At 59.4% G+C, this 57,671-nt stretch carries 51 protein-coding genes, 1 tRNA gene, 1 other RNA gene and 4 pseudogenes (1 of these 57 running past the window's edge); 35 read left to right on the plus strand and 22 right to left on the minus strand.

Translation table 11 applies throughout. The features are described 5' to 3' along the window. The 17 genes and pseudogenes from IPQ13_07470 to IPQ13_07550 form a co-directional block, all read left to right on the plus strand. The coding region (locus IPQ13_07470) for a hypothetical protein (protein ID MBL0210734.1) at positions 1-137 on the plus strand (137 nt) is incomplete at its 5' end. 308 nt (positions 138-445) lie between these two features. Continuing rightward, a complete protein-coding gene (locus tag IPQ13_07475) occupies positions 446-817 on the plus strand; it encodes a molybdopterin-dependent oxidoreductase (GenBank protein MBL0210735.1) in 372 nt (123 codons plus the stop codon). Between the two features lie 1,027 nt (positions 818-1,844). Beyond that, entirely contained in the window at positions 1,845-2,114 is a 270-nt protein-coding gene (locus IPQ13_07480) for a molybdopterin-dependent oxidoreductase (GenBank protein ID MBL0210736.1), read from the plus strand. A gap of 25 nt (positions 2,115-2,139) precedes the next feature. Beyond that, positions 2,140-2,865 (plus strand): molybdopterin-dependent oxidoreductase, encoded by a 726-nt coding sequence (locus tag IPQ13_07485; GenBank protein MBL0210737.1) that lies wholly within the window; start codon positions 2,140-2,142, stop codon positions 2,863-2,865. 120 nt (positions 2,866-2,985) lie between these two features. Continuing rightward, positions 2,986-3,540, plus strand: coding sequence for a hypothetical protein (locus IPQ13_07490; protein ID MBL0210738.1), 555 nt, complete (start codon positions 2,986-2,988; stop codon positions 3,538-3,540). Between the two features lie 230 nt (positions 3,541-3,770). Next, positions 3,771-5,267: pseudogene (gene narH / locus IPQ13_07495) on the plus strand (nitrate reductase subunit beta). Positions 5,268-5,432: 165 nt separating this feature from the next. Then, positions 5,433-6,176 (plus strand): respiratory nitrate reductase subunit gamma, encoded by a 744-nt coding sequence (locus IPQ13_07500; GenBank protein ID MBL0210739.1) that lies wholly within the window; start codon positions 5,433-5,435, stop codon positions 6,174-6,176. A 37-nt stretch (positions 6,177-6,213) separates the two neighbouring features. Next, a pseudogene (locus IPQ13_07505) lies at positions 6,214-6,570 on the plus strand (respiratory nitrate reductase subunit gamma). A gap of 338 nt (positions 6,571-6,908) precedes the next feature. Further along, complete coding sequence (locus tag IPQ13_07510) at positions 6,909-7,226, plus strand: cytochrome c3 family protein (GenBank protein MBL0210740.1); 318 nt, start codon at positions 6,909-6,911, stop codon at positions 7,224-7,226. After that, complete coding sequence (locus IPQ13_07515) at positions 7,223-7,714, plus strand: hypothetical protein (protein MBL0210741.1); 492 nt, start codon at positions 7,223-7,225, stop codon at positions 7,712-7,714. The genes IPQ13_07510 and IPQ13_07515 overlap by 4 nt, the downstream gene beginning before the upstream one ends. Positions 7,715-9,061: 1,347 nt before the next feature. Continuing rightward, positions 9,062-10,179, plus strand: a pseudogene (locus IPQ13_07520) (4Fe-4S dicluster domain-containing protein). A 29-nt stretch (positions 10,180-10,208) separates the two neighbouring features. Then, a pseudogene (gene nrfD / locus IPQ13_07525) lies at positions 10,209-11,458 on the plus strand (polysulfide reductase NrfD). After that, positions 11,445-11,849, plus strand: coding sequence for a DUF3341 domain-containing protein (locus IPQ13_07530; protein MBL0210742.1), 405 nt, complete (start codon positions 11,445-11,447; stop codon positions 11,847-11,849). The pseudogene nrfD and the gene IPQ13_07530 overlap by 14 nt, the downstream one beginning before the upstream one ends. An 80-nt stretch (positions 11,850-11,929) precedes the next feature. Then, a complete protein-coding gene (locus IPQ13_07535; GenBank protein ID MBL0210743.1) occupies positions 11,930-12,157 on the plus strand; it encodes a hypothetical protein in 228 nt (75 codons plus the stop codon). 292 nt (positions 12,158-12,449) lie between these two features. After that, positions 12,450-12,647 carry a hypothetical protein gene (locus IPQ13_07540; protein MBL0210744.1) on the plus strand — a complete coding sequence of 66 codons (198 nt, stop codon included), beginning with the start codon at positions 12,450-12,452 and terminating at the stop codon, positions 12,645-12,647. Further along, a complete protein-coding gene (locus tag IPQ13_07545; GenBank protein MBL0210745.1) occupies positions 12,644-12,919 on the plus strand; it encodes a hypothetical protein in 276 nt (91 codons plus the stop codon). Before IPQ13_07540 ends, IPQ13_07545 begins: the two co-directional genes overlap by 4 nt. Positions 12,920-12,933: 14 nt before the next feature. Continuing rightward, positions 12,934-13,788, plus strand: a complete 855-nt coding sequence (locus tag IPQ13_07550) for a hypothetical protein (protein ID MBL0210746.1) — start codon at positions 12,934-12,936, stop codon at positions 13,786-13,788. 233 nt (positions 13,789-14,021) lie between these two features. Here the strand turns inward: IPQ13_07550 and IPQ13_07555 are convergent. From IPQ13_07555 to IPQ13_07565, 3 genes are all read right to left on the minus strand, one after another. Then, a tRNA-Pro gene (locus IPQ13_07555) sits at positions 14,022-14,098 on the minus strand. Positions 14,099-14,118: 20 nt separating this feature from the next. Beyond that, positions 14,119-15,282, minus strand: a complete 1,164-nt coding sequence (locus IPQ13_07560) for a hypothetical protein (protein ID MBL0210747.1) — start codon at positions 15,280-15,282, stop codon at positions 14,119-14,121. 22 nt (positions 15,283-15,304) lie between these two features. Next, entirely contained in the window at positions 15,305-15,694 is a 390-nt protein-coding gene (locus IPQ13_07565) for a hypothetical protein (GenBank protein ID MBL0210748.1), read from the minus strand. Between the two features lie 97 nt (positions 15,695-15,791). Between IPQ13_07565 and meaB the strand changes: the two genes are divergently transcribed. After that, the gene (gene meaB / locus IPQ13_07570; protein ID MBL0210749.1) at positions 15,792-16,730 is read left to right on the plus strand and encodes a methylmalonyl Co-A mutase-associated GTPase MeaB; all 939 of its coding nucleotides are present in this window, start codon (positions 15,792-15,794) and stop codon (positions 16,728-16,730) included. A 136-nt stretch (positions 16,731-16,866) separates the two neighbouring features. Here meaB and IPQ13_07575 read toward each other — a convergent pair whose 3' ends face one another. Beyond that, positions 16,867-17,328 (minus strand): 23S rRNA (pseudouridine(1915)-N(3))-methyltransferase RlmH, encoded by a 462-nt coding sequence (locus tag IPQ13_07575; GenBank protein ID MBL0210750.1) that lies wholly within the window; start codon positions 17,326-17,328, stop codon positions 16,867-16,869. Positions 17,329-17,429: 101 nt separating this feature from the next. Between IPQ13_07575 and IPQ13_07580 the strand changes: the two genes are divergently transcribed. The 6 genes from IPQ13_07580 to IPQ13_07605 all read left to right on the plus strand — a co-directional run bounded on the left by IPQ13_07580 (position 17,430) and on the right by IPQ13_07605 (position 23,494). Then, positions 17,430-18,044, plus strand: a complete 615-nt coding sequence (locus IPQ13_07580) for a hypothetical protein (protein MBL0210751.1) — start codon at positions 17,430-17,432, stop codon at positions 18,042-18,044. Between the two features lie 108 nt (positions 18,045-18,152). Then, positions 18,153-19,394, plus strand: coding sequence for a glutamate dehydrogenase (locus IPQ13_07585; GenBank protein MBL0210752.1), 1,242 nt, complete (start codon positions 18,153-18,155; stop codon positions 19,392-19,394). 103 nt (positions 19,395-19,497) lie between these two features. Beyond that, positions 19,498-20,550, plus strand: a complete 1,053-nt coding sequence (locus tag IPQ13_07590) for a hypothetical protein (protein MBL0210753.1) — start codon at positions 19,498-19,500, stop codon at positions 20,548-20,550. Beyond that, positions 20,547-21,839, plus strand: a complete 1,293-nt coding sequence (gene guaD / locus IPQ13_07595) for a guanine deaminase (protein MBL0210754.1) — start codon at positions 20,547-20,549, stop codon at positions 21,837-21,839. The genes IPQ13_07590 and guaD overlap by 4 nt, the downstream gene beginning before the upstream one ends. Beyond that, positions 21,818-22,417 carry a DNA-3-methyladenine glycosylase gene (locus tag IPQ13_07600; GenBank protein MBL0210755.1) on the plus strand — a complete coding sequence of 200 codons (600 nt, stop codon included), beginning with the start codon at positions 21,818-21,820 and terminating at the stop codon, positions 22,415-22,417. The genes guaD and IPQ13_07600 overlap by 22 nt, the downstream gene beginning before the upstream one ends. 69 nt (positions 22,418-22,486) lie before the next feature. Then, positions 22,487-23,494: a hypothetical protein gene (locus tag IPQ13_07605; GenBank protein ID MBL0210756.1), complete on the plus strand. Its 1,008-nt coding sequence runs from the start codon at positions 22,487-22,489 to the stop codon at positions 23,492-23,494. Between the two features lie 93 nt (positions 23,495-23,587). On the opposite strand, the gene IPQ13_07610 is transcribed toward IPQ13_07605, so the two are convergent. Next, complete coding sequence (locus IPQ13_07610; protein MBL0210757.1) at positions 23,588-23,881, minus strand: zinc ribbon domain-containing protein; 294 nt, start codon at positions 23,879-23,881, stop codon at positions 23,588-23,590. A 173-nt stretch (positions 23,882-24,054) separates the two neighbouring features. On the opposite strand from IPQ13_07610, the gene ssrA reads away from it, so the two are divergent. The 3 genes from ssrA to IPQ13_07625 all read left to right on the plus strand — a co-directional run bounded on the left by ssrA (position 24,055) and on the right by IPQ13_07625 (position 27,929). After that, positions 24,055-24,445, plus strand: a transfer-messenger RNA (tmRNA) gene (ssrA, locus tag IPQ13_07615). 630 nt (positions 24,446-25,075) lie between these two features. Further along, positions 25,076-26,506, plus strand: a complete 1,431-nt coding sequence (locus IPQ13_07620) for a hypothetical protein (protein ID MBL0210758.1) — start codon at positions 25,076-25,078, stop codon at positions 26,504-26,506. Positions 26,507-26,579: 73 nt separating this feature from the next. Continuing rightward, on the plus strand, positions 26,580-27,929 hold the full coding sequence (locus tag IPQ13_07625) for an HD domain-containing protein (GenBank protein MBL0210759.1): 1,350 nt from the start codon (positions 26,580-26,582) through the stop codon (positions 27,927-27,929). 22 nt (positions 27,930-27,951) lie between these two features. Here the strand turns inward: IPQ13_07625 and IPQ13_07630 are convergent, their stop codons facing one another. Genes IPQ13_07630 through IPQ13_07640 form a run of 3 tightly spaced genes read right to left on the minus strand, consistent with a single transcriptional unit; the run spans position 27,952 to position 33,267 of the window. Then, positions 27,952-29,352: a helix-turn-helix domain-containing protein gene (locus IPQ13_07630; protein MBL0210760.1), complete on the minus strand. Its 1,401-nt coding sequence runs from the start codon at positions 29,350-29,352 to the stop codon at positions 27,952-27,954. Further along, positions 29,349-30,431, minus strand: a complete 1,083-nt coding sequence (locus IPQ13_07635; GenBank protein ID MBL0210761.1) for an AAA family ATPase — start codon at positions 30,429-30,431, stop codon at positions 29,349-29,351. Before IPQ13_07635 ends, IPQ13_07630 begins: the two co-directional genes overlap by 4 nt. Continuing rightward, complete coding sequence (locus IPQ13_07640) at positions 30,412-33,267, minus strand: DDE-type integrase/transposase/recombinase (GenBank protein MBL0210762.1); 2,856 nt, start codon at positions 33,265-33,267, stop codon at positions 30,412-30,414. Before IPQ13_07640 ends, IPQ13_07635 begins: the two co-directional genes overlap by 20 nt. Positions 33,268-33,724: 457 nt before the next feature. On the opposite strand from IPQ13_07640, the gene IPQ13_07645 reads away from it, so the two are divergent. After that, positions 33,725-34,132 carry a hypothetical protein gene (locus tag IPQ13_07645; GenBank protein ID MBL0210763.1) on the plus strand — a complete coding sequence of 136 codons (408 nt, stop codon included), beginning with the start codon at positions 33,725-33,727 and terminating at the stop codon, positions 34,130-34,132. A 318-nt stretch (positions 34,133-34,450) separates the two neighbouring features. On the opposite strand, the gene IPQ13_07650 is transcribed toward IPQ13_07645, so the two are convergent. After that, positions 34,451-34,747: a LytTR family transcriptional regulator DNA-binding domain-containing protein gene (locus IPQ13_07650; GenBank protein ID MBL0210764.1), complete on the minus strand. Its 297-nt coding sequence runs from the start codon at positions 34,745-34,747 to the stop codon at positions 34,451-34,453. Positions 34,748-34,839: 92 nt separating this feature from the next. Here IPQ13_07650 and IPQ13_07655 point away from each other — a divergent pair, with 92 nt between their 5' ends. Then, on the plus strand, positions 34,840-35,049 hold the full coding sequence (locus IPQ13_07655) for a hypothetical protein (protein MBL0210765.1): 210 nt from the start codon (positions 34,840-34,842) through the stop codon (positions 35,047-35,049). Positions 35,050-35,246: 197 nt separating this feature from the next. Here the strand turns inward: IPQ13_07655 and IPQ13_07660 are convergent, their stop codons facing one another. The 4 genes from IPQ13_07660 to IPQ13_07675 form a co-directional block, all read right to left on the minus strand. Beyond that, entirely contained in the window at positions 35,247-35,552 is a 306-nt protein-coding gene (locus IPQ13_07660; protein MBL0210766.1) for an HNH endonuclease, read from the minus strand. A gap of 36 nt (positions 35,553-35,588) precedes the next feature. Next, on the minus strand, positions 35,589-38,774 hold the full coding sequence (locus IPQ13_07665; GenBank protein MBL0210767.1) for a DEAD/DEAH box helicase: 3,186 nt from the start codon (positions 38,772-38,774) through the stop codon (positions 35,589-35,591). Then, entirely contained in the window at positions 38,768-39,574 is an 807-nt protein-coding gene (locus IPQ13_07670) for a hypothetical protein (protein MBL0210768.1), read from the minus strand. Before IPQ13_07670 ends, IPQ13_07665 begins: the two co-directional genes overlap by 7 nt. Before the next feature lie 170 nt (positions 39,575-39,744). Beyond that, on the minus strand, positions 39,745-40,491 hold the full coding sequence (locus IPQ13_07675; GenBank protein ID MBL0210769.1) for a transposase: 747 nt from the start codon (positions 40,489-40,491) through the stop codon (positions 39,745-39,747). A gap of 191 nt (positions 40,492-40,682) precedes the next feature. On the opposite strand from IPQ13_07675, the gene IPQ13_07680 reads away from it, so the two are divergent. Then, positions 40,683-41,288, plus strand: coding sequence for a methyltransferase domain-containing protein (locus IPQ13_07680; GenBank protein MBL0210770.1), 606 nt, complete (start codon positions 40,683-40,685; stop codon positions 41,286-41,288). Here the strand turns inward: IPQ13_07680 and lgt are convergent. Continuing rightward, positions 41,282-42,142 carry a prolipoprotein diacylglyceryl transferase gene (lgt, locus tag IPQ13_07685; protein MBL0210771.1) on the minus strand — a complete coding sequence of 287 codons (861 nt, stop codon included), beginning with the start codon at positions 42,140-42,142 and terminating at the stop codon, positions 41,282-41,284. The two genes, IPQ13_07680 and lgt, sit on opposite strands and share 7 nt — an antisense overlap. 267 nt (positions 42,143-42,409) lie before the next feature. Between lgt and IPQ13_07690 the strand changes: the two genes are divergently transcribed. Continuing rightward, positions 42,410-43,654: a hypothetical protein gene (locus IPQ13_07690; protein ID MBL0210772.1), complete on the plus strand. Its 1,245-nt coding sequence runs from the start codon at positions 42,410-42,412 to the stop codon at positions 43,652-43,654. A gap of 194 nt (positions 43,655-43,848) precedes the next feature. Here IPQ13_07690 and IPQ13_07695 read toward each other — a convergent pair whose 3' ends face one another. Further along, a complete protein-coding gene (locus IPQ13_07695) occupies positions 43,849-44,343 on the minus strand; it encodes a ferritin (protein ID MBL0210773.1) in 495 nt (164 codons plus the stop codon). Positions 44,344-44,974: 631 nt separating this feature from the next. Between IPQ13_07695 and IPQ13_07700 the strand changes: the two genes are divergently transcribed. From IPQ13_07700 to IPQ13_07715, 4 genes are all read left to right on the plus strand, one after another. Continuing rightward, positions 44,975-45,316, plus strand: coding sequence for an energy transducer TonB (locus IPQ13_07700; protein MBL0210774.1), 342 nt, complete (start codon positions 44,975-44,977; stop codon positions 45,314-45,316). Positions 45,317-45,382: 66 nt separating this feature from the next. Further along, on the plus strand, positions 45,383-47,500 hold the full coding sequence (locus tag IPQ13_07705) for a TonB-dependent siderophore receptor (GenBank protein MBL0210775.1): 2,118 nt from the start codon (positions 45,383-45,385) through the stop codon (positions 47,498-47,500). Positions 47,501-47,531: 31 nt separating this feature from the next. Then, positions 47,532-48,143, plus strand: coding sequence for a PepSY-associated TM helix domain-containing protein (locus tag IPQ13_07710; protein ID MBL0210776.1), 612 nt, complete (start codon positions 47,532-47,534; stop codon positions 48,141-48,143). A gap of 153 nt (positions 48,144-48,296) precedes the next feature. Beyond that, positions 48,297-48,887: a tyrosine-protein phosphatase gene (locus IPQ13_07715; GenBank protein MBL0210777.1), complete on the plus strand. Its 591-nt coding sequence runs from the start codon at positions 48,297-48,299 to the stop codon at positions 48,885-48,887. Positions 48,888-49,134: 247 nt separating this feature from the next. Here IPQ13_07715 and IPQ13_07720 read toward each other — a convergent pair whose 3' ends face one another. The 7 genes from IPQ13_07720 to IPQ13_07750 form a co-directional block, all read right to left on the minus strand. Then, the gene (locus IPQ13_07720) at positions 49,135-49,752 is read right to left on the minus strand and encodes a tetratricopeptide repeat protein (protein MBL0210778.1); all 618 of its coding nucleotides are present in this window, start codon (positions 49,750-49,752) and stop codon (positions 49,135-49,137) included. Positions 49,753-49,922: 170 nt separating this feature from the next. After that, positions 49,923-50,984, minus strand: a complete 1,062-nt coding sequence (locus tag IPQ13_07725) for an adenylate/guanylate cyclase domain-containing protein (protein MBL0210779.1) — start codon at positions 50,982-50,984, stop codon at positions 49,923-49,925. A gap of 23 nt (positions 50,985-51,007) precedes the next feature. After that, complete coding sequence (locus IPQ13_07730; protein MBL0210780.1) at positions 51,008-53,113, minus strand: copper-translocating P-type ATPase; 2,106 nt, start codon at positions 53,111-53,113, stop codon at positions 51,008-51,010. A gap of 9 nt (positions 53,114-53,122) precedes the next feature. Further along, a complete protein-coding gene (locus tag IPQ13_07735) occupies positions 53,123-53,692 on the minus strand; it encodes a hypothetical protein (protein ID MBL0210781.1) in 570 nt (189 codons plus the stop codon). A gap of 538 nt (positions 53,693-54,230) precedes the next feature. Then, positions 54,231-55,934, minus strand: a complete 1,704-nt coding sequence (locus IPQ13_07740; protein MBL0210782.1) for a hypothetical protein — start codon at positions 55,932-55,934, stop codon at positions 54,231-54,233. A 401-nt stretch (positions 55,935-56,335) separates the two neighbouring features. Further along, positions 56,336-56,938: a DUF2231 domain-containing protein gene (locus IPQ13_07745; protein MBL0210783.1), complete on the minus strand. Its 603-nt coding sequence runs from the start codon at positions 56,936-56,938 to the stop codon at positions 56,336-56,338. A gap of 581 nt (positions 56,939-57,519) precedes the next feature. After that, positions 57,520-57,671, minus strand: partial view of a class I SAM-dependent methyltransferase gene (locus IPQ13_07750; GenBank protein ID MBL0210784.1) — the 3' portion only. Its footprint extends 496 nt past the window's final position; only the last 152 of its 648 coding nucleotides appear in the window; its start codon lies beyond the right edge, outside the window — the gene reads right to left on this strand; it ends in the stop codon at positions 57,520-57,522.

Consider the following 57,671-nt stretch of genomic DNA (forward strand, 5'->3'; position numbering starts at 1 on the left):
AACCGCTGGGCCACGACAAAGTGGTCCGCAGCACCCACGGCGTGAACTGCACCGGCGGTTGCGGGTGGAAGGTCTACGTCAAGGAAGGGATCGTCACCCGGGAGATGCAGGGCTCAGACTACCCGCTCCTGGAGTGAGACCCTCCCGCCTTACGAGCCACGCGGCTGCCAGCGCCGGCATCACCTTCTCCTGGGGCCTACCTTTACAGCCCGCTCCGGGTAAAGTTACCCCTGCCTGCGCGGCGCGCTCGATGGACCTGTGGCGGGAGGCCAGGGAACTAAGGACTCCGGATCCGTGGCAGCCTGGGCCTGCATCGGGAGTCGAGCAAACGCGCCGGTGCCACCAGGCGCGGGGCAAGGGTGGCTTCCGCCGCTGCCATTGGGACGAAGTGACGAGATCATCGCCGCCTCCAACATCCACACCGTGAAGGCCACGGCCCCGACCCATGTTAGGCTTCCGCCCCATCCCGGCCATGTCCATGCTGAGCCCATGCCGCCGGCTGCGCGCTCCCGGGCAGCTACTGGGCGGCCAACCTCTCAGCTTCTACGACTGGTATTGCGACCTGCCCTCTTGGCCCGAAGTCTGGGGCGAACAGACCGACGTCCAGGAGAGCGCGGACTGGTACAACGCGAAGTACCTGGCGGTCATGGGCTACAACCTGAACATGACCCGCACGCCCCAGTCCACTTTCGCCGCAGGCCCGCAACGCCGGGGACCAAGATGGTGGTCTTCCGCCCGACTTCAGCCAGGTGTCCAAGTATGCCGACAGTGGATCCCGTGCACGCCGGCCAGGACGGCGCGCTTTGGATGGCCATGAACAGGTGATCCTCACGGGAATTCCATCACCAAAACCCGTTCTTTTCTTCCTGGACTACCAGAAGAAATGCACCCGACGGTCCATTTCCTGGTCGGGGCACACCGAAATCGAAAACGGTTTCCGACCGGGGCAGCTTCTGCGCGCGGGCCGTCTCGCTGAAGTACAAGGACGAAGAGCACGGCGAACGGAAGTTTCTGATGTGGGACGAACCCTCCGGCGCGCCCAAGATTCTGCCGAAGGGTTCCGTGGGCCATCGCTGGGGTTTAGGAACAGGGCAGATGGAACCTGCTGTTCCCAGGATGGCAAGGACGACAGCCCCATCGCGCCGGCCCTGACCTTGCTCAATGAGCCAACGGAGCTGGTCCAGTTTGATGATTTCGCCGATGGAAAAACGCTTTCCGGGGCGTGCCCGTCAAGCGCATCGCGCTCGCGGATGGCGACACCGCCATCGTGACGACGGTCTACGACCTGCTCATGGCGCAATTCGGCGTGGACGCGGCCTGCCCGGCGCCTACCCGAAGGATTACGACGACAAGCACGCCGTCCACACGCCGGCCTGGCAGGGAAATGGACACCCCGTCTCTCCCGCGACAACGTGCCGCGCTTCTCCCGGGAGTGGGCCCATACCGCCGAGCTGACCAAGGGCGAGTACCGTCATCATCGGCGCCGGCGGAACCACTGGTACCACAACAACCCGATCTACCGCGCCGCCCAGCATGCGCTCGTAGTCTGCGGCTGCATCGGCACCAACGCGCGGTGGCCTCGCCCATTACGTCGGCCAGGAGAAACTGGCGCCGGTGGCCTCCAGGAGCGCCATCGCGCTTGGCCAAGGACTGGGCTCCGTGAACAGGCTCCAGAACGCGCCGAGCTGGCACTACGGAACAGCGATCAGTGGCGCTACGAAAGGAATTCAAGGAATACAACACAGTCCGGACGGGCGAACTGGTGGAAGGCCACTGCATGAACATGCAGACCCGCGCCGTGGAGCGGCTGGCTGCCCTATTTCCCGCAATACAACGAGAACCCCATGCAGGTCGTGGCCGACGCCCGCAAGGCAGGCGCTAAGGACAACGCAGCCATCATCGCCAGCACCGTGGATCGCCTGAAGAAGAAGGATCTGCGCTTCTCGGTCGAGGATCCGGACGCCTCCGAGAACTGGCCGCGAATCTGGTTTATATGGCGCGGCAATGGCAGCGGCACTTCAGCCAAGGGCCACGAGTTCTTCCTGAAGCACTGCCTGGAACCCACACCAACGCCATCGCCGATGAAGTGGCCAAGGCACGCTGAAGGATGTTGAATGGCGGCCCACCGTCACAGGGAAGATGGACCTGGTGGTGGACATCAATTTCCGCATGGACACCTCGGCGCTCTACAGCGACATCGTGCTGCCCACGGCCACCTGGTACGAGAAGACCGATCTCAATTCCACAGACATGCACAGCTTCATCAATCCCCTTTCCGCGGCGGTCCCGCCCTGCTGGGAGTCGAAAAGCGATTGGGACATCTTCAAGCAGATGGCGAAGAAGGTCAGCGAACTTTCAGCCAAGCACTTGCCCAACCCCATCGATGACATCGTCTCGAATCCATTGGCCCACGACACACCCGCGGAGATCGCCCAGCCCCATATCCGGGACTGGATGGCCGACGAATGCGAAGCCATCCCGGGCAAAACCATGCCGGGCCTCACCGTGATCACCCGCGATTACAGCAAAATCTACGATCAGTTCATTTCCCTGGGACCCAACGTCCGGGAGCAGGGCCTGGGCGCCCACGGTGTGAAATACCCCATCAAGGATGTCTACGACCGGATGCTCGAAACCCATCCCACGGAGATGATCGAGGGCCAGAAGCGGCCGAGCCTTAAAGAGGACTTGGACGCCGCCAACGTGCTGCTGCATCTCGCGCCCGAGACCAACGGCGAACTGGCCTACCGCGCCTACCAGTACATGGAAGGCCGCACGGGCCTGCCGTTGAAGGATCTCGCCGAGCCTACCGGGGCATCAAGTACACCTTCAAGGATCTGCTCTCCCAGCCCCGTCGCGTGCTGAACAGCCCCTGCTGGTCGGGCTTTGTGGATGAGAAGCGGTCCTACTCGGCCTTCACTTACAACGTGGAGCGCATGGTGCCCTGGCGTACGCTCACGGGTCGCCAGCATTGTTACCTGGACCATGAAGGCTATCTGGCTTTTGGCGAGCATCTGCCCACCTACAAGCCCGCCGCCGGCCCAGGTGCTCGGAGATCTGCGCTGCTCCAAGCGCGAAGGCAACACCCTGGCGTTGAACTACCTGACACCCCATGGCAAATGGCATATCCATTCCACCTATGGCGACACGGAGCGCATGACCACTTTGTCGCGCGGCTGCGATCCGCTCTGGCTCAGCGAGGAGGACGCCGCCTCCGTCGGACTGAAGGACAACGATTGGGTCGAAGTCCACAACGACAACGGCGTCGTGGTCACGCGGGCTTGCGTCAGCGCCCGCATTCCGAAGGGCGCCTGCATCCAGTACCACGCCACCGAGCGCACCTATGGCGTGCCGAAAAGCCCGCTCAGGGGCATGAAGCGCGCGGGCATGAACAACAGCCTGACCCGCATCCGCCTCAAGCCCAACCTCATGGTCGGCGGCTACGGCCAGTTCACCTACCACTTCAATTACTGGGGCCCCACCGGCGTGAACCGCGAAACGGTGGTCTACGTCCGCAAACTCGGCCAGCTGGTCTGGTAGGGGGGTGGTGATGATGATTGTTCCAATGAAAACCGCCCCCGCGAAGGGCCGCGAAGCGCGCTGGCGCGCGGGGAAGGGCGCGAAGAAAAACATGAAAAACAACAAAAATAGGTGGATGTCCGAAGACCCAACTTGGTCTGATTCCACGACCCCCAATGCCATTTTTTCGCGGCCCTTCGCTTTCCCTTCGCGGCCCTTCGCGGGCGAGCTTTTCTTTGATAGGGCCACTGATGGATATCCGCTCTCAAATCGCCATGGTGTTCCACCTGGACAAGTGCATCGGGTGCCACACCTGTTCCATCGCCTGCAAGAACGTGTGGACCGACCGCAAGGGCGCCGACTACATGTGGTGGAACAACGTCGAGACCAAGCCCGGCACCGGCTATCCCACCAAATGGGAAGACCAGAATGAATACAAGGGCGGCTGGATCGTCAAGAACGGCAAGCTCGAACTCCGCCTCACCAGCAAGGGCAAGTTCCTGCAGAAGATCTTCTATCAGCCGGACCTGCCTACCATGGACGAGTACTACAGGCCGTGGACCTACCGGTACGAAGATCTGTTCACGGCGCCGGAAACGGACGACCAGCCCACGGCCATTCCCATCAGCAAAGTCACCGGCGAGTACATCGACATCGAAGCCGGACCCAACTGGGACGATGATCTCGGGGGATCGGCCCTCTACGCCCGCAACGATCCGAATCTCGAAGCGATGACCGAGGAGCAGCGCCTGCGGCTCCTGAGCATCGAGACCCTGGTGATGTTCTACCTGCCGCGCATCTGCAACCACTGCGCGAACCCGGCCTGCGTGGCGGCCTGCCCCAGCGGCGCCATCTACAAGCGCGGCGAGGACGGCATCGTCCTGGTCAACCAGAACGTGTGCCGTGGCTGGCGCTACTGCGTTTCCGCCTGCCCCTACAAGAAGGTCTTCTACAACTGGAGCACGGGCAAATCCGAGAAGTGCCGGCTCTGCTATCCCCGCGTGGAAACGGGCCGGGCACCGGCCTGCTTCCATTCCCTGCGTGGGCCGCATCCGCTACATGGGCGTGCTGCTCTACGACGCCGACAAGATCCAGGAAGCGGGCGTGCGGCCCGACGAAGAGCTGGTCACCGCGCACCGGGAAATGCTGATGGATCCCTTCGATCCCGCCGTGATCGAGGCCGCGAAAGAGAATGGCGTGACCGAACAGATCATCAAGGCCGCGCAGAACAGCCCGGTCTACAAGTTCGTCAAGGAATGGGGCCTGGCCCTCGCGCCGCACCCGGAGTTCCGCACCTTCCCGAGCCTTTTCTATGTGCCCGCGCTCGGCCCAGTCACGTATTCCGTTGAGAACGGCGTGGCCTTGAATCCCACCTCGACGGACCAGATCTTCGCGCCGCTGGACCAGGCGCGCCTGCCCCTGAGCTACCTGGCCAGCCTTTTTGGCGCCGGGCAGGAAGCGCCGGTGCGCTACGCCATGAAAAGATGATGGCCATCCGGACCTGGAAACGCGCCGTGACGGTGGGAGACGTGGACATGCAGGTGGCTCTGGATGGCCTGCGCGAAGCCGACTGCACACCCGAGCAGGCCGAGGCAATCTACCGCCTGACGAGCCTCTGCAACTACGAAGACCGCTTCGTGATCCCGCCCAGCCATCGTGAACAGGCGGTGGAAGTGCTCACCAATCCACTTGAAAAAAAGGGCGCCGCGGGATTCGGTTTCCGCGAGCAGCCGGTAAGGGGGGCCTGATGCAGCCTTTCGTCCAGATGCGAGTTCCAACCCAGCTCATCCCCGGCATCGCCAGGTTGCTGCGCTACCCCGATGCGGACACTCCAAAGCTCGCCGCGGCCCTCGCGGATGAAGCGATGAATACCGCCCATCCCCTGCCAGGAATACCTGGAGGCCTTCGCCCTGGTGGCAAGAACTTCCAGCCTGGAGGAAATGGCCGAGATCTACACCCGCAGTTTCGATCTGAATCCCGACTGCGTGCTGGAGATCGGCTGGCACCTGTTCGGCGAATCCTACAAGCGTGGCCAGTTCCTGGCGATGATGCGCCATCACCTGCAGGAGAACGATATCGATGCGGGCAACGATCTGCCGGATTACCTGCCCAATCTGCTGGATCTCACGATGAAGCTGGAGACCCAGGATGCCATCGACCTGGTGGACGACTGCATCCTGCCCGCCATGGAAAAAATCCAGTCAGGGATGAAAGACGGGGCTTATGCACACTTGCTTCAGGGTCTTTTCCTGATCTTTACGGCTCACCGCATGGCAACGTCCTCCGGGGGGACCGCCCGGGCCAGGAGGCCCTCTGCGTCCCCCGGAACCCCACGTCCGGCCCGGGCAAAGCCCAGACCTGCCGTCACCGGCCGAGGTGAGCCATGCTTGATAAATTCCTCTGGGTCGGATTTCCCTACATCGCTGGCCCTGGCGGTCGTGGTGAGCATCCTCCGCTTCACCTGGAAACCCTTCAGCTATTCGAGCCTCTCCAGCCAGTTCCTTGAGAACAAGCAGCTCTTCTGGGGTTCGGGGCTCTGGCACTGGGGCATTCTCTGGGTGCTCACCGGGCATCTCGTCGCCTTCCTGATTCCGCGGCAGATCCTGGCCTGGAACTCCGCGCCTTTTCGACTGTATTGCCAGAAATCTCCGGTTTGATCATGGCCCTGCTGCGCTCGTGGGCGTCGTGGCGCTGATGGTCCGCCGCAGCAGCAGTTCCCGCGTGAAGGCCGTCACTACCGCCATGGATTGGGTCCTTCTGTGCCTGCTGCTGCTGCGGGTGACCACCGGCATCGATACCGCCCTGCGCTATCGCTGGGGCAGTTCTGGTATGCCTCCAACGCGGTTCCCTACCTGTGGAGCCTGCTGCTGTTGAGCCCCGGCCTGAGCTCATCAGCCCCTTCCCTGGCTGCCGAAGATCCACATCCTCAGCGGGTTTTCGCTGATCCTGATCATTCCCTTCACCCGCCTGGTGCACTTTCTCGTGGTCCCCATCTTCTACTACTGGCGCAAGCCCCAGGTGGTGATCTGGAACCGCCGGGGCCTCAGATGAGGGTGCGCACTGCGGCCCTGGCGGGCCGTGGCTTTCGGGGCTTCCTGATGATCCTTGCCGTGAGCGTGGACACGAAATTTTGGCAGGGACAACTCGGGCTCAAGCCGGTGCAACCCATTGCCTATTCGCACGCGCTCCGCGGGCAGGCTGAAGATGGACTGCCTCTTCTGCCATACCGGAGCCGAGAAAAGCCGCCACGCCGGATCCCACCCACAAGCACCTGCATGCGAAATGCCACGAGACGATCCTGAACAAGGCGGGGCGAAGCCTGGCATGAGCGATCCGAGCCCCGAGATCGCCAAGCTCACGAAGGCCATGAAGGATGGACGTCCGGTGGAGTGGGTCCGCGTTCATCGCCTGCCTTCCACGTCGACTTTCCCCACAGCCGGCACGTCAATGCGGGCGTGGCCTGCCAGAACTGCCACGGCGAGATCCAGGGCATGGAGCGCGTCAGAACAAGCCTGGCCTTGACCATGGGCGAGTGCCTGGCCTGCCACCGCGCCGAGAACCAGAAGCTGCAACTGAACGGCAAACCTCCCCGCCCCCCCCACCGACTGCGGCGCCTGCCACCACTGAGGAGAAACCATGCGCGTATGGAAGAGCCTCGGCGAACGGCGGGGACTCATCAAAAAAACCAAGGCCGAGTTCAGCGATGAACTCCCTGTGGGAGAGCGTCCGCCAGATCAGCCGGCGCGACTTCTTCCGATTTTCAGGGGTTGGCTTCGCCGCGGGCCTCGCCATCAGTTGCAAGAGCAAGACCGTCGAGAAGGCGCTGCCCTATCTCAATGGCCAGGAAGGCCTGACGCCCGGCGTGGCGCAATGGTATGCCACCACCTGCCAGGGGTTGTTCCGCGAGCTGCGGCGTGCTGGCCCGCAGCCGGGATGGGCGACCCGCGTGAAACTTGAAGGGAACCCCGACCACCCGATGAACCGTGGCGGACTTTGCGCCATCGGCCAAGCCCAGACCCGCGGCCTCTACGATCCCGCCCGCCTTAAGCAACCGCGCGCGGCAGGCCAAGATTGCGATTGGAAATCCTCGACGCCGAACTTTCTACACGTTTTACGAAGTCAAGGCCAAGGGCGGCAAGATCCGCGTCCTGAGCGGAACACTGATCAGTCCCACGCTGAAGACTGCCATCAATAACTTCCTTGCTGGCTTCAAGGAGGAAAGCTCGTCAGCTATGACGCATTAAGCTGCGCCGCCATCCCCGCGGCCTACGAGCGCACCCACGGGACGAAGGCTTTGCCCCACTACCGAATCGAAGAAGCGGATCTCATTCTCGGGATCGAGGCTGATTTCCTGGGTACCTGGATCGATCCCGCCGGGTTCACGCGCTCCTACGCCAGCCGCCGCGCCCGGACAATCCGCGGCCATGTCCCAAGCATGTGCAGGCTGAATCCGGAATGTCTCTCACGGGCAGCAACGCGGATGAGCGCATCCGGCTGGCGCCCTCCGAGATCGTTCCCTTTCTTGGATCGCTGTCCCGCTGCGCTCGGCTCAGGAAAGCCTGGGGCGAACTGCGGAAGGAACTCGGCCACAAGGCCGAAGCCCTGGCCCAGGAATTGATGAAGCACAAGGGTTCCAGCCTGGTGCTGTGCGGGCTGAACAGAGCTGTACGCGCAAATCCTCACCGCCCGCATCAACCATCTGCTCGGCAACGGGGCAAGAGACGGTGGATCTCGCCCATCCGAGTCTGCAGAAACAGGAGACGACCGCGCCCTCGCCACCTTCATCAAAGAGATGAGCGAAGGGCAAGTGGACGCGGTGCTCGTGGTGGGTGCGAACCCGGGTACGATCTGCCCACTGAATTCTCCGCCGCCTTCGCCAAAGTGCGCCTGCGCGTGAGCACGGCTCTGACCGCGGATGAAACCGCCATCGCCTGTACCCATCTCGCCGGACCATCACTGGCTGGAAGCCTGGGCGATGCGGGCCCGTGTCGGGAACCCTGAGCCTTGTCCAACCGCTTACCAATCCGCTCTTCCAAACCCGAAATTCTCTCGAGAGTTTCCTGTCCTGGAGCGGTCGACCTGCGACGGCCCTGGAACAGCTTCGGGAACAATGGAAAAAAGATTTCTTCCCACGTCAAAAGGCGGTTGGGGACTTCGATTCATTCTGGAATGGCGTATTGCAAAAAGGCGCCGTTCAACTTGATGGAAGCCTGGAGCAGCCCTGCCTACAAGGAAGAAGTGAACGCTTCCTTCCGGGAGCGGATCGCGGCGAAATCACGACCCTACGAGCTGCTGCTCATGGCCAAGGTCGGCCTCGGCGATGGGCGCCACGCCTTCAATCCCTGGCTCCAGGAACTCCCGGATCCCATCACCAAGATAACCTGGGATAACTACCTTTCCGTTTCTCCAGCCGCCGCAAAAGGTCTGGGTCTGGAACAGGGCGACATGACCGCCGTGCGGCCGGAGGGCCTGCCTGAACTGACGCTGCCCGTGGTGGTGCAGCCCGGCCAGGACGACCGCACCATCGCCGTGGCGCTGGGTTATGGCCGGAAGGAAGGCGGCCCCAAAGATTGGAAGATCGTGGGCGGCAATGCCTATCCATGGCGCAGCTTCGCGAGCGGATTCCTTAGCGCCAACCCAAGCGCCTTGCAGATCCGCAGGACCGGAAGCCGGGCCGAGCTGGCCGCCACCCAGGACCACCACAGTTTCGAAGGCCGCGAACTCGTGCGCGAAAATGGCACTGGCGCCCTACCTGCGCGATCCGGCCTCCGCGCGACCGCATGAGGAGATTGGTCCTTCAGCCTATGCGCCCCATCCCCACGGCAAGCACCACTGGGCCATGGTCATCGACCTGAACAAATGCACCGGCTGTTCCGGCTGCGTCATCGGCTGCCAGGTGGAAAACAACATTCCCGTGGTGGGCAGGCCGAAGTCGCGAAAAAACGCGAGATGCATTGGCTGCGCATCGACAGGTACTACGAAGGCAGTGAAGCCGAACCCAAGGTCTTCCATCAGCCGATGATGTGCCAGCAGTGTGACAACGCGCCCTGCGAGCACGTGTGCCCGGTGCTGGCCACGGTCCACAGCGAAGAAGGACTGAACCAGCAGGTCTACAACCGCTGCGTAGGCACCCGCTACTGCGCCAACAATTGCCCTACAAGGCGCGCCGCTTCAATTGGTGGGAATACCCCACGACAGCGCTCGAGCGCCTGGCCCTCAACCCCCGATGTCACGGTGCGCAGCCGCGGCGTCATGGAAAAGTGCAGTTTCTGCGTCCAGCGCCTGATGACCGCCAAGATCCAGGCCAAGAACGAAGGCCGCGAACTGAAAGACGGCGAGGCCCAGCCCGCCTGCATGCAGAGCTGCCCGGCCCAGGCCATCGTCTTTGGCGATGTGCAGGATCCCGATAGCCAGATCAGCCATGCCATGCGCGATCCCAAGCGTTTCCTGGTGCTGGGCGAACTGGGTGTCGCACCCGCGGTGAGCTACCTGACGAAGATACGCAACGCGGAACCGGCCGAATCCAAAGGAGGCCGCCATGGCGCTCCGAAGACCACGCATACGCGCTGCCCTCCCTGGATGGGATCGCAGAAGAGGAGCTCCGGGGCTACGGCCATGTTTTACCGCTCATCGAAGGCAACAAGAGCTATAGCCAAGTAACCGAAGAAGTCTTCAGCACCACGGAGCGCATGCCGCCGTTGAAGTGGTGGCTGGCGCTTTCCGTGTCCCTATCATTGCTTCTACTCGGAGCCTGGGCCGTCACGCAGACCGTGACCCGGGGCATCGGCACCTGGGGACTCAACCGCACGGTGGGCTGGGCTTTCGACATCACCAACTTCGTGTTCTGGGTCGGCATCGGGCATGCCGGAACGCTGATTTCGGCGATCCTCTTCCTGTTCCGCCAGCGGTGGCGCACCAGCATCAACCGCGCGGCTGAGGCTATGACGATCTTCGCGGTCATGTGCGCGGGCACCTTCCCCATCATCCACATGGGCAGGCCCTGGCTGGCGTTCTGGGCCACGCCCTATCCAAACACCCGCGGTTCGCTCTGGGTGAATTTCAAGAGCCCGCTGCTCTGGGACGTCTTCGCCATCAGCACCTACTTCATCATCTCGCTCACCTTCTGGTACCTGGGCATGGTGCCCGATCTCGCCACCATGCGGGACCGCGCCAAGTCGAAAGTGCAAAGCCATCTTCAGCATCTTCTCCCTGGGCTGGAACGGCTCGAACCACACCTGGAGCCACCGCTATGAGACGGTCTACATGCTGCTGGCGGGCCTCAGCACGCCGCTGGTGATCTCGGTGCACACCATCGTGTCCATGGACTTCGCAACCTCGGTGATCCCCGGCTGGCGCGACGATCTTCCCCCCGTACTTCGTGGCGGGCGCGGTGTTCAGCGGCTTCGCGATGGTGCTGACGCTGATGATCATCGCCCGCAAGGTGATGGATCTGGAGGAGTACATCACCGTGCGCCACCTGGAAGCCGTGACCAAGGTCATCATCGCCACGGGCATGATCGTGGGCATGGCCTACGGCAAATTCTTCATGGCCTGGTACGGCAACGACTTCGAGCGCTATGTCTTCGTCAACCGCGCCCTCGGACCGTTCAAGTGGGCCTACTGGTCCATGGTGAGCTGCAATGTGATCATCCCGCAGCTCTTCTGGATCCGGAAGGTGCGCACCACGCCCTGGATGATCTTCATCCTGTCCATCTTCGTGAACATCGGCATGGTTCGAGCGCTTCGTCATCATCGTGACGAGCCTCACCGCGACTACCTGCCGTCTTCCTGGGCCGGGTACAGGCCGACCTTCATCGAGGTGGCCATCTTCCTGGGCAGCTTCGGGCTTTTCTTCACCTGCTTCCTGATCTTCACCCGGTTGCTGCCGGTCATCGCGGCCAGCGAAGTGAAAGGAGTGCTGAAGCATGAGGAGCACTGAACTGATGGTCCCGACCCGCTTTCGCGCCAACTTCGCCGCGCCCGGGCTGCTGCTCGAAGCCGTGAAGCGCCTGAAGCTGGACGGTTATCGCGTCATCGACACCTACACGCCCTTTCCCGTGCATGGAATGGACGAGGCCATCGGCTTGAAGCCCTCGCGGTTGCCGCAGGCCTGCCTGGCCTTTGCGATTCTGGGCCTGGCCATCGCGCTGAGTGTCCAGATCTGGACCTCGGCCTTCGATTATCCCTTGATCGTCGGCGGCAAGCCCTTGGTGTCCCCTGCCGGCCTTTGTGCCCGTGGCCTTCGAACTTACGGTTTTGTTGGCGGGGCTTGGCGTGGTGGGCACGCTCTTCGTGGTTTCAGGCATGCGGCCGAAGTTCAAGGTGCCTGACCTCCCCCGGGCGTGAATGACGACCGTTTCGTGGTGGCCGCCGAGATCCGCCTGGCGCCAACTTCGCGGTGGTCCAAGCCATGATGGCTGAGCTCGGCGCCCTGGAAACCGAGCTGCTGGTGGATGACCGGATGCAAAAGGATTCCTCGCTTCTGGATCGCGAAGCGACGCCCCTCGCGTTCATCCTGGCTTTCATCCCGGCGGTCCTCGTGCTGACCGCGCTACCCCCTGCTCAATCGCGATTACCTGCGGCGGAACGTGGCCTGGGACGGTGGAATGATGGATCCCGTCTCCTATCAGTCCTTTGATTCCCATCCCTCCTTCCCCGCGGCCAAGTGCTGCGGTCGCCGCCCACCGGCACCGTGTCGCGGAATGGTCTGGTGCCGTTGAGCTACGGCCCTGGCAAACCTGAAGCCGAGCGCGCAGGCCGAGAATTAATCAACCCTTCCAACCCACCCAGGAGAACTTCAGCCGCGGCAAGCTGGTCTACGAACGCAGTTGCGCAGCCTGCCACGGCAAAGGATGGCGACAACAACAGCAGCGTGATCGTGGCCAGGGGCCTGCTCGCGCCCGCGATCCTTAGCGCCGGTGGTCAAGAACATGCCCGATGGCCAGATCTTCCATGTCACCACCTTCGGCGGTCCCCAGAAGATGAAAGGGCTGGGCGACCTCATCAGCCGGGATGATCGTTGGAAAGTGGTGCTCTACATCCGTGAATTGCAGAAGGCCTCCGCGCCCAAACCCGCGCCAGCAGCGGTTGCCGTTGCACCGGACCCGAGCACCGGAGTCAAGCCATGAACCCTAACCAGGTGTTTACCGTTCCGGCCCGCGATCTCACCAAGCCGCAGTTCCCCACCCTTGCGGAAATCGGCGAGAAGTTCCGGTTGGCAGCCCTGACCCTTTCGGTCCTGGGTTTCCTGATGATCGTGGTGGGGCTCGCGACGAATCCCGTCCACGCCTGGGCCAATGTGCTGATCACCGCGTTCAATCTGACCTGCGTGGGATTAGGCGGCCTCTTCCTTCTGGCGATCCAATCCACCACCGGCGCCCGCTGGGCGATCCCATCCTGAAAGCCCGCCGGGCCATGCCCGCCCTGCTGCCCATCGCGGGCCTGATGATGCTGTCGCTCTGGTTCGGCGCGGAGTACATCTATCCCTGGGCACGGCCTGAAGCCCATTCCGACCACCTGCTCCACGGCCGCCTGGTCTGGCTGAACCGTCCCTTCTTCTTCGGCCGCATCCTCCTTTTCTTCGGCCTCTGGATGCTGGTGGGGCGGCGCATCGTTCAGCATGGGAAAGGCGCCGCGGTCTTCATCCTGGTGTTCGGCGTCACCTTCGTCGTGGCGAATTTCGACTGGATCATGTCCCTGGAACCTGGCTGGTACAGCACCATCTTCGCGATCTACGGCTTCTCCGGGATGTTCCTCCAGGGCATCGCCATCGTCACCATCAGCGCCATCGTGCTGCGCCGCGTGGGCCTGCTGCCGGAGATCTCCAAGGCGCAGAACCACGATCTCGGCAAGCTGCTTTTCGCCTTCAGCTGTTTCTGGGCCTACATCTGGCTGAGCCAATTCCTGCTGATCTGGTACGCGAACATCCCAGAGGAAACGGGCCCCATCCGCCTGATGCTCAACAGCAAATGGACGCCGTTCTTCTACCTGAATATCGTGCTGAATTTCGGCCTGCCCTTCGTGCTGCTGCTCCAGCGCAAGGCGAAGACGAATGAAACAGTCCTGATGGTGGCCTGCTTCATCGTGCTCGCCGGACATTGGCTGGATCTCTACCTCATGGTGCTGCCCCCGGTGCTGAAGGGCGCCGCGCCCTCCTTCGGCCTTTCCGAAGCGGGCGGCGTCCTGCTCCAGTTCGGCCTCGGCCACATGGCCTGCTGGCCGGTCTTCATGAAGAATGTGAATCCGGAGCAGGAAGTGCCGAGGGGATAGGTATGGTTGGGGCGAGAGGATTGTTGTTTCATCCTCCAATTCTCACCCTCGCACCACCCATCTCCCGCGGCATGGCTGCGCACGCCCATCCGCTTCGCGGACCGGCTTCGACGCATGCGTCTCAGCCTTGGGCTACCTGCGCGCCATTGCCGATCGGAGATTCGATTCCTCTCGCGGCCCCATTGTGTTTAACATAAAAAACCGGTCCGAGGTCTCCCCTGAACCGGTCTCTATGGTCGGGGCGAGAGGATTCGAACCTCCGACCCTCTGCTCCCAAAGCAGATGCGCTACCAGGCTGCGCCACGCCCCGATTTAGTTAGTCTAGCTGAATTATTTGGATGGGGCGTTGGCGGAGACTTTGGGGGCCATGATGTTCCAGCCGGCGCGCTGGAGGTCCATCACGTTGCCGGCGACGCCGACAAGCATGAGGGTCTCCTGCTCGTCGCCGCCCATTTTCTTGGCGCCGGCGGGAGGCAGGGCCGCGATCTGGGAGGACTTGAGGTCCTTTGTCCAGTTCAGTTTCAGATCGAAGGCGACCTTCTTCTGCTGGCTGTTGAGCTCGCCGGCGATGGTCTTCATCAGGCCAGTGGCGTCGTAGGAGATGCGCAGGCCGCCGGGGCCGTCGAAGCCCTTGCTGTGGTTGGCGATGTCGATGCTCTGAAGCTTGCCCTTGACGTAGTTGAAGCTGAAGCCCGTGCGGATGCCGTTGGCTTCGTTGGTGTAGTTGAGCTTGCGGGGCAGCTTGGAGGTCTTTTCGAAGGTCAGGTCCATGCGCCCGCGCTTCCAGAAGCCCAGGGTTTCCGTGAGGTTCTGCTCGCGCTTTTTCGGGTCGTAGGAGCCGGTGGGCGCGTTGAAGGTGAGCGTCTGGAGGGTCTCGCCGCCCGCGGCTTCTTCCTTGCCCAGGGTCGCGGTGAAGGCGCTGGATTCGGCGTAGACCTTGCGGATATCGATGATCACTTCGCGGAACCAGCCCATGTAGGAAAGCGGGGCCTCCGCGGGACCGGGATCGACCCGGGTCGTGTAGGCGTTCAATTCCTTGCTGTAGAGGAAGCCCTTGTTGCCCACGCGGGTCCAGATGCCGTTGCCCAGATCGCCGCTGAAATCGGTCTTGAAGTCGCCGTTGGCGAAATAGGTGGTCTTGATATTCACGTTGGCATTGCCGCTCTTGGTCGCTCCGCCTTTGACCTGGCCGGCGGTGTCCGCGGCGATCTTGGCGTTGATCGCGGAAGCGGAGACATTGGCCCGGACGGTGCCTTCCATCTGGACGGCGGTGATGTTCTGGTAGGGCTGGCCGAACCAGGCGGCATTGATCGAGTCCAGGACCGACGAAAGGGTTTCCCGGGCGAACTTGGCCTCCAGGGAATTGGCCTTGGGGGCTTCTTTCGCCGAGGGCTTGGCCGCGGGGGCGGCTGGTTTCTTGGGGGCGGGGGTCAGGGCAGTCTGTGCGGCCAGGATGGCGGTGAGACTGAAGGGCAGCACGTTCATCAAACGCATGTAAAACTCCTAGGTGTGGAAATTAGTGACGCGGGTCGAGTTTTTGTTCCCGTTTGCGGCGGCCGAAGCAGGCCGTGCACAGCGCGAGGGACGCATCCTGCGGAACGAAGCTCAGGTACTCGGAAGTTCCGCACTCCACACAAGTGATGTGGGTGAGCACTTGGGTTCCCGCGTTCCGCGATTTTGAGCTCCGGTGGAATTCCTTGGCATAGCACTTGGGGCAGAGAAAGTATTTCTGGTCCGGGGTCACCGTGAAGCCGGAGCCGCAGGTGGCGCAGGCCTTCTCGCGCAGGGTCGGCACCTCGGTCCGCGGCGTGGGTTTCTGCAGGCGCACGACCCCGGAGTCTTCCGGGCTCGGACCGGCCGGCCCGCGGGGGTTGGAACCTTTGGTAGCCATCAAATGTTCGAACATCCCTTCTGGACAAAAGGAAAGTCTATCATTCCACCCGGATTCGATCGAGCGCGAAGATTGGCGGGCAAACAGGCTCTTCTGCTGGCATTCTTGGCAGATGGACACTGCCGATGGGCTGTTGGGGCCGCTCCTGGAAGGCAATGCGCGGGCCCTGGCCCGGGCGATCAGCTGGATGGAGGATGGCCACCCCCAGGCCCGGCCCCTCATGGCCAAGGTCTGGCCCCGGCTTGGCAAAGCCGTCGTCCTGGGGCTCACGGGGGCCCCGGGCTCGGGTAAATCCACCTTGACCGACCAGATCGCGAGGACGCTGCTCGAGCAGGGCCAGAAGGTCGGCATCCTGGCCGTGGATCCCACCTCGCCCTTCAGCGGCGGCGCCATCCTGGGGGACCGGATCCGCATGGGCCGCATCGCCTCGGATCCCCGCATCTTCATCCGGAGCATGGCCACGCGCGGGGCGCTGGGCGGGCTGGCGCGGGCCACCCAGGACGCCATCGACCTGCTGGACGCCGCCGGTTTCGATACGGTGATCGTGGAAACCGTGGGGGTGGGGCAGGACGAGGTGGACGTGGTGAGCTGCGTCCATACCTGCGCCGTGGTGCTGGTGCCGGGCCTGGGCGACGAGATCCAGGCCATCAAGGCCGGCATCATGGAAGTGGCGGATCTCTTCGTCATCAACAAGGCCGACCGCGATGGCGTCGAGCAGGTGGAGCAGGAGATCGAGGCCATGAAGAGCCTGAGCCCGCCAAAACCCTGGGACCCACCCGTCTGCCGGGCCATCGCGACCCAGGGCGAAGGCATCCGGGAACTGCTGGACCAGGTCCGCCGGCACGGGGCCTGGCTGCGTGCCCATGGCGGCCTTGAGCGCAAGGCGCAGGAGCGAGCCAGGCTCCGCTTCGACTCCCTGCTGGCGGAGGAGGCCTCCCGCCGCGCCCGCGCCCGGTCCGGACAGCGCGTCCAGGAGCTCATCACGGCCATTGCCAGGCGGGAACTCGATCCCTACGCAGCGGTGGAGCAGGTTCTGGGTCCTGAGAGCTAAGTCCCAGGTCCTCAAGTCCCAAGTCCCAAGTCCCAAGTCCCAAGTCCCAAGTCTCAAGTCTCAAGTCTCAAGTCTCAAGTTAACAAGAATGCAGGCTTTGGGGTTCCTTGGGACTTGGAACTTGGGACTGATTTTCCTACTTGTGGTACGGCGAGCCCTTGAGGATTGCGAAGGCCCGGTAGAGCTGTTCCAGGAACATCACGCGCGTCAGGTCATGGGGGAAGGTCATGGGGCCCAAGGACAGTTTCTCCTTGATGGCGGCCTTGAGGCCCGGATCAAAGCCATGGCTGCTGCCGATGGCGAAGCCCAGGCTCAGGCCCTGGTCCATGGCCCTGCCCAGCCAGTCCGAAAAAGCCTCGGAACTCCGGGCCGGGGCCTCGGGAGTCAAGAGCACCGGGCACTGAAGGGCCGCCAGCTTGGGCAATAGCCGGGCGGCTTCATCCTTCAATTGCTGGGCAGGGGTGCCCCGGCCCTCCGCCAGCTCCACCAGATCCAAGCGGGCATGGGGTTTCAGCATGGAGAGGTAGTGCGCTTCCCATTCCCGGGCGAAGGCCAGTTTGGGCCGGCCGAAAACATAGAGCCGGACAGGGTATGACATTGATCACCTTCTTAACGGCACCTAACGCGAAGTGAGAATAAGTTTGGAAGTACTTGTGAAATCACGGCAAGATTCCAGAGTAATCGGTGATCGGAGGCCACATGGCAAAGATTGGACGAAACATCACGGGGTTTGGAGCGCTGGCTTCGCTGGTGATCTCCATGGGCTGCGGGAACAAAGAAGGTCCGATTCCAAATGTCCCCCCCACCGCCGCGCAGACTCCGGCCGCGATCCTGCCCCACCTTCAATACCTGGCTGCCTGGAAGAATTTCAAGCACCTGATCCTCATCGCGCCCATCAGCCCTGATGTGGTTTTCCCTTCAGCCTGGTGGTTCCACAAGGAGGCCAAGGATCTCAAGATTTCCCTGACCCCGGAGGAGATGCAGACCCTCGGGATCAAGCACCTGGCGAGCCGCCTGGACGAACTGCCCCGTGCGCCCGAAGAAGGTTATGGCATCGAGGACGCCCGGATGGCGTTCAATGCCGGCATCTACCGGCTGATCAAGGGTCTTCCCGTGCATGTCTGGGGCGCGATGAAGGTTTCCGACGTCCGGGTGAATGCGTCCAGCAGCAAGGTCATGGACGTGACCCTTTCCTACAACGCCAAGCCGATGATCCGTGTCAGCTGCATTAAAAAAGTCGATGCCGGCGGCGGCGGCGAATTCTATGGCATCGGCAACATCCAGTACCTGGTCTGGCCCGGAACCATCAAGTAATCCAACGGGCGGACCGGGGAAGACGGCTGGGGCGGACCACCATCCCCGGCCGGGAAATCCTTTCGCGTTTTCCAGAAGCAGCTAGGCTGGATTTTTCGCGGGGGAGACATGACCGAGCACGCCAATCTATTCGAGAACGTCAACCGGCAGTTCGATGAGGCCGCTGACATTCTGGAAATGCCCCCGGAAATCCGGGAGATCCTGAAAACACCCTACCGGGAAGTGTCGGTGGCCCTGCCCATCCGCATGGACGACGGCAGGATGAAGGTCTTCCACGGATTCCGCGTGCAGCACAACGGCGTCCGCGGTCCCCAGAAGGGCGGCATCCGCTACCACCCCGAGGTGGATCTGGACGATGTGCGCGCGCTGGCCAGCCTGATGACCTGGAAGACCGCCGTGGTGAACATCCCCTTCGGCGGCGCCAAGGGCGGCGTGCAGTGCGATCCCTCGAAGATGAGCCTCCATGAATTGGAGAGCCTGACCCGCCGCTACATCGCCAAGATCAGCATGGTGCTTGGGCCCACGCGCGATGTACCAGCGCCCGACGTGAACACCAACGCCCAGACCATGGCCTGGGTCATGGATGAATACGGCCGCAAGGCCGGCTACCAGCCCGCCTGCGTCACCGGCAAACCCATCGAACTGGGCGGCAGCCAGGGCCGCGAGGCCGCCACCGGCAAGGGGGTGGCCATCATCACCCGGGAAGCCTGCGGCGCCCTCGGCGTGCCCCTGAAAGGCGCCCGTGTGGTGCTGCAGGGTTTTGGCAATGTGGGCTCCTACACCGCCAAATTCCTGGATGGGATGGGCGCCAAAATCATCGCCGTGGCCGATCACACCGGCGCCGTGCGCAAGGCCGGGGGCCTGGACGTCCAAGGCCTCATCGCCTACGTCAAGGAACACAAGGGCGTGGGCGGCTTCACGGGGGGCGAGGCTTTCGAGGCCGGCACGGTGTTCTCCCAGGACTGCGACATCCTGATCCCGGCCGCCCTCGGGGGCGTCATCAATAAGGACACCGCGCCCGGCGTGAAAGCCAAGCTCATCGTGGAGGGCGCCAATGCGCCGACGACGACGGCGGCGGACCAGATCCTCAAGGACAAGGGCGTGACGGTGATCCCGGACATCCTTGCCAATGCCGGCGGGGTGACGGTCTCCTACTTCGAATGGGTCCAGAACCTCCAGCAGTTCTTCTGGGAGGAGGCCGAGGTTTTCGAAAAGGAAGAAAAGATCATGGTCCAGGCCTTCAACGATGTGCATGGGAAAGTCGTGCAGCATGGCTGCACCTACCGCACCGGCGCCTTCGTGCTGGCCCTCGACCGGGTCTACAAAGCCAACCAGATGCGCGGCTGGTAGCCACGGGGCTTTTTTAAGTTGGCGGGGCTCTCCTCCCCTGGGAAACTAGACTGTTTGGATCGGCGGGGCGTCCCAGAACAATCCGATCCGCCACGGAGCACCCATGTCGAAAAGGATCATCCACTTAGTGGGAACCGGCACCATCGGCGAGCCGCTCATCGGCCTGTTGGCCCATTACAAGCAGGAGCTGGGGCTCGACGAGATCACCTTCCACAAGCACAGCATCAGCGACCGGCCCAAGGTCAAGGCCCTGGTGAACCGCGGCGCCAAGCTCGCGGTGGACGCCGACAAGATGGAGGCCTTCAAGGCCGCGGGCATGAGCCCCGAACTGACCCACGAGCAGGCGCTGGAACAAGCCTCGGTGGTCATCGACTGCTCGCCCAAGGGCATCGAGATGAAGGAGAAGATCTACAAGCACTACGAACACAACACCCTGGGCTTCATCGCCCAGGGCAGCGAGTTCGGGTTCGGGAAGATGTACGCCCGCGGCATCAACGACGAAGTCATCACGGCCGACGACAAGTACATCCACGTGGTGAGCTGCAATACGCACAACCTGAGCTGCCTGCTGCAGACGCTGGTGCTCGCCGAAGGGGACGACAACCTCGACGAGGCGTCCTTCGTCTGCATGCGCCGCGCCAACGACATCAGCCAGGTGAAGGACTTCTGCCCCGGCCCCCAGGTGGGCACCCACAAGGAGGGCCGCTTCGGCACCCACCATGCCCGGGATGCGTACCATCTGTTCCAGACCAAGGGCCTGAGCCTGAACCTTTTCTCATCCGCCGTGAAGATCAACACCCAGTACATGCACAGCCTCTGGTTCGACCTGCGCATGAAGCGCCCGACGAACCTCGAGACCCTCAAGGCCAGGATCAAGGGCAACGACCGCATCGCCATCACCGAAAAGAAGGATGCCAACACGGTCTTCTCCTTCGGCCGCGACCAGGGCCATTTCGGGCGCATCCTCAACCAGACGGTCATCCCCTTGAGCACCCTCACCATGCCCAGCGAGCACCGCCTCGTGGGTTTCTGCTTCACGCCCCAGGACGGCAACAGCCTGCTCTCGAGCCTGGCCGCCGCCCTGCGATTCATCCATCCCACCGATTGGGAATCGCGCATCCAGGTGCTGAAGCCGTTCTTTTTTGATGAAGTGTGATCCTCTATCGCGCGCATCTCCTGGATACGCCCGAACGGGGCCGCCTGCGTTCCATCCCGGATGGCGCGCTGGCCGTGGATGAACAGGGCCAGATAGCAGAGTCCGGCCCCTTTCATCCCCTCGCCCAGCGGCATCCCGGCGCGGAGATCCTGGATCTGCGCCCCCATTGGATCCTGCCGGGGCTCATCGATCTCCACGTCCACTTGCCGCAATACGAATCCGTGGCCATGGACGGCCTTGAGCTGCTGCCCTGGCTCAAGACCCACATCTTTCCGGCGGAGGCGCGGTTCGCGGATGCCAGCCTGGCCAAAGCGGCGGCCCGGAGGTTCTTCGAGGACCTGCTCTCCCTGGGCACCACCACGGCCGTGGTTTATTCCACCATCCACCAGCAAGCCACGGACGCGGCCTTCCGCGAGGCTGAGAGCTGCGGCATCCGCGCGGCCATCGGCAAGGTGATGATGGACCAGAATGCTCCGGAGGCATTGTCCGAGGACACGGAAGCCTCGCTCCAGCAGAGCGCCGAGCTCATCCAGCAGTGGCACGGAAAGGACGGCGGGCGCTTGATGTACGCCCTGGCGCCGCGCTTCGCGCCCATGTGCTCGCCGGACCTCATGCGCGGCGTTGGCAACCTTTCAGAAAAGACGGGCGCCTACATCCAGACCCACCTGGCCGAGAACCTCGACGAGATCGCATGGGTCCGCAAGCTTTTCCCCGAGTGCGCGAACTACACGGACGTCTACCGCCAGCACGGAATGCTGAACGGCCGCACGCTGCTGGGCCACGGCATCCATCTCGACGCAACCGAACGCGGGATGATCCGCGCCGCGGGCGCGGCCATCGTCCACTGCCCCAGTTCCAACGCCTTCCTGGAGAGCGGCGCTATGCCGCTGCGGCGCTGGTTGGAGGAGGGCATCTCCGTCGGCCTTGGAACCGACGTGGCGGGCGGGCCCTCGCTTTCCATGTGGAACGAGATGGCCATGGCCTGCATGGTTTCGAAACTGCGGTTCTCCCTGTTGAAAGAGGCCCGCGCCACGGTGAAACCTTCGGAAGCCTTCCACCTGGCGACCAGGGCGGCGGCCCGCGGCCTGGGATTGGAGGGCCGCATCGGCAGCCTGGACCAAGGGCTGGACGCGGATTTCATCGTGGTCGATCCGCGGTTGTCGGATCCCGCGGAGCGCGCCGAAGATGCGGCCGACCAGGTATTGTCGAGGCTCATCTACCGCGCGGATCCACGCATGGTGAAGGCCGCCTACGTGCGCGGGAAGCGATGTTCCGCCCAGGGAAGCTGATTCCCCAGTCTTTCTACAGGCGCGATGTGGACCTCGTGGCGCGGGAACTCCTGGGCCAACTCCTGGTGCGCGATGCGGTGATCCTCCGCATCACCGAAGTGGAGGCCTACGGTGGGCCCGAAGACAGCGCGAGCCACGTGCGCCATGGCCGCACCGGGCGGAACGCCGTCATGTGGGGAGAGGGCGGCCACGCCTATCTGTACCTCTGCTACGGACTCCATTGGATGCTGAATGTGGTGACCGGCGAGGCAGGCCAGGGCGCTGCCATCCTCATCCGGGCCTGCGAACCGCTTGCCGGCATGGACACGCTCCTGGCCCGCCGGGGGATGGCTGCAGTGAAACCCGCCCTGCTGGCGGGGCCGGGCCGCGTGGCCCAGGGCCTGGACCTGGACCGGAGCTTCAACGGGAAACCTCTCTTCCGAAAGGGCGGCCTGGAACTGCGGGAGGGGGAGCCCCCGCAGGGCATCGTCCACGGTCCCCGGGTGGGAATCCCCTTCGCCGCCCAGGAAGACCAGCAAGCCCTGCGGCGCTTCGCCCTGGCGGGCACGCCCTGGATCAGCACGCCGAAGCCCGGTTGATCCCCCCGCCTTGACATCCTGGTCCCGGGACGCACCTTGCTTAGTGCGAATTGCATATGCAGGTGCCCCATGAATACGGATTGGATCCTTCGCGAACCCCTGGTTCTCCTTGACTCCGAGGACCACCCCTACCTGGAGAGCGCCCGGGGGCGGATCGGCGCCCATGAGGTGGCGGTGCATCTCGCCGGGGACTGGCAGCGGAAGGAGCACTATCCGGAGTTCCGCATCTTCCTGGATGGCGCCGAGATTTTCGAATGGGGCGACCCCGCCCCGTCCAAAGAATGGTTCACCCTCTGCCATCAGATGGGTTACACGCCAGAACGGCACTGGGATTGGGATCCGGCCCTGATCCTGTTCCAGCAGGTGCTCCCGGCCCTCGCCGTCCAATGGCGCCACGTTCCGCTGCCCTACGGGCCCGCGGGCGTTCCGGCGGGCGTGACCAGCCTGGCCACGCTGCGGCTGGGCCTATCGGACTGGGCGGCCCGGCTCCAGCGGCCCAATCCGGGTCCGGTCGACGAGCTCATGGCGCTGCTTTTTGGAAAGCTGCCCTTGAGGTCCGTCATCCTCCACGATGACCCCGAAAGCCGCCTGGATTTCGTGGGCAATCCGCTGGATGCGCCCTACATCGGTGAATTCCTGTACCTGGGCGAGCGGCGCGACACCGCCGCGGTGCTCAGCCGCATGACCTTTTCGGGCACCGGAGGCATGCGCTGGTCCCCCTGGCTGCCCGGCGGGGAATGGAGCGAACAAGGCCGGGAGTTCGCGGCCACCCAAGGCGCCAAGGATTTCCTCCGCGCCGCGGGACTTCCCGAAACCATGCCCACAGGGTTCGAACACGCCTTCAAGCGCACGTTCGAGAATCTGGGCCGGTTCATGGAGCCCCTGGTGGAGGCCTACCTCGAGACCTGCGCCACCGGCATCGCCTGGCACCGGGATCCCAAGAATCGCTACGTGAACCACATGGTGGTGGAGGCCCGCATGGAGGCGGACCAGACCATCCTGGTCCTGGACGACGGCAGCGAACTGGTGGTCGTGGAACACCACGGCATGCCCATGGCCACCGCAACGGGGGTTTGATCCCTAAACCCTGTGGCTGCGGATTTTCGATCAACGATTGAGGCGCGCGCCCGTGGCGATGCTGTCCCGAGGGCTCTCGACCCTCGCCCCCAGCTACCCCGGCAGCTTGTCCCGGTCGAGGATGCTCGGTCCGGACCCAGCGGCCTTCTCATAGGTGCCATCGCCCCGGTTCACATACTTGGTGAGCCCCTTCGACGCAATCTCCGCATCGGTGAACTTTTCCTTGTGGAAGAAACCGCCCAGCCGTTTAAGATCCGCCGGCGCCGACACCAGCCGCGACAGCTTGCCCCCGCAGGCCGCGCAGAGCGCGGGCTCCGCCTCCGCCCCCCGGACCAGAGCTTCGAGTGTCCCGCCGCAGCCATCGCAGCGGTATTCAAAGATGGGCATCGCGGTCCTCCGAAAACCGAGTGTAGCAAAGGCTTCGCTTGAGCCTCATACTTGACATCCGCGCGATGCGGCCTCCCGCGGGAGGCGCAAGTGCGGGTCCTCCCACCTATCGCGGAGGACATCTAGTCCTCCGCTCCCAATCGCCGCTTTGCGGCTCTTGGAGGCGGGTCCCTGGGGGTGACCGGTTTCGACAGGTTATGACTCGGGTGCATGGTGCAGGCGGGGGTTGGACGGATGGCCCCCTTAACAATCCGCCCAAACAAAACTGCCAACGATAACTTCGAACTGGCCCTCGCCGCTTAATTTTTTTAAGCAACGAGCGAGTCCCCGCGATCTTCTGGTAACGGGCTCGTAAAACCTTCCAAAGGGTGACTCCGGTCTGCCGGCGGAAGGAACAGAATGGGCCTCGCGAAACACCCCCGCAGCCGGGCCGAGATCAGGGGGAAAGTCCTCGATGTGGGTCGTCCGCGCAAACCCCTAGAGGCCACGACAGCGGAACAAGCCTGTGAAGAGCCACCATTCGACGTTTCTTGGACGAGGGTTCAATTCCCTCCACCTCCACCAAAACAAAAAAGCTCCGCCTTGCGGAGCTTTTGTGTCGAGGAACCATAGTTTGTCGCAAACGACAAACTATGGTTCTTTTACACGACGCGACAAACTATGGTTCTACAATTTCTGAATACATTGGGTTGGTTTTCGTCATCTTCATGCTGAACGTTTAGGACTAAATTTTGCGATGGAATTTGGCAGATCAACTTCTACTCGAATGAACGCCAGGCATCCAAAATGTGGATCAAAAAACCAGATCCCGGTCGATTCTTCGTTGGCTAGAAATCTCACACCATGTGGCATCCGACGGCTCCACCCCCCTGATCAGGTATTATGAGCCCAACAAAATGAACTGAAATTAGGCATGTTAGAAAATTCATGCCGGGGAGAGCACATCAAAATTACAACTATTTCTGGAAAGTGGTAGAACAAGAAAAGCATGAAGTGGTCTAGAACTAGATTCCACCATAGATGACCCTTGAGGAACCCCAGTGAACTTTGCCATCCGAAGCACATTCGATATAGCGTCCAAGATTGGAAATCCCGGAAAAGACAATGCCAACGCATTAATTGGATTGCCTTTGACACGACAACCGCACCGAGCCTTGTTCAATGTGTACTCGACGAACTTCCGGAGAAATATCCATGACCACGAAAGAAGCGTCTAGTCCCAAACCTGCGACGAGGCCTGTTGCAGCGATAGCAGACCATTCGTTGCCTTCACCGAACCCCCGCCTACTTTCGTCAGGGTTCATGATTGGCGAGAATACAGGCCGGAAGATTGAGGCCTTTCTTAGTCGTATTCCGGGCGAGGCAGGTCTCTTCAAGCCTAATCAGGAGGAATTACTCCAAGCAGTCGTAAATGAGCTCCTGCAAAACCAGTGGGCTGACGACCAGGCCGTGATTGCCCTTGATGCATGCATTGATGAGCTCACCGCAAACAAGACTCTCAATACTCAGTCACTAGGATCTTGGCTTCGTCGGCATCGAAATGATCCAGAGGCGGTCATAGACTGCCTAACCTTGGATCCACCAGTAGAGCTAGACCTAGTCTATGAACGCCTCCCCAAAACGGGAAGTCAGAAACAGGTATTCCTTGCACGATGGAAGTCAAGCCAACGTAGAGTTGTCCTCAAGCGCGTCATGGGATCAACCGAAGTCCGTGATCTCATTGGCGAACGTGAAGGGAAGTCCCATCCACTCTCGTTGGAGGGACCACATCCAAACATTGTCGCCTCGTATCCCTTAAGAAACTCTGCGGGCGAACCCTTTTTAGTTGAGAAGGAAGTATTGGTTCTCAACGATGGCTGGAAGGCCGATGGATACCAAGAGGCCGCGAACGCGTTACATGATCTTGCCAGTGCTCTGGCCTTTATTCACCACGATGGATTGGTGCATGGCGACATAAAGCCAGACAACATTGGACGGGATGGATGTTATGTCCTCCTGGATTTTGGCATTTGTCGGCGCGTTAAGGATTTTTTGCCAGAGAGTACGCCAACAGGATCGCTTCGAACAAGGCCACCGGAACTCCTTACAAAGACATCCATCGACAATCCCCAGGCCATCGACATTTGGGCACTCGCCGCAACAATGTTCAAGGGGTTGACTGGGCGCTTTCCTCTCATCACGGAACGCGAACCTATCCCGCGGGTATCAGATGCGGTAAATCGTATTGCATTCGAAAAAGAATTGGCTCATCGGGTTACGGATGAATGGGACAAGTGGGTTCGAGTAGATCTGATCCCGCTTCCTTTTCAACAGGTACTTATGCCAGCCTTGGAACGTTCTGCTGCAAAAAGGCCATCCGCTGCAGAATTTCTGACCTCAGTTAACGCTCATCTTTCTGCTTATTTACCAAGTCGAAGCGAATCGGGTAGCTTTTCTCCAATTGAAGCTCTAAGGCAAATTTTGTTATACCTTCCCGATCCGCAGAGTCTTGCATTGGCGCCACAATCCCGTAAGGAAGCGCTTAAGAAGAAAATTGATCAAATCGAGCGAGTTGAAGGCCTTGATGAGGCGCAGCAACGCTCACTGACAGAACTTAAAAGGGCGCTCCTAGGCGTTGCTGTCTAACAGTTTAGTTAGAGAGATCCCAACGATGCTGCGCGGGCCCGTTCAACGAGTACAAGATTCAGTTCACGGTCTTATGGAATTCCGTGGCATGGAGGGGATTGTAATTGAGCTCCTCAGCGCTCCAGAACTTCAGAGGCTTCGGCGCATAACGCAGCTTGGACTATGCCATTTTGTTTTTCCGGCAGCCGAACACTCTAGATTCAGTCATTGCCTCGGTGCTGCATATCTAGCAGTCCGATTTGGCAAGCAATTACAGGAAGAGGCAAAATCCTTCTGTATCCCGGAGCTTGGGCCGGGTGAGTACGAAATTAGGGATCTTGCAGTTGCGGCGCTATGCCACGACCTAGGGCATGGTCCCCTCTCACACGCTTGGGAGAGAGAGATCGTTGGAGTGCAGTATGCCCGGGAGGAATGGGCTCATTCCCTCGGCCTGTCATGGTCCCAAGGCGATTATGGAAAACTGAAGTGGCACGAGATGGTAAGCCAGGCTCTCCTTTCCTGGGAGGATGGACCGCTTTATCGACGCCTCAGCAAGAATGAGCACGATCTCCCCCCCCGAATTCGTGAGATGTTGCTGGGGCGTCATTGGGTGCGATGTTTACCACGGTTGCTCTCAAGTGATGTTGACGTGGATCGTGGTGATTTTCTTCTGCGCGATGCTCACAATTGTGGGGTGCGGTATGGGCACTATGATGTCGATTGGTTGATATCCACCTGCACAATTGGGTTTACTGAGTCGGGTGACCCCGTCATTGGGTTCGATCGCCGCAAGGGATATCGTGTCGTCCAAGCGTTTCTAAACGCACGCCGGGCTATGTATGACACGGTCTACACGCACAAGACGACCAGATGTGCCGAGGGCATGGTTGGGTTGTTCTTGCGTCGTTTGAAAGATCTCGCCCTAAGATCTGGCGACTTAAAGGTCAGCGATGCTTTCCAGTCTGTCGTGTCACTGGTGTCCGGCCGCCCCTGTACCCCGAAGGAGTTTCTGGCCTTGGACGACCATGTGATCTGGGCGCTCATTGAACATCTAGCAAGGCGCGATCAAGGTGACGAGGTACTTCGAGATCTTGGAGAGCGGCTATTGAGCCGCGTTTTATTCAAACGAGTGCCAGTTGATGGCAAGAAAGCGTTAGTCTTTCTGGCACAAGCCGATGGTCGCGATAAAGTACACAGCGTGTTGCGTAGACACGGAATAGGGGAGCCGAAATACTACCTCGTCGAAGAAAATGTGGAATTCAAGATGCTTGGAGATGCCGAACCCGATCGAGGCTACTTTGTCGATGTAGACGACTCAGGTCGGCTAGCAGTCCCGATTAGAGACACCTCTGTTGGACTCTTCGATTCTAGTGATGACCACGATGAATTCCGCATTTACGTTCCGGAAGATGCTGTGGCAGATATTGTTGCGTTGATGAAGTAACGAAACGAGAGGATTCAAATCGTCAACTTCTGATGAGCCCGGTACGGGGGGATCCGAAACGAAATCCGTTTTTAACCGATTTGCAAATCGCCGCTACCGCCTTCGCCTCTACGGAAAGAAAGAATTTTGGGACGCCTTCCAGTCGAGCCTCAATCCTACGCCGCGTGGTCAATTCACCCTCCTGGACAAGTTGGGCCACAACCACACGAACGCTTTCCAGCCTCGTTAGCCTTTGATTTACGGCGTCTTCCGTAATCCTGGCCTGCCGTCTGGCCGTGATCGTTTGGCAGATGTCTCCACAGCGACGATGCAACTCACGGGGGGATGTCTTCATGATCTGTGCAGCCGTCGCAACGGAAACAGGAGGCTCGGCTTCCAACAACTTCTCCAGTTCCTGGCACATTTCGGCAGTCGGACGTTTAGAAGCAGGCTTGCGCTTGCGTGGCCACGGTCGGGCATTCCTTTCCTGGCGAACCAATAGGGAGACAATCCCCTGTCCCGTAAGCACCTCCTTAACCGCGACGTGAAGGGTCCCTGCAATGGCAATGATTTGGTCCAAGCTTGGATTGTGGTGGCCATGGACCCAACCGCTAACGGTGCCCTTACTGACACGGAGGGCCGCCGCCAACTTAGCCGCGTTACCTTCACATGCAACTCGAACGGCCTCTTTTATAAAATAACGAAACATTCGGCTTGTTGGCTGCGGCAAACCCGATTTAAAGAGTCTGCTTCCCAAAAGACCCGCCACCAACCTGGCATCGCGAATCTCAGTTTCAGAAGCGGATTCCAAACAACAACCCGGCTCCTTCGCCAACGTCATCCCGCAATGATCACAGAGATGGGGAAGGTGCTTGATCTTTAAGGAAGAAAGTCTTTCTGCTGGGTCGCACCCACACGTGCTCACTAACTTCACTTCGTGTTTGGGGCATGCCTTCACGGCACCGATCTCCCATAGGAGCTGCCCATAGGGATTGCCAGTAACCACTCCCTCATGGAGGCAGAGCGGGCACCAATGCCTTTCGTGGGTCGCGGTTCCTGGTAGCCCAACCAACCCTTGCAAAGGGAGCAGTGTGAGGTAATTCAGCCCCTGGACTCCGGTAAGGTTCTCGATCGTTTTGACCCAGTTGGATGGCACCTCCCCCATTCCATTGAAGAACGAGGATCTCCAAAACCTATCAGCCTGATGCGCCCGGACACCCGCACGCAACCCAAGCTGCGGAATCACGAATTCCCGGGCGATTACTTTAGGTGAAAGGCAATGCTGATCCGACAATCGCTGAAAGTAGCTGCTCAGACTCTCCCGAAAGGGAGTTCCCAATCCAAGTGGCTGGAGCGAGGCGAGCGTCGACCTTCGAGGGAGGGGATCGACAAGGCCCAGCATTAGCAGCTCAATTTCCGGGGAAGCTTCAGCCACCTGGCTCACGTCGTTGCTCCAATCCGACACTCCACCTCTTTGGCTGCAAGGCCCATGGATTTGAAGGTTCCGGAACCAAACGTGGCCTTCTGGATCAGCCTTTCCCCCGTCACTGTCTCTTCGAGAATTGACTCCATCTGGCTCTGGGACAACATGGCTTTCTCCAGCAGGCTCTCTGACCACACTCCCTTGTTTTGCAAGGCATGGGCCAGTGCGCGGGCCAAGATGTCCTTGAGGATTCCGATACACCCCACTGAGCCTGCTTGAAGGTCATCAGCGTACGGCATCAAGTCAGGTTGGTTCTCCAACGGGATGCACCGCTGGAGCTTTTCGAGTGTGATACGGAATGCCTGTTCATCCGCTTCCACTCCGGTCAGGTAACGCCTGAAATGAACGACCGCACTGCGACGGGCAACCTGGCCGCTCAGCTCCATTAATTGATAGAGGTCGTAGGATCCGACGAGTGTCAGCGTTACACCGCAGATATTTGATAGCGATTTAAGGGCGTCCATATAGTTGGCCAGGGAATTCCCGTGAAGGTTGCGTAGAAGATGCACCGCCTCATCCACCACCACCAAGGCTGTACGCCGGAATTTCAATACGTTCTCAATAGCTACACGCATGGCTGTCACTGTGTTGCCAGAAGCGACATTACGTACGGTAGTCCTGCCATCACTGAGGGTAGTTTCCTGTTTCCGCCCCATTAGGGGCTCCTGCAACGCCTCTCCGAGACGGAGGTAGAACATACGCCACGAGAACATCCGCTCACCAGAGGAAGGTGCTTCCATCACCACCACTGGAATGAAGCTGGGATCTTCCTCTATTGCCTGGAGATGGTTCGTTATAACCCGTTTTCGGAGGCCGTCCACCACAGTGGATTTCCCGACCCCGGTGGGTCCAATCAAGAGTGCGATATCCGTCCCTGATCCCGGAAGGGCCATCGTCTCCAAATCATGCAACACCTCGTTGATGCGAGGGTGAAGAAGCCTCACCGCACGAAAGTAGGCCAGCTTCTGCTCCACCGACAGCTTGAGCGCCTCGTCGTGGCTGATGAGGCCGGGCATGAGATCAGAAGAATTCGTAGTCATCGTCTCGCTCCTTAAGTAAGGTTTCGTTTGGTACCTGCCGTGTCGTTTTAAGGACGCCAAACGGATTGGCGGGTTTAACTGCCGCAGGAAGTGTCCTGGAGGCTGTTGCTGTGCTGGTGGCGGTTTCTCGTTGAGCCTTCCGTGCCTTGGACTGGCCTAGCTGCTTAGTACCGAGGGCCTCATCTTTGCCTTCGCACCGGGTGGCTTGAACATCGGAGGTCGCCAGGGTCATTCCCAATGGACCATAGAGCGTCTTTGCCTCGGCCTGCTGCTCACCCAATCGTGGATCCCAGGCTTTGGCATCCAGCAGCCGCAGGTGCTCCGCAAGCCGCTCGGGAGAAAGCTCCTTTTTCTGGATCCTGGATTTTTTTGCAAGTTCGGCAAACGCATACCGAAGTTCGATCTCTGTACGGTTTCGGATCGTCCCCATGAGCTTGGATACGCACCGGTGCCATTGGTTTCCAACCAACACATACACAACTCGAACATCCCAGGGGTCGACGCGAACCTCCACAGGCTGTCCGGCGACGCCTGGTTTCCGGAGCACATCGTTCCAGTACCAGATGTGAGTGATTTTTACGCCGCGTTGTCCATCCACCACCCTCGTATCCCCTTCCTGGGGGCTCGGACAGGTTTCAATCCGGAAGGTGTCGTCGTATCTGACCAGCCGATTCCGGCGTTCGCCCGTTTCCGTCAGCCGACGTTCCAGATGCTCAAGGGGTGCCTCACCATGGGCCGGATGAATCTCCGTCCCGTAAATCCGCTTGCAGAAGAAATCCATGGCGCCATGCAAGGCCGTAAGGGTCCAGGTGACGAAGTTTTCGGGTAGCACGCTCTTGGTGGTCATCCGAGCATGCTTCATGAGCTGAGTGTTGCCTTCCAGCAAATGGATGAACTGCGTGTTCACCGTTCCAAACAGGCGCTCCATTACCGATCCGTGCCGCGATTGGCCCGCTGGCCGGTATCGGATGCTGCACCCGTATAGTTGGCAAACCCGCTGCATGGCCCTAGATTTGAAATCCTTGCCATTGTCGAGCACCAGCATTTCCGGCATCCGGCCGTGCCTGCGGACGAGGTCTCTCAGCACCATCATGCAGGAGCGGTAGGACGGCGCCTCGAAACTCAAATAGAAAGAGAGGACCGCCCGTGACTCAGCGTCCACTGCCAATGTGAGCCACACCTTTCCAAGGGAATTCTTCCCACCCGGACCGCACATCAAAAGATCCAATTCGGTGTGGTCGATGTGAACGTACTGGAAGGGGCGGACGCCGTGGATGGACTCATTCAGATGGAGGTACCAGACGATGGGATCGGTTTGGTAAGCCCAGCGCTTCCCCTTCCTGGCCCGAATGGATTTTAGGTTTTCGAGTTCTTTATGGAACGTCCTAAGCGAGCAGGGGCGCACACCCGCCTCCTGGCAGCCATCCAGGAGGTATAGGTAGGCCGCCTTTTTGGTGATGTTCTTCGGATTGTTGAATTGTTCCTGCGCGACTTTCGCGATCAGATCAAGCAATTCCTGCGGAATCTTCCGGGCATGATTTCCGCATCGTTCATATTTTGTAGCTAAGGAAAGATGCTGTTCGGCCACGCTCCCGCCTGCTTCACGCATGGCCTTGCGATACCGTTCAAGGCTCCGTTTCGATCGAGGCACCGAATTGGGATCCACGGCGGCCATCTGGAGCCATCCACCGCGTTGTAGCGCGGACTCGATGGCATTGGGAGAGACTGCATTAAGCGTGTCGCAAATGGTTAGCCCAGGATGTTGACTAGCCTGCAGCTCAAGCTTTCCTTCAGCGTGCAATGTCTCAAGCACTGAGATATCCACCTCGCTCGTGCCCTGTTCTCCCTTCAACAGGACCTTCGTATCACCGATCAACGAGATCTCGTAGGGAAGGCCTTCATAGGTCAGCTTGGCCCCTACCTCAATTGATGCGACGCGAGTCTCTAGACATTCAGCCATGGCTGCTTCTTCAATTCGGCGGTGGAACTGCATCGCTGCCAAATCCCGGTAGATGAGCACTCTGTCCGTCTCCCCGAGGTCGTCATTGACCAGGTCGACAGTGAGTTGGCCATCTGCGATCGCTTTGTAGATGTCATCCGTAGTGACTTTGGGTACATCGATTTCGACAGAACCCATGTCGCCTACCGCCACACCAGATATACCCTCGTTCACTTTCGTTCCAATCCGAGCAATCAGATGAACCAGCGGAATGACAGCCTGGCCTTCGAAGAAACCCTTCAATGTGGCTATGGCCTTCTGCTCGACAGGTGGCCACCCCGGTGTCAGGTAGTCTCCTAAAAAGATCAGGTTCTGGACGTACTGCTGCGGGTGCTCATCGGCTGAATGCAGTCGATAGTCGATTCCCAGAGAAGCAAGATATTCTTCGGCCTCCGGGAAGCGCCACCCATCATCGGTTCGGAGATACCGTCCCGGCGTTTTTCGCGCCAGGCCAATGAGCCGTTCCTCCTCGCGCCATTCCTCCAGGCGAAATCCGTCTGTGGTGATCAGCAGGAAGTCGGGGGTATGCTGAAGCCGGAAGGGTTTCTTGGTGCCACGCTCTGTCAGCATCAAGTCCAACTTCACCGGCTGTGGGTAGTACTCCAAAATCTTTGGGTCATGCTCGTATTGGACGATGGCCGGGAATTCAACCGTCCGGCTCTCCGCAGCGATTGCCCGACCCATTTTCTGGCTCGCATAGCGAGTGATCACGTTTCCGCGATGGGATTGCACTTCCCTGACTGGGGCTTCTTTGCGGGCCTTCTGCACCAACCGCATTCCAGCGCTTGGGGTTCCAAGGCTTTTGAACAAGTCGTGCAATTCAATTTGGGTCAACATGGCTTGGACGCTTTCTGAAAGTTCCTCTGCATCGAAGGCCGCTTTAAAGACGCGCCTCCCCGAACCCCTCGATTCAATGAGCGGTTTAGCATTGGCAAGATTTCTGGAAATTTTTAGCTGGTTGCCGACTGGGATCTGACCATCCCAGGGTTTTTCAATGCGGGTTGTTTACTTCGGTTCTCCCCGGTGCAGAGCCCTCTCTATCTTGTTCAGGGGGCGAAGTTTGGTTGCCTGGTAAGTCGTGGCCGCATCGGTGCTCACCTTCCACCCACCTGGCCGATGCTTGGTGCATGATTCCTTGGCAACAGTGGAAGGGGCGTTTGTTGGATCATCTGGGGAGCACCTGAGGGAAAGATGTTGGTTCTAATAATCAAAGTATATACATCAAATTTGATTAAATCAAGTCAAAAATTAAAAATAATTTTCTTTTTTGTGCTTGAATGGAAAGGGAGGAGCCATGGACAGTCCTTGGGACAAATACGCCGCGCGGCTTGTCAAGGATCTGCTCCACGTCCGTCGAATGGACTATTCGCAGTTGTCCATAGGATTCTTCGAGAAAGTCGGCCAGGAAGTAAAACCGCAGATATTGACGAACAAAATCAATCGGGGCACGTTCTCGTTGGGTTTCTTCCTGCAATGTCTTGTAGCTATGGAGATGGATATTGATGAGGTGCCCTGGGGGACTCTGAGAAACCTAAATGGACCACCCGAAAAATTCGAGACTCGCAAGATGATCTTTGATCCCGACACTTCGTCGTACATTCGAAAGCTTCCCCCTTATGAACCCGTCAAGCCCCCCCCTCCTGATGAAGAGCTTGACTTCATAGATCTGCCACCATCACGCCTACCGAAGCGAACCAAGTAGAGCGGCCGCCTGCGAATTCCTGGCGTGTTCAAGCGAGCGCCGCTTTTTAGTCGAGTTCATGGCCAATGGAAAGGTGCAGCTCCAGCAAAGCGAGCAATTCAGATCTGACGTCTCCACATAGAACTGGGCCAAGGATAATGTGAGTCCTCCCCCTTATTGACCCGCCCCGGTTTTCCATCGCAGTTCTAGAGTGAGGAATCTGGCCTGTTGGGGCGGTCGATCAAAACCTTCAGAAACAGGGAGACGGAAACAAACTGATATTCACAAAGCGTTATTCATTCAGCTTTTCATCGCGGTGCCTTAAGTTACCAGATGGAATCATGAGAGCCCTAGCCGTCCCTTCAGGATCAATGTCGCGCCACGGCTGGCCAGCAATTCGATGCCCCCAGGAAGGGTCACGATCACGCGCCCACCAAAGGTAGGTTTCAGTCCCACGATTGCTTCCGGCCGCACCAGCAGATGCCGGTGGATGCGCAATAGGCCCGCGTTGGCGAAGTGCTGTTCCACTTCCACCAACGTCTTCCACTGTGTCTCGAAGCGCTCGCCCGCATAAGCGTAGACCACCTCGGCCTCTACTTCGAAGTGGGTGGTTCTGGATAGATCCACGAAGACCACGCCTTCGCCCGCTTTCGGTAGTGGGTCAGTTTGAAATTTCTTTCCGGGAAGGCGCCCTTGGAGCCCTTGGACGCCTGTCCCATACTTGAAGCATGAAGAAGGTTCCCTCCAGGAAGGATGTCAACCAAACGGCCTTCGACGTCGTCCAGACAGCGACCGCGAATGTGAACGTGCCCATGAAGCTCTATCCCGTCTTGGGACTGGAGACCGAACGGGAGATAGCCTCGCAGCTCAAAAAATTGCCCATCCGTAATCTAATCGATGGTGGAGATCCGGATATTGGTGCCTGTACGCATGATTGACTACCATTCTGAGAATTCAAAATGGGGACTCGTAAAGAGTCCCCCTGAACTTTGGTGGGTCCGCTTACAAAACCAAGATCCTTTTCAAGTTAAACAACGCGGCCACCACACGATGTGGGCAAGGCGTCCAACAGACCCACAGCTCGGCCCTCTCCACAAGTCGAGTGCGCCTCAGGCGAGTAAGAGGGTGTCCAATTTTACTTCTTTGAGGGAGGCCAAGGGTAGGTATCGCTCTTGTCCCGGTTGATCTCCCACTGAAGAGGTTGGAGGTTGTCCAGATCGTCCGTTCCGTCTTTCGCGACCGGCTTGATGTGATCAACCTCCCAGCCGTGGTTCGATTTCGTGTTGCCGTAGTCTGTGAACTTCAGTGGCTTGCCACAGATGTCGTAGCGCCAGTCCTTTGGTTCATAACCATTTATGGGTCGCCCCTTCGCCCACACCACACCGATTGTGGTTTGGCCGAAGGGTTTGCCTGCGATGTCGGTGTTGCGATTGCGAGACATATGGACTCCGATCAACGAGATGGGGGGAAGACAGGGCTAATCGCTACCTTCCATTATGGTCCAGGCTCGGTGATATGCCTTTCCGATGGGCCCTAATGCATCGACCCATGGCCGTGCGCCATTGCCGTGAAGATCCATTCGGATCTGCGACAAAGGCCTGGCCAAGAATTCGTTCCCGAGACCGTGGGCCAAGGGTTGCGCGGCCTCTCTTGGGACTCCCAGCAAGCGGAGTGTGATTGCTTCGTCGGAATTCACACCGTAGAACACCCGAGCTGGAAGATTTTTCAAGGACTGCTGTTCAGAAGGAGGGAGCTTTTCCCTGTCGGCGTCTTTCACCGTCATGGACTGCAGCGCCGCCAAGCCCCAAGAAGTAGTTTGAGTGAGCCGTCCGAAAAGGCTTTGGCCGCAGTGAGTCATGGCGAGTGTGGCCTCGTCAGGGGGGGTTTCGGAAAAGGGTTTGCCACCGTTGTAGTAACGCTCAGCCATGATTTCTAGACTGGCGCCCTGGACCCAGTCCGAAACGATCCTGGCCAACAGATTCCCATCAGGTTTCGTTCCCCCGATTGCCTCGGATAGGTTCTCCCGCAGCTCAGGGACCGCAAGCAGAATTCCCATCATTTTCTGAAGAGGAAGGCTGGGCCCAGCGAACAGACGCGAGGTGTCCCAGGATTTCGCTGTGATCTGTTCGGTCCTCAACCTGGCCAACGCCAAGCTGACACTCTCCCAAGAGAAGCCTGTGAGATCGACGAGCTTCAATGGGTGCCCTTGGAGCTGTTCCGCGTACTGGCGGACGACATCAAGGAACTGCATCGCAGCCCTTGGGTTGGTTTGGCGAAGGGAGGCAAATCCGAAAGTGCCTCGAAGAATCTCCTCGATCTGCGTAGCGAATTTATAGGGGTCGCCGATTTGACGGTAAGTGTGGGCAAGGTACTGAAGGAAGGGTGACCACTCAACGCGTTGATACAGGTCAGCAAGATGAGGTAATTCACCAGCCGCTGTCAGGACAGCCTGGACCATACTGACGAGCCTTGAATTGATGTCCTCAACGCTTTTATTCACGAACTGTGTGAGTGTCTCTTCCTGCTCATCGCCGTCGCATGCAATCGCTACGATGCCCAGGTCTCCTTGATCGACACGACCGGCCCGTCCGGCAATGTTCCAAAATTCCGAAGAGGTCATTGACCTCCTGGGCAAATACTGAGAAACCAGAACGACGGCGGACACCGGAAAGTTCACGCCCTGTGCAAGAGTTGTGGTCGCTGCTAGCACATCGATGTGATTGTTCGTCAACAACCATTCCATCAGGCACCGAGCATCTTCTGGGAGCCCTGCGTGGTGGACCCCGACTCGACGTTCCACTAACTCGGTCAGAGGAAAACGAGACCCGAAGGCTGCGTGAAGGAAGTCGCAGACCTCCTGCACGTCGTCGGGCAAGTTCTGGGTGGGCTGTGGTTGGCGGAGGAGATGCCCCGTTACCTTCCAGCAGGACCCGGGATCCCGGCAAAGCACAACCACAGCTCCCCGGTGCTTGAGGATGTCAGCTGTGGCTGCCGCAATCTTTCCTAATCCGTTTTTTACGTCCGACCATTTAAAGGAGAGCGGCCTGTTTTCCGGGAGAGCCACGGACTCTGGGAGGGTTAGTGTGTTCTTGCTGGTATGCAGGGTTGTGAAGGTCAGATGGAAGTCATCCCGGGCTGGACCTTGCACGGGCCTGCTCAGGGCAATGACCCTGTCGTTCGGTTGCCATTCAACCGACATGTCGAAATCTTCGTTGTTGTTGGGATCCAACCAGCTAGCAATTTCCTTGGCGTTTCGAATGAAGGGAGTGAGCAAGAGGAATTGGGCTTCACGGCATTCCCGGTTGATGGTGGCCAGCATCAGTTCGAGCTTCAGGCCACGACTCTCTGAATCCAGGTTGTGGGCTTCATCCACCACAACGAGCGTGAGAGGTCGGCCGATCTTGTCCTCCCATCCCATGCGGAGCATCAAGTCGAGTTTCTCAGGCGTCGTCACCAAGACCCGGAATCGGGATAGGGGATCTTGGTCGTTCAATAAATTCTCTTCCTGGCCATCCACATCCAGAACCGGGCTCACACGTTCGACGGAGATGCCCAGCGGGCTAAAATCCCGCCTCAGATTGGCCGTGATCTGGTTCACTAGTGCCCGGGTGGGTGCCAGGTAGGCTACCCACCCGGCAACGTCCTCGAATTGGTTCAATGCTTGGAGAATCCGGAACTGGGCGATCAGAGTCTTCCCGCTAGACGTGGGCAAGCTAATCACGATGGAGCGACGGCCAGATGAAATCAGCCCCCTTTCTTGAAGCGTTCGCCGTTGCGGCGGCAGCAATTCGAACAGCGGGTTCAGACGGTCAGGGGAAGCAAGACCTTCAATAAACTTGCGGACCTTGGACGGGACTGCACGAGAGATGGACCAGATGGAGTTGCGACACAACTCGGTTGAGGAAAGGGCAAGAGTCCGTACCAATACTTCTAGGGCTGCAAGATTGCCATGCTCACAAGCCAACAGCGCACGGTCGAATTGGGCCTGGAGTTTCGGACCGATATCGAATGTGCCTTCCACAACCCCTTGGTTGGTGAACGCGGCCATCAATTCGGCGGCCTTAGCGAGGTGGTACAAGGCCACCAGCTCCCAGGCGGCGGTCTTGCCGACTTGGCCTTCGCCTTGAGCTTCCAAGTAGTGCTGCTCAAATTCACCTTGGAGCGTGCGGAGAGTATCAACGCTTTCCTGGACTTTTCGGAGGTCTTCCCAACCTTGTTTTCGGATGATAAGTAACCATGCAGAGTAGATCGAATTCTTGACGCGCTGCCCCCATTCGTTTGAAACGCCATCTACCTCCAACGGTTCCAATTTGAGGATGCGTCGAGCATCGGCTGACCTATCCGCCAGCACAGCCAAACACGTCAGCCGAAGCAACCATTCGAGATGGTCCGCAGACCCCTCGGGTGCCGTGATGGTGCGCATCACTTCAAACGTCCGTGATGCGAGACTACGAATCTGTTCAATATCCGGCACCGGCTGAAGAAGCTGCCCATACAAAGCCAAGTCCAGCACCCGCGATGCATGATCCAGATTACTTTCACCGAATGGAAACCCAGGCTGAAGTTGGAGAGCTTTAAAAATTCTGCGTCGCGCGGCTTCTCCTTTTGCTTCTTCGATACGCGACGCATCAATTGAATCAAGAATCCAAGAAGGGCTCATGATGCCCCTCCAGAAATCAGGCCAGGCCAATCAGGAATGGCGCAGGGTGTGTACCAAGCAAGGAAGTGAAGTTGCGTCGGCGCAGTGATCCGGCTCCCCATCAAACGCCCCTTGGAACTCAAGTCCAATTCGTTGGGCGGGGTGTCCCGGACCATCGCTCCTACGAGGAGGAAGTCCTGCCCTTCAGACTTCAAATATCGCTCCGTGGCCTGTTTGTAGAAATCCTCCATTTCCTGGTTGCCGATACACCTGGCCCACAACCACTTCAAAAGGCAAAGATGCTCCTCTGAAAAGGCCACTGAATGGTTCTCAACCTGATAAGCAAGACCCTGATTCCGCCCGTTCATGACACCTGGCGGATTTGAAGCATCACTTGAAGTCTTGACCTCGCCAATGAGCAAGAGAACTTCGCCACCGGCTGTTTTGAAACCCACCAAATCTGCCCCGGGCAGGCTTGCACGAGGAGTCCTTGCATCTCGCTGCATATTCCATGGCCATCGGGCCTGCCATGCGGAGCCTTCTGCGAGCAAACACTCCGCGATCGCTTCTCCGATTTGCCATGATTTGATTGGTGAAACAGCCCCTAAGAATTTCTCTAAAACACCTAGTTTCATGCCGGTCCCGCCAAGATCCCGCATCTGATCCTGGAATGACGCATCGAGCGCAAGATCTCTTACTCGGTCATGCGCTGGGCCACGCAAAAACGCAGTGAAGGCCTCCACGTCCGTGATGTGGTAACCCATCCAGTTGACCTGTGAGGAATTGCCGTGGAAGCATTGCCGCGCGTCAATTCGAGCGTCCACGTCTCCCCCAAAATGCGGCATTAGCATACTGAAGGTATCAGTCGTGACCCATGAACGGCCACGATGAACTGGGAATGAACCGTTTGAGTTGGGCCAAACTGGGCCCCGACCCCCGACCTCTGGCGAGAAGCCGGGTTTTACCCGATAACGAACTTGCTGCTGCCACATGGCTAGGCCCTGGGTACAAGATAGGCGAATATTAAGCGAAAGTCAAATTTTGGAGCCCTCCTCCGGGAGCGAGAGGTTGGCGATCGGACATTAAGCAGAAAAGTAGCTACCCTTCCCGCCGAAAGCACCAAATGGAAGCCCAGTTCCAGAAGGCGCTCCGTAAAACTGGCCTTCTTAGCTCGCCTCAAACCTGGGCTATTGCACCACCCTTCGAAGCAAGCAGTCTGGCGGTGGCCCGAGACCAGTTTCCCAGGGCGGAGGGCTTTGATCCGGCTTACCACTTTTCTGGCCAACATCACGCCCGAAGGCGCTGGGCGCGAGGAACGAAGAGCGATCCGGAGACGTTTCATCGGACAAGGGCGTTCACTTGCGGCAGTGAAGATCTGGCCCGCAGACTGCCTGAGTTTCTTTAACCAGGCCACGGCAGTTTTGTAATTCTCAGCGCCGATCACCAACTGGAGGTCCTTGGCCGTCAATTCGCCTTTTGAATCAAGAAAGACACGGATGGCGAGGAACCAACGGGTCAGCGGAAGCCGGGTGCCAGAGAGCAATGTCCCCTTCAACACCAGAATTTGACGGCCACATTTTGAACAGGCCCAAACGCGGCGGTCGACACGGATCTTTCCCTTGGTCCCGTAGCAGATTTCACAGGTTGGACTTCCTCCCCATCGCTGTTGGACCACATGGTCCAAGCATGCGAAATCGTTGGGGAACATCCGCTGACATTCCGCAATTCCATCCAGGTTCATCGACTAAATCTCCTGCCACAAATTATGAAGGAGATGGATATAAAAATCAAGAATATTTGCTAATATTTATGTCCTTGTGGAGCTGATAATTTGGGTGCGACCCGTAGGTCATTCTCGCTGCCGCCTATTTGGGTTACAGTCGTAGATGGTGATGGCGTTTGCCTTGTAACCGCTCCCTGTAAGGAGGCTCCATGTCAGGGACCGAACATTTTGATCAGGCTGCGGCGACCTGGGATCTCGCGGACCGGCGCGTGGCGCTGGCTCATGAGGTGGCACAGGCCATTGCAGTACGGGTGCTGCTGACGAAGGAACAAACCGTCCTGGATTTCGGCTGCGGCACGGGGCTCGTCACTTTGGAGTTGGCACCACAAGTCGGATCTATCACTGGAGCCGACACCTCGCCCGGCATGCTGAAGACCCTGGCGGAAAAGGCCGAAGTACTGGGGATTTCCGTGCGCCTGATATCGCTGGACAACACGGGGGTTGGGGGTCTTGGCGGCCCTTACGACCTCATCGTGAGCTGCATGACCCTGCATCACCTCGCCGATGTGCCCGCACTGTTCCGTCAGTTCATGCAGCACCTCCGCCCCGGTGGACAGGTTGCCTTGGCCGATCTGGATGAGGAGGATGGCAGTTTCCATGAAGCCAGTGTGAGCATCCATCACCGTGGCTTTTCACGGGATCAAATCCAGGCCTGGCTAGAAGGCGCAGGCTTCCAAAAGATTCATCTGGAGACCGCCACAGTAACACTCAAGGAAGGGAAGGAATATTCCGTGTTCCTGGCCACTGCTCAATGATTGGCTTGACTGCCAGCCCTTATGAACAGCGCCCTGCTCAGCATTGCGAATGCTAGAAGACCAATCTGAAGGGCGGTCATGCCCGCCCAGACCGTGACATCCCTGTCTCCATGGAGGAATTCCAGTCCGAAACGCAGGACGGAATAGCCGCCGAGATGGAACCAAAGAACGATCGGCCATGGGCCGTCCCTTTTCGCCAGGGTTCGTCCAAGGAAAACCAACATGCCCGCCAGGAGCAGATCTCCGAGAGCTTCATAAATTTGGGTGGGGTGGAGCGGCACGGTGGTTAGGGCTGCAGGGTTCGTGAAACCCTGGTTGACGCACCAGGTCCATGCCTCGCCTGGGACGCGATGATCAGCTTTCCATTCAGGAAGGAGAGTTCCGAACTTCGGCAGTGAGACCCCCCAGGGCACACGGGTCGGGATGCCCCACGCATCCCCGTTCAGGAAGCACCCAACACGGCCAATAGCCTGTCCGATGAGGACCGCTGGGCTAGCGGCGGCGAAGTAGCGCCAGAAGTCTACCTTCGCGCGGCTGAAGCAGATGAAGGCTGTGATGACGCCTCCCACCAAACCACCCGTGATCGAAAGCCCGCCTTCCCATATGCGGAAGAAGGCTAGAGGGCTTGTGAGCATCGCCTGCACATCCCAGAAGAGGAAATGAAAGATCCTGGCTCCGAGGATCGAACCCAGGAGAATCCAGGTGAGGCTGCGCGTGAAAACCCCGGCATCGAGCCCAGCCTTTCTGAACCGATGAATGATGAGGATTGCTGCGGCCAAGATGGAAACGAGGAAATAGAACCCCTCGTAGTAGTAGACGACCTTGAAACCCAGGTTCAGGTGAATTGGCCACATGCGGTGTCCTTCAACTGCAGAGGATCTTGGTCCTCCGGTTCGGTTGGCAGTTGGAATTCTGACTTAACAATATCGACGATATTCTTCATCTTGGCCACAGCGGCTGCCCAAGTGATCTGGCCGGATCTGGGAGGAATGGTTGAAGGGAACCGGGGAAGCGCCGGGCTGACTGAATCCTAGGACTCGAGCGTAAGAAGGGTCTTAGAATGCATTGTCTCCATTTCGACAGTCAGTCCATCCAATCTCCACCTTTTGGAACATCTTGAAATGCCGACTTTGATCCCCGAACTGCTCACCCTCTACCGCCAGGATCCAGAATCCGTCTACCAAACATGGTTCCTTGGGGGCGATCGCTTGAAAGCCTTCCGAACGATCCGGCGAGGGGTGCAGCAGGTGGTGGAGGACATCCTTTCTGGGTCGTTTCCAAGCGACTTCAAGGGTTCAAGCCTGGAAGTCGTGATGGCGGCCATCACAGAGCAGAAGCAGGTCTTTCAGGGAGCCGCGCATGCGTTCTACTGGAAGCCGAAGCTGAGGATTCCGGACATCTATGAGCACCGGGGAAATCAACTGGCCTTCGCCCGCTTCCTGGAAACCGCGCTGCGGGCGACTCGCGAAGACCAACTGCTCGATGCCATCCATCGGCTGGACGCAATGCGTATCAAAGGCCTGGGCCCGGCTGTCGCCAATATCCTCTACTTCCTTCACCCCACACTGCTCCCGCCGTTCAATACCGCCATGGTAAGGGGGTTCAACGCGCTCGTGGACTCCCGTATTAAGTTGGGTTCGTGGGAGGACTATCTCGTTATGCGCCGTGGCATCTCGGAGTTGAATGCGACGCACCTCAGCGCCCTCTCCAAAGATCTCGGGGCCATATCTGGCCTTCTCTTCGACCTGGGCATCGGCAAGCTCGCAATTGAAGTGAATGCGGAAACAGCGGTGGCCTTCGATCAGTCGAGTTTCCAGAAAGCCATTCAGAAGCGGCACAAGGAAGTGTTGAGTGAAGCTCAGGAAGCTTCTCTCCACGCCCGCATGCAAGCGCATTTGCTGAAAATTGGTCGCGCCCTGGGCTATCAAGTTTGGGTCGCACGGAATGATCGCCGTTCGCCCGATTGCTATGGCGGTACCTTGGGAGAGCAATCTCTGGCTGCGCTTCCACTCGAAAGATTGAAATCAGAAATCCAGAGCACCATCGAATTGATCGATGTCCTCTGGCTGAAAGATTCCGAAGTTGTTTGCGCCTTCGAGGTGGAGAAGAGCACCTCGATCTACTCGGGCATTCTCCGCCTTCAAGACCTCAGCCTCTCGATGCCGGATCCATCGCCCCACCTCTATTTGGTGGCGCCAGATTCGAGAGAAGGTGAAGTCCGCGCTCAGCTGGCCCGTCCCTCCTTCGGCCAACTGCGCAACAGGCCAAATTTCATTCTCTTTACGGATCTCGAGACTCACTGCGACGCCTTGTGTCGCTTTGGGGTGGACCGAGAGGTTCTGCAACGGTTGGCGAAGCTTGCATAAGCATGGCGTTGTTGGCCCGTAGCTTGGGATTCGGCGTTACTCCAAATCTTCGGGATGTGCCATTTCCAAGAGCGCCAGGAGTTCAAGGCTGTCCATACCAACCATACCGTGCCTGCTCGGCCCTATTGGATGCTCCAAGAAGTTAGCGGACCCACAAGAAAGGCCGCTTCAACGGCACGGGACCTGGGTGTTAGTTACTTACTGGAGCGCTTTCCCATCCTGGAGTCCAGGTACCAGATGCCGCCGCCCTGGTCGCCCACGGCTCGGAGATGGTCCACGATCTGGCCTACGTTTGATTCTTCCTCCACCTGTTCAGTGACGTACCACTGAAGGGTTATCTCGCTGGCGTAGTCCTTCTCGGTGCGGGCCAGTTCGAACAAGGCGTTGATCTTGGCGGTGATGCCCTTCTCATGCTCGAGGGTCTTCTCGAAGACCTGGATGACACCGCCGAACTCCGCGGGGGGAACGGTGATGGGCTGCAATTCCAGCTTGCCGTGGCGCTCCAGGATGAAGTCGATGAGCTTCATGGCATGGGCCGTTTCCTCGACGGCCTGGATCCTGAGCCAGTGGGCGAAGCCCTTGAAGCTCAAGGCATCGCAGTGGGCGCTCATGGCCAGGTAGAGCTGGGCTGAGTACTGCTCGAGGTTGATTTGGGTGTTGAGGGCGGCTTGCATTCTGGGGCTGATCATGGGGGCTCCCGATGTTTGAGGCAATTGTAGCCAGCAACCTCAAACCTATTAACAAATTGTGCGCATTGGCTTCTTGTCGGTGTGACGTTTTTCACAATCTTATTGCGACTGAGTCTCTGTCCTATATACTGAATCCATGGAAAACGTTTTCGCCCCTTCTGCCCTTTCCGCCTCCCTAGGTGAATGGCCCATGGCGCTAACTTCGCCGGTTGTTGCCGCCACCGAGGGAGCACCTACTCATTTGCCCTTACCAGAACCTCCCAGTCTCGGCGCTCCTCCATCGGGGTCCAGGGTGCGGGCGCTTGCCCTCTCGCTGGTTGCTTACGGTGGACTCCTGGTGGGCGGGATCGCGTTGATCACGAGTCGCCCGCCTGAAGCGGCTCCTAAATGGATTGTGACGGTGGATCTCAACGACTTCGAATCTATTTCTGCACCACCGCCGCCACCCGCTAGCCCTTTAGGGAGACCTCGCACTTCAGCCCCAACACCCCCTCAACCCGATGAACCCATCCCTGTCCCGACACTCGATGAAATTCGTCCTGCCCCGGATCCACCGGCAGCCTCGATTCACCTTTCCGTCCAGGCAAATGGCCGGGCAGATGGCGCTCCTGGGGGCCGGGACGGCGGTAGGATCGGGGGCGTTCCAGGTGGGGCATCGGGCGGCATGGTTGGTGGCCAGGTGGGTGCCGTTGTGCCACCACAATTCGATGCTGCCTACCTTCAGAATCCCGAGCCCGACTACCCGATTCTCTCAAAGCGCCTGGGGGAAGAAGGCAGGGTAATCCTTCGTGTGTTCGTTAATCCTGAGGGCCTCGCCGAACAGGTGGAGATCCGCCAAAGCAGCGGCCATCCTCGCTTGGATCTGGCGGCCCTCGGAACAGTCCGCTGTTGGCGATTCACTCCCGCACGTCGGGGCCTAGAGCCACTCGCCGCCTGGGTCCTGGTCCCGCTTTCCTTCCAACTGGACGCTTAAACAACTTTTCTAACCTGATCCTGGCCCTTTCCGAGGGCTGGGGGATCCTCTGCCCAAAGGAATTCCATGCTCCACTCCATGCTTTTCTTCCTGATCACAGGCCTATCCCCGCAGGAGAAACCCAACCAGGCGCCCCCACGAACCGAGGCCGTTCTTCCTGAAGTGAAGGTCAAAGCCAAAAAAGGCCCCAAGAAGTCTGCTCGCCTTAATGCCTACCAAGCCCCTGTAGCCACCTCTGCAGCCAAGCTGGACGCCCCTCTCAAGGACATTCCACAAACAGTAAACGTGGTGACCGAAGCCCTGCTCCAGGATCAGGGGGCGAAATCCATGCAGGACGCGCTGCGCACTGTCGCTGGCGTGGGCCTCAGCAGCGGCGACGGTCAGCGGGACCAGGTTTCCATCCGCGGCTTTTCCGCCATCGGCGACCAGTTCGTGGACGGCCTGCGGGACGACGCCATGTACTTTCGTGATCTCTCCAACGTGGCCCAGGTGGAGGTCCTGAAGGGCCCCGCCTCCGTGCTCTATGGCCGCGGCAGCTCCGGCGGCGTCATCAATCGCGTTACCAAGAAGGCTGACGGCTTGCACCACGGGACCTTGGAACTCACGGGCGGATCCTTCAATCAGAAGCGGGCCGCTTTGGATTTCGGGAATTCGGCCACGGAGTCAATCTCGTACCGCGCCACGGCGGCCGTGGAGCGCAGCGGGGGATTCCGAAACCAAGCCTTCCTGGAGCGCGAGGCCGCCACCCCCTCCATCCTTTTCACCTTCGGCAAGAACACCCGCCTGGTGGCCCAGTTCGATCATCTGCGGGATAAGCGCCCCACGGATTTCGGCATCCCTTCCCTGGATGGCCGCCCGGTGGACGTCCCCCGGGAGACCTACTATGGCTCGCCCGACGCCCGCCGCGAGGACTTCACCGAGTCCACCATGGACGCAGAGTACCTCCGCTTCGACCACCGCTTCACACAGACGCTCGAACTGCGCAACACCTTCCGCACCTACGATTTCGAACTGGACCGCCACAACACAATGCCCGGCCAGGTGCTGGCCGCCACGCGGCAGGTGCGCCTCAATCACGGCGACGTCTCGCGCCAGGAACAAGGTTGGTTCAATCAGCTGGAACTGGTGCAGCGCATTTCCACGGGCCCCGTGTTCCACGAACTGCTTTACGGAATGGAGCTGGGCCATCAGTCCAAGTACGGCCGCTTCGCCACCTTTACCAACGTGGCCACCGTGGAGCTCTTCAACCCCATCCTGAAACCCCTGACCCTGGGCACGCCCGCCGTGACCGAGACCGTGGCGGACCAAAGCACCACCGCCTTCTACGTCCAGGATCTCATCACCTTCTCCGAGCATTGGAAGGCCCTGCTGGGCCTGCGCCACGACCGCTACCGCCAGGAAACTGAGCTGCAGCGGCCCGCGCCCGGGCGCCTGGAGCGCACCGACGCCGCCTGGAGCCCCCGGGCGGGCCTGGTCTTCCAGCCGGATGCCGTGCAGTCCTGGTACCTCTCCTTCAGCCGTAGCTTCCAGCCCTCAGGCGAACTCTCCCAGTTAGCGGTCAATACCGCCAAGATTGACCCCGAACAGACCCGCAATCTGGAAGCGGGCCTGAAGCTGGATCTCCTCGAAGGCCGGGCCTCCGCCACCTTCTCGGTGTTCGACCTCGAACGCACGGGCATCAAGAGCGCCGATCCCGCCAACCCCTCCCTCCTCGTGCCCATCGGCACCCAACGGACTCGCGGATTGGAAGCGACCTTCGACGGCCAAGTGAGCTCCGCCTGGCGTCTGCACGGGGGCTATGCCTACCTGGACGCGCGCCTGACCAAATCCACACCCGGCACCAAGGTATCGGGAGTTCCCGTGGAAGGGCATCGTCCCTCCCTCACCCCATTGAACAGCGGGAATTTGTGGGCGGATTGGGCCTTCGCGCCGGGCTGGAGTGCGGGCCTGGGCGTCAACGCTTCCGGAGACCGCTTCGCGTCGGCTTCCAATCTGGTGCGCCTGGGGGGTTACGTCACCTTCGACGGGGCCCTGCGTTACCGCGCCAAAGCTTGGGAGGTGGCCCTCAACGCCTACAACCTGACCAATCGTAAATACATCGCGTCGGGGCACGGAGGCAGCGACATCCTCCTGCTTCCTGGCGGGCCCCTCGCCGCCCAAGTGACCGCTCGTTTTCATTTCTAGTTTGAACACCATGCCTTTCCTGAGTGGTCCTATGAACCCCCGGTTCCTGCGTTGGCTTCGTCAAGCTCACGCCTGGGTCGGGCTGGCAGGCGCCACATTTGGCCTCCTGTTTGGCATCACGGGCTTGCTGCTCAATCACCGGTCCGTGATGAAGGTGGAAGCGGGACACCTGGACGAGAAAAGGGTTCAGGTGGAGGTCGCGCCTTCCCCCGCAACCGCCGAGGTTCTGGCCCGAGACCTGGCCGCGCGGTTTGGCTTCCCCCTCGAGCGCGCCCAGTGGCGCGTGGACACGGCGCGCTCCGTCCGTTTCAGTGGTGCTCCCGTCATCACCGCCGAACAGTGGACCGTGAAGCTCAACGGCCACGCCCGTTTCGCTCGGGCCACCTACACCCCCGGAAATCGTACGGTGGAGCTGGAACAACGGGAAGCCAACGTCCTTGCGGCCCTCCAGCGACTGCACAAGGCCGACGGATCCCAGGCTGGATGGATCCTCCTGACGGACGCCTTCGCCGGGGGCCTGATTTTCCTCACGCTCACAGGGATCGTGCTTTGGACCCGACTTTCAGGCCCCAAGCTGTTGGCGGCGGGCCTGGTCACGGGAGGGCTCGTCACCGCGATCCTGGTGGCCAGCCGAGCTTGGTGAGACGTGCATGCTGAGTGCGAAGGTGGTTCTGCTGACGCGAATCTCATTACCACCGACCGCACCCCGACAAAAAGCATGGCTGATAATGAAAGGCTGGGAGAACTCATGCTAGAAGCCTCATCGACACCACGTCGCCGATATTCCAGGAGACGGATGGCTCTGGGGCTTGTTGTCGCAATTGCTGTTGGCATCGGAGGTTGGAATACCTACGACATCCATTTCCGGCATCGTCTGGGAACTGTGACTCAGGGGCAAGTCTACAAATCAGGAGCCATGTCTCCGGACCATCTGAAAAAGGTGGCCAAGGATCTCGGTCTCCGTTCGGTCATCGATTTGCGGACCTACACACCAAGCCAGGACAGCACGAATACGACCGAGGTTGAAACAATTCAAGCCGAAGCATCCGCGTTAGCCGCAATCGGTGTGCGGCATATCCATCTCCCGACGCCCCAGGTCCCCACAGAAGAAACCGTGGACCTTTTCCTGAAAGCGTTATCCGACCCTGCCAACCGACCCGTGCTCATTCATTGTTATCACGGCATCGGCAGAACAGAGCTGTTCGTGGCAGTTTATCGAATGGAATTCGAGCATTGGCCGAGCGGAAAGGCTCGGGCCGCCACGCGCTTGCTTCTGGCTGGGAGCAGCTTCTCTGATCGAGCCGAGAAGGGGCAGTACCTAATCCAATACAAGCCGCACCTCGAACAGCTGGCATACCAACAGGTTCGGGCGAATGCGCCTCGGTGAAGTGTTGGATACTCAACAAACCACAATGAAGCTATCAATCATTGAAGACGAACCGAAATTGATGATGGAGGCAGCGAGTCGCCACACCACCTTGGTTTGGCGCCAACTCTATATTGAGCGGTGATTGAAGGCACTACTTCAACTGAACCACGTGGTGTTGAGTCATGAGGGCATAGAATTGTGCCCTTGGATATTGGGGGCCGACGATCCAGCAAGGTTGGATTTAAATTTCAGTCGGTGAAACGACCTATTGAATCTTGAGATGCGAATTGAGTTCAGCGATGCCCGCGCGAGCCTGGGCCGCCTGCTGGCTCGTGGGAGCAATTTCGATGACACGGTTCCAGGCTTTGATAGCCTTTTCGTTCTGCTTCAGATCCTGAGAGTAGACGATCCCCATGTTGAATAGGCTCTGCACGTGCTTTGGGTCGAGTTTGGAAGACTTTTCAAAGTTGGCGATAGCTTTGTCATAGGCCATCAACTGACGGTACATGATGCCTTGATCGGTGAGAACATTTGGATTGTTCGGCTCCAATTCCAAGGCCTTGGCATAGGCCTCCACGGCTTTCTGGGGCTGGTGAGTGTCGAAGTAGTCGTTGCCCAGCTGCGTCCATGCCACAAGGTTCTTAGGCTCACGGGCGACTAGCTGCAGGTTGCTGAACATGCGCGCCTGAGCTTCCGTCGTGTTGGGAATGGTGCCAGCATCGGGGGGGATCCCAATAGGAGCCGCGCCGGAAAGAGGCATGGGAATCGCCGCAGCGATGGCGGGTGGCGCCTGGCTGGATGAACGGCTGGTGCCGGTGAAATATCCGATGATGAATCCCCCTAGGAGGCCCATCACGATACCAATCAAAATGTCTCGGTTCATGAATCAAACTCCGTTCTTTCGATGTGACGTTCGCGTTCAAATTTTTTCGGAGAACGAGTCCCAACGCGGTGGCCACGGTCTCACGTGGAATTGATCAACTCTTGAATCAGCGGCTTCCTGCCGAGGCTGCTGACGGCGAGCCCGGCGCCTCCTGCCCGCGGCATGTTGTCCTACCTTGCTGCGATCCCCCCGGTCGAGGCGCCTAGAGCATGGATCTTCAGCAAATGGGAGCGGCCTCGCACCGTCACCGGATCCATTTCTAGAAATTTGAATTCACTGGGATCGGTGATCGCCGCCCTTGTAGCCTCGGAAACCAGTATCGGAACGTCATATTCCTTCGTCAGCGCTTGAAGCCGGGAGGCGACGTTGACCGTGTCTCCCATCACGGTGTATTCCATCCGCTCCAAGCAGCCCACGTGGCCAGCCATGAGCGGACCCGTGTGGATTCCGATGCCAATGTTGATACGCACATCGCCGAAGAATTTTTTAGCATTCAATTCTTCCAAACGCCCGATCATGGCAAGGGCCGTCCGGACCGCGCAAGCCGCATGGTCGGAGCTCCGGATGGGCACGCCGAAGATAACCATCACGGCATCACCGATGTATTTGTCGAGTAGCCCGCGTTCGGCGAAGACGATTGCCACCATTTCGCCAAAAAAGGCGTTCAGCAATTGGAACACGCGCGCAGGCGCCATGCCCTCGCACATAGTCGTGAATCCGCGGACGTCGGCGAACAGAACCGTCGCCTCCGTCTCTTCGCCTTCGAGAACCGCCCCGCGTTGCAGGATTTCTTTCACGACGCTCGGAGAAACGAACCGAGAAAAGAGGTCGACGGTGCGCTCTCGCTGGCTTTTCTCGCGCCGGACGTGGTCACGGAATAGTCCAGTGAGTGTGCCAAACAAGATGAAGAAGGGCGCCTCGATCAAGTGTTCGATGTAGGAGGCATTCCACGCGCCTCCGTACAGATGGCTCGTGTGTGAGAGCATGACCGCGGACAGGGAAAGAGCAGCGGCGAGCCCGGCGCTGAATCCCTGGGCAAGGCCGCCAGTCACAGCAGCATATATCACCGGAATCAGGAACAACCGCGCTGTGATTCCAGCGAAGAGTGGAGAATCGGCTCCTTGAGCGACCACGTGAAGACCGGACAATGAGGCGATCAGTGCGGTCCAGAGGACGATCCCCCGGAAGGGATGACCTGGTGGCGAGATGGCATTGGCTAGCGGTCGGATCAAGAATTCCCTTTCATTAATGGTGATCAGTGGCGCAGACGAAGAGCGTTTGCGACCACTGAAACCGAACTCAAGCTCATGGCGAGGGCGGCAATAAGCGGCGAGAGCAATAGGTGGTTGAAGGGATAAAGCAAACCCGCGGCAATGGGCACGCCCAACGCGTTGTAGACCAGGGCGAAGAGCAGGTTCTGTTTCATGTTCGCCACAGTGGCCTCGGAAATGTGGCGCGCCCGCAGGATGCCCCGCAAATCTCCCTTCACTAAAGTCACCTGGGCGCTGTTCATGGCCACATCGGTGCCCGTGCCCATGGCGATGCCCACCTGGGCCTGGGCCAACGCGGGGGCATCGTTGATGCCGTCTCCAGCCATGGCGACGATATGCCCTTCCGCCTGGAGTTTCGCCACGAGTTCCGCTTTATCCTGCGGCCTCACATCGCCATGGAATTCCGCTATGCCCAATGAGGAGGCAACCGCCTTGGCAGTAGTCACACCATCGCCGGTGGCCATGATCACTCTGATGCCAGCTGCCTTGAGGAGGGTCAGTGCTTCTGGCGTCGATGGCTTGATGGGATCGGCCACTCCGATGAGCCCGGCGATCTTGCCATCAACACCCAGGATCATGACGCTTGAGCCTTCCGCCCGAAGGCTTTCAAGGTCGGTGTTGAGAGGGGAAATATCCACCTGGGATTCCTCCAGGAGCCGCTGGGTTCCCAGAACCACGGCCTTCCCATCCACTCGGCCCCGGACCCCCATCCCGGTGACTGAATCGAACTCTTCGATCTTCCCAAGAGCGAGCCCACGGAGCGTGGCTTCATCCACGATGGACTTGCCCAGCGGATGTTCGCTTGCCTGGTCGAGGCTGGATGCCAGCCGGAGGATTTCATCTTCCGTGAATCCTGGAGCGGCCACCGCACGGCGAAAGGCTGGTTTGCCAATGGTCAAGGTACCGGTCTTGTCCACAATTAGGACATCCACTTTTTCCAGTGTCTCAATGGCCTCGGCGTCGCGGAAAAGCACACCGCTGGTAGCGGCCCTCCCCGTGGCGACCATGATCGACATTGGTGTGGCCAAACCCAACGCACAGGGACACGCGATGATGAGCACCGAGACACCATTCAGGATTCCGTAGACCCATGAGGGCTGGGGACCGAACAGCCCCCACACCAACAATGTGACCAACGCGATGCCCATCACGGCCAAAACAAAACCATATGAGACTTTGTCGGCCATGCGCTGCATGGGAGCCTTGGAGCGTTGGGCCTGGGCCACCAGGCTGACGATCTGGGAGAGCATTGTCTCGGAGCCCACGCGGTCGGCTCGGATCACCAGCGCACCGGTTCCGTTCAAGGTTGCGCCGATGACTGCCTGCCCCACTTCCTTCATCACCGGGATGGGTTCCCCCGTGAGCATGGATTCATCCACGGTGCTGCGGCCTTCGAGAATGGCTCCATCCGCCGGAATCTTCTCCCCAGGCCGCACCCGGAGTCGGTCGCCGATGGACACTTGATCAAGTGGAACGTCCTCTTCGGTGCCGTCCTGCTTGAGACGGCGCGCGGTCTTGGGCGCGAGGCCCAGTAAGGAACGTATAGCCGCAGAAGTCTGGGAGCGCGCCCGTAATTCGAGGATCTGGCCCATCAAGGTGAGGGTTACGATCACTGCTGCGGCTTCGAAGTAGACCCCAACCCGGCCATCCATCTGGAAGGACACGGGAAAGACCGCCGGGGCTAGCGTGGCCACCAGGCTGTAGAGATAGGCGGCCGCGACCCCCGAGCCGATGAGCGTCCACATATTGGGCACACGGTGCCGCACTGATTGCGCGAACCGCACGAAGAATGGCCATCCGGCCCACAGGACTACCGGTGTGGCGAGTCCCAATTCCACCCAAGAGCGGGCATGCAGCGGGACACCTGGAATTGGGAAGTGAAACATCGCGATGATGAACACAACGGCGGTGAGGGGAAGGGTCCAGAAGAAACGGCGTTGGAAATCCAAGAGCTCCGCGGTCTCCGCTTCTTCTGCTTGCGGAGCCACCGGCTCCAACGTCATGCCGCACTTCGGGCACAGGCCCGGTTTCGGCAAGAGGATCTCTGGATGCATGGGGCAGGTGTACACCGTAATGTCGTTAGCGCTCATAAATCCTCCTCATTGACTCGAAAGCGGGAGCCATGTAATTGGCGGATGGGCTTGGGACCTGCCGCGCCTCCTGCACCCCGGGGGTGAAGCTTCATGGCATTTCTCCGAGCAGCATTGGCAGGTTTCGCACCCGTACCTTGTGCATAGGGGCGGGTGCGATCCCGCAAGCAGCATGGTCAGATCCACCACGCCATCGCTCACCAAGGACCGTTCCAGGGCCACCTTCGCATTCGCGCGACTCAACTCATTCCGAGCTTCCCGCAGGGCTTTCTCAGCCATTCGCTTCGCCGTCCAGAGAGCGTTGAGTTCACGTGTGCCCACGGTCTCTGATAGACGCGCAAGAATGGCGACCTTGTTACCGTGGACCTCGACGATGCCGCCAATCAAAGTCATCCAGTGTTCTTGCCCTTGGATTGTGAACCAGAGAAGGCCGCTTCCAACAAGTGTGATCCAAGGCGTGTGTCCCGGAAGAATGCTGTGCTTCTCTCGATATCGTGTGGAGAACTGGACCTCTGGAACGTGTCCGCAGAACACGTTTTTATACGGCGTGGTCACTTCAAGCAATAGGGTGTCTGACATTGGGACCTCCCTAGGTTTTGATGGGGCGCTTTTGGCGAGATGGGAGTAGTGCTTCTTTCACGAGCATTGCCGTCTGACGAATCCCATCCATGAAGTTCGAAGTGGATTCCATCTCATTGAAGTAGGTCTTCTTGGATCCCGGCCCGTAGGCCCACCCAAAGGCTGCTCCGCATCTACAGAAGGTGTGTGACATCTCGCACCGCCATCATTCATTTCTTGGGTGATTTGTTAGCCTTTGGGGCCGAGGGATTTTTCGAATCGATGGATCCACTCGCTGTCGGGTGGACCGGAGCCTTCCGGATTTTCGGTTTCTTGTAAATCACTAGAAGCAGGAGTGCCGCGAAAACAATCGCTCCGGCCACTGACAGAAAGATCTTCGCCATTCGGCGGTTTGCTGGATTTGGCGGAAGCGCACACGATTCAACCAGTGCCCCTGGTGGATGGGAGACGGGAAGCATCATCAAGCCCTTGAAGTACCGCTTGGGCGCCCGCTTCCGGGGATTGGGATCAGGGGAGGCCTGCTTGCGAATAGGCATGTTCACCTCCCTCGGGGGATCTGGATCAAAAAGCGCGTCAACCCACCGTCCAGTTTCTCGGCACAGATGGAGCCACCCATCTCGTGAACCGTGGCGGCCACATTGAAGAGTCCGAAGCCGCTCTCCGGTGTCTCCATGGAGGTGAGGTAGACCGGCTCAAAGACACGAGAGATCTGCGATGCGGGAATGGCATCGCCGGAATCGACGATTTCAATGCAGTGGAATTCTTCCTCGCCCCAGGTCCGAATCCGGACAGTAGGCTCTCCGCCTGTCGCATCCAGAGCCCGCTGGATCAAAAGATCGAGACTGACCCTGAACTTTTCTCGTGGCCCCGTTACCAAGGCCGGATTGGCTGTCAATTCGAAAACCAAAGTGCCAAGGGGAACCCCATCGGTCTGGAAGGACACCACCATTTCCTGGATACAAGCATTCAGGTCGAACATGGTGTCCTGTTCAGGCATGAGGTCCTGATTCGCGAAGTGGACGATTTGGCGCAAAAGGTCTGAAGCGGTCATGGCGCTGCATCCCAATTGCTCCCAGGTCGGCCATCCCGGAAGGCTTTCCTCTCCGTCGCGTTTGAGGCTGAGCATCTTGATGGATTGGAGAATGGGGTTCAATGAGCGCTGGAGATCCCGGCAGAAGGCCACCATATTTCCACCCACCGCCGCCATGCGCTGCGTTTCCACCAACCGCCGCTCTGCCTCTGTGGATCTGGAGATATCGCGAAATACAGCAAGGTGAACCATGCTAGCTGAAGATCGTGTGGCCCCGGCGGAGGCTTCCACCGCCAGTAATCTGCCGGTGGCATGGGTGAGATTGAAGGTGAAGCGCTCTCCCTGGTCAGCCTCCTCAATGCGCTTTCGGATTTCAGGAGGTAGGAGTAAATCCACATGCATCCCAGCCCTGAAGGTGGGAGTCGGGTGTCCCATGATTCTGCCCAACCCGGGATTTGCCTCCAGGGCGATTCCATCGTTTCCCCAGGCCAGAAGTCCCATCGGAAGGGTGTCCACCAGGGTCTTCGCAAAGCTGGCCGCAGAATCGCCCTTGAGCTTGAGCCACAGGGCCACGCATCCCGCTGCCCAAAAGGCCAAGGCGATCAGGAGTGAACCCGCTGCGAAAAATGAGAGTTGGTCATTGTTCCGTTGGCTGGCCTGGATGGAGGCATCCAGGCGGACACGATGGGAATGATCGAGAACCCGGAAGGCTCCCAGTGCTTCCTGATGCCGATGATCAAGGTGAGCCAAGGCCACGCGGGCCGTGGCGAGGGCTTCGGCCTTTCCGGGCCCTGGCTGAGCTTTCTCCCAAGCCAAGGCGGATCGCATGAATAGGTCTACTTGAGTCGCATATCGCTTCACCACGCCGTCCACGGCCGCCATGGAAGCGTCCCATTCCCCCGAAGTCCTTCGCGCTAGTTCCTCACGGGATCTGATAAGTGCATCCGAGGCTGCATCCACTGAGGCAATTTCCCTAGCGATTGATGGGGCGCTCAACAGGGGAGAAGTCCTCTGGTGAAGAGTCTCGAAGGCCTCCAGATGTCGGCCCGTTTCCAAGGTCCATATGGTGCAGTGGTCTAACTCGTGATGGGCTGCACGCGCACTTCGAACCAGCAAAATGGACCAGATGCCAAGCAATGCAAAGGGCACCAGGCACGCGGCGATGAACCAACGGCGCCTGACCAGGGATGGAATTACATCAAGCACGCGCATGGTGCCTCGCTAGGAATGGCTATTCGGCTTGTGTGACAGGCGGCGGTGTAGCGGGCGGCGTAGGCTCGGCTTTGGGATCACCTGCGGGGTCAGGTTGGGATTTAGCGCCAAGGGACTCACCTGAACGATGAGTGGCTCCTGGGGGTTCGGGCGGTGCTGGTGCCACAGCAGGTTTGGCCGTGTGGTGGTTCGGTTCTGGAGAAACTTTGTGATGTCCCCGGCCATGGAAGACAAGCAGCATCAGGCCCATCATTCCGAGCATCAGAAGAAAGTTCATGGGAGGTCCTTTCAAGAAAGATCACGTTGTCGCGACCAAAAAGATTTATTCATTGCGGTTGGGGGCGGACATTAAGCGCCGTATCGTCTTGGCCAGAAAAGCGTTGGCCAAGACGATACGGCCCTTAATGTTTGTGGGGTGTCGCATCGTGGTGAGGCGGTTTAGGTGTGCTCTTGGCGGATGCATCGCCCTGAGGGGCGGCCTTTGACGGGTCCAGCTCCTGTCCTTCCCCGTGGCTGTGGCCTACACTTCCGTGCACTATGCCCTCCTCCTCAGGGGTTGGGAGGGATTGCACGCCTAGTCCGTGGTGGAAGACGAGTTCTCCCCCCCGGAAACCCGTGCTTACGAGCAGCGCGAGACCTAGGATGAGGACGGACCCCATTACCCAGCCCGATGGCCAATGCTTGTCTCTCCCACGCCACGCAAAGACGACTAAGGCGATGAACACACCTGAAGTGGCAAGGGCCCAATTTCGATGGAGGGTCATGGCCGCGTGGCTGGGGGCGTCGTGCGCCACTGTTTGGTAGGCGGCCCAACCCGTCAGCAGGGCCGGGACAAGAGACAAAGCGCCAATCCAAAAATTCCAAAGAGCGGCTGACTTGAGTGCCTTCTGGGTATCCTCTCGACGCACCAAAGTTGCGCAAAAGCTGAGCATTCCACCAGATATCAACAGAGCCAAAGGAAAGTGGATGGCGATGGGATGAAGACGTCCTACTGCTTCGAGCATGTCGCTCCTCCTTATGAATGGGGCTTCTCGGTGATTAGTAAGGGTTCAAGTTCACAGGCGGATTGGAACTGAAGCCTTCATCAGTGCTTGTGTTCAGAGGTGGCTGGCTTTACGGGCGCCACGGATTCACGCGATTTGGACTCATCTGAATCCTTCGGGGTGTTTTTCGGGCGACCTTCTTTGTCGAGATACTTATCGGGGTTATCGGCCATATCAGGGCCGCAGCCATCGCAGCAAACGAGGTAGTAGTTACCTCGGATCACCACCTCACGATCCCGCCCGGGCTTCACGGGCTGGCCCATGACGGGGCAGATCGAATTGATGGCATGAACCTTTGGTCTGTCGGGGTCGGGTTGGCGCTGACGCGAAGGGGCCGCACCATGCCCGCTATGACCGCCCTGGGAACTTCCAGTGCCTCCACAACCTTGGGGAAGGGGCGCCGCCAACGTGGCCGCCAAGATGAGGGTTCCAAGAAACAACATAGGATCTCCTTCAGGTAAGAGAGTGGAGTGATGGGGTTACTCGAAATGGGCACCGAAGAATGCGGTTCCACCGGGCATTGGGGAGGTTGGGATGCTGGACTAGCGTTTGGCGCTCCAAAGAGAGAGCGTCCCTAACGGAGTGTGGAAAGTGCGGGTTCGCGTGACGTTTTGAAAGTCGGCTTGACGGAGCCATTCCTCCATGCGACCTTCCGCATGCCCACGCGTGAGTTCCCAGCCGTCGAGGATCCGCA

The organism is Holophagaceae bacterium (assembly GCA_016720465.1).
GTDB lineage: Bacteria > Acidobacteriota > Holophagae > Holophagales > Holophagaceae > JANXPB01.

What these genes read in the sequence shown, in the direction of transcription:
- IPQ13_07475 (MBL0210735.1), top strand. Translation starts at nt 446, where the DNA reads ATGTTAGGCTTCCGCCCCATCCCGGCCATGTCCATGCTGAGCCCATGC.
- IPQ13_07480 (MBL0210736.1), top strand. Translation starts at nt 1,845, where the DNA reads ATGCAGGTCGTGGCCGACGCCCGCAAGGCAGGCGCTAAGGACAACGCA.
- IPQ13_07485 (MBL0210737.1), top strand. Translation starts at nt 2,140, where the DNA reads ATGGACCTGGTGGTGGACATCAATTTCCGCATGGACACCTCGGCGCTC.
- IPQ13_07490 (MBL0210738.1), top strand. Translation starts at nt 2,986, where the DNA reads ATGAAGGCTATCTGGCTTTTGGCGAGCATCTGCCCACCTACAAGCCCG.
- IPQ13_07515 (MBL0210741.1), top strand. Translation starts at nt 7,223, where the DNA reads ATGAACTCCCTGTGGGAGAGCGTCCGCCAGATCAGCCGGCGCGACTTC.
- IPQ13_07530 (MBL0210742.1), top strand. Translation starts at nt 11,445, where the DNA reads ATGAGGAGCACTGAACTGATGGTCCCGACCCGCTTTCGCGCCAACTTC.
- IPQ13_07535 (MBL0210743.1), top strand. Translation starts at nt 11,930, where the DNA reads ATGATGGCTGAGCTCGGCGCCCTGGAAACCGAGCTGCTGGTGGATGAC.
- IPQ13_07540 (MBL0210744.1), top strand. Translation starts at nt 12,450, where the DNA reads ATGCCCGATGGCCAGATCTTCCATGTCACCACCTTCGGCGGTCCCCAG.
- IPQ13_07545 (MBL0210745.1), top strand. Translation starts at nt 12,644, where the DNA reads ATGAACCCTAACCAGGTGTTTACCGTTCCGGCCCGCGATCTCACCAAG.
- IPQ13_07550 (MBL0210746.1), top strand. Translation starts at nt 12,934, where the DNA reads ATGCCCGCCCTGCTGCCCATCGCGGGCCTGATGATGCTGTCGCTCTGG.
- IPQ13_07560 (MBL0210747.1), bottom strand. Translation starts at nt 15,282, where the DNA reads ATGCGTTTGATGAACGTGCTGCCCTTCAGTCTCACCGCCATCCTGGCC.
- IPQ13_07565 (MBL0210748.1), bottom strand. Translation starts at nt 15,694, where the DNA reads ATGTTCGAACATTTGATGGCTACCAAAGGTTCCAACCCCCGCGGGCCG.
- meaB (MBL0210749.1), top strand. Translation starts at nt 15,792, where the DNA reads ATGGACACTGCCGATGGGCTGTTGGGGCCGCTCCTGGAAGGCAATGCG.
- IPQ13_07575 (MBL0210750.1), bottom strand. Translation starts at nt 17,328, where the DNA reads ATGTCATACCCTGTCCGGCTCTATGTTTTCGGCCGGCCCAAACTGGCC.
- IPQ13_07580 (MBL0210751.1), top strand. Translation starts at nt 17,430, where the DNA reads ATGGCAAAGATTGGACGAAACATCACGGGGTTTGGAGCGCTGGCTTCG.
- IPQ13_07585 (MBL0210752.1), top strand. Translation starts at nt 18,153, where the DNA reads ATGACCGAGCACGCCAATCTATTCGAGAACGTCAACCGGCAGTTCGAT.
- IPQ13_07590 (MBL0210753.1), top strand. Translation starts at nt 19,498, where the DNA reads ATGTCGAAAAGGATCATCCACTTAGTGGGAACCGGCACCATCGGCGAG.
- IPQ13_07600 (MBL0210755.1), top strand. Translation starts at nt 21,818, where the DNA reads ATGTTCCGCCCAGGGAAGCTGATTCCCCAGTCTTTCTACAGGCGCGAT.
- IPQ13_07605 (MBL0210756.1), top strand. Translation starts at nt 22,487, where the DNA reads ATGAATACGGATTGGATCCTTCGCGAACCCCTGGTTCTCCTTGACTCC.
- IPQ13_07610 (MBL0210757.1), bottom strand. Translation starts at nt 23,881, where the DNA reads ATGCCCATCTTTGAATACCGCTGCGATGGCTGCGGCGGGACACTCGAA.
- IPQ13_07620 (MBL0210758.1), top strand. Translation starts at nt 25,076, where the DNA reads ATGACCACGAAAGAAGCGTCTAGTCCCAAACCTGCGACGAGGCCTGTT.
- IPQ13_07625 (MBL0210759.1), top strand. Translation starts at nt 26,580, where the DNA reads ATGGAATTCCGTGGCATGGAGGGGATTGTAATTGAGCTCCTCAGCGCT.
- IPQ13_07635 (MBL0210761.1), bottom strand. Translation starts at nt 30,431, where the DNA reads ATGACTACGAATTCTTCTGATCTCATGCCCGGCCTCATCAGCCACGAC.
- IPQ13_07640 (MBL0210762.1), bottom strand. Translation starts at nt 33,267, where the DNA reads ATGTTGACCCAAATTGAATTGCACGACTTGTTCAAAAGCCTTGGAACC.
- IPQ13_07645 (MBL0210763.1), top strand. Translation starts at nt 33,725, where the DNA reads ATGGACAGTCCTTGGGACAAATACGCCGCGCGGCTTGTCAAGGATCTG.
- IPQ13_07655 (MBL0210765.1), top strand. Translation starts at nt 34,840, where the DNA reads ATGAAGAAGGTTCCCTCCAGGAAGGATGTCAACCAAACGGCCTTCGAC.
- IPQ13_07660 (MBL0210766.1), bottom strand. Translation starts at nt 35,552, where the DNA reads ATGTCTCGCAATCGCAACACCGACATCGCAGGCAAACCCTTCGGCCAA.
- IPQ13_07675 (MBL0210769.1), bottom strand. Translation starts at nt 40,491, where the DNA reads ATGAACCTGGATGGAATTGCGGAATGTCAGCGGATGTTCCCCAACGAT.
- IPQ13_07680 (MBL0210770.1), top strand. Translation starts at nt 40,683, where the DNA reads ATGTCAGGGACCGAACATTTTGATCAGGCTGCGGCGACCTGGGATCTC.
- lgt (MBL0210771.1), bottom strand. Translation starts at nt 42,142, where the DNA reads ATGTGGCCAATTCACCTGAACCTGGGTTTCAAGGTCGTCTACTACTAC.
- IPQ13_07690 (MBL0210772.1), top strand. Translation starts at nt 42,410, where the DNA reads ATGCCGACTTTGATCCCCGAACTGCTCACCCTCTACCGCCAGGATCCA.
- IPQ13_07695 (MBL0210773.1), bottom strand. Translation starts at nt 44,343, where the DNA reads ATGATCAGCCCCAGAATGCAAGCCGCCCTCAACACCCAAATCAACCTC.
- IPQ13_07705 (MBL0210775.1), top strand. Translation starts at nt 45,383, where the DNA reads ATGCTCCACTCCATGCTTTTCTTCCTGATCACAGGCCTATCCCCGCAG.
- IPQ13_07710 (MBL0210776.1), top strand. Translation starts at nt 47,532, where the DNA reads ATGAACCCCCGGTTCCTGCGTTGGCTTCGTCAAGCTCACGCCTGGGTC.
- IPQ13_07715 (MBL0210777.1), top strand. Translation starts at nt 48,297, where the DNA reads ATGGCTCTGGGGCTTGTTGTCGCAATTGCTGTTGGCATCGGAGGTTGG.
- IPQ13_07720 (MBL0210778.1), bottom strand. Translation starts at nt 49,752, where the DNA reads ATGAACCGAGACATTTTGATTGGTATCGTGATGGGCCTCCTAGGGGGA.
- IPQ13_07730 (MBL0210780.1), bottom strand. Translation starts at nt 53,113, where the DNA reads ATGAGCGCTAACGACATTACGGTGTACACCTGCCCCATGCATCCAGAG.
- IPQ13_07735 (MBL0210781.1), bottom strand. Translation starts at nt 53,692, where the DNA reads ATGTCAGACACCCTATTGCTTGAAGTGACCACGCCGTATAAAAACGTG.
- IPQ13_07740 (MBL0210782.1), bottom strand. Translation starts at nt 55,934, where the DNA reads ATGCGCGTGCTTGATGTAATTCCATCCCTGGTCAGGCGCCGTTGGTTC.
- IPQ13_07745 (MBL0210783.1), bottom strand. Translation starts at nt 56,938, where the DNA reads ATGCTCGAAGCAGTAGGACGTCTTCATCCCATCGCCATCCACTTTCCT.